Origin of the sequence: Frigoribacterium sp. R86507, from assembly GCF_044597695.1 — a bacterium.
In the GTDB taxonomy this organism is placed as follows: Bacteria; Actinomycetota; Actinomycetes; order Actinomycetales; family Microbacteriaceae; genus Frigoribacterium.
The window spans coordinates 1,299,364-1,356,352 of record NZ_CP139002.1; the positions used below are offsets into that span (position 1 = coordinate 1,299,364).

At 71.6% G+C, this 56,989-nt stretch carries 51 protein-coding genes, 1 tRNA gene and 1 pseudogene (2 of these 53 running past the window's edge); 33 read left to right on the forward strand and 20 right to left on the reverse strand.

The genetic code is table 11. From position 1 onward, the window contains the following. Nucleotides 1-494 carry the 5' portion of an iron uptake transporter permease EfeU gene (gene efeU, locus SJY14_RS06215; RefSeq protein WP_396600090.1) on the reverse strand. The gene continues 406 nt to the left of window position 1, outside the view, so 494 of the gene's 900 nt are visible here — the first part of the coding sequence; it begins with the start codon at nucleotides 492-494; its stop codon lies beyond the left edge, outside the window. Between the two features lie 187 nt (nucleotides 495-681). Between efeU and SJY14_RS06220 the strand changes: the two genes are divergently transcribed. The 4 genes and pseudogenes from SJY14_RS06220 to SJY14_RS06235 all read left to right on the forward strand — a co-directional run bounded on the left by SJY14_RS06220 (nucleotide 682) and on the right by SJY14_RS06235 (nucleotide 4,773). After that, on the forward strand, nucleotides 682-2,028 hold the full coding sequence (locus SJY14_RS06220; protein ID WP_396600091.1) for a PIG-L family deacetylase: 1,347 nt from the start codon (nucleotides 682-684) through the stop codon (nucleotides 2,026-2,028). Between the two features lie 5 nt (nucleotides 2,029-2,033). Next, nucleotides 2,034-2,324 (forward strand): annotated as a pseudogene (fdxA, locus tag SJY14_RS06225) (ferredoxin); the annotation flags it as partial. Between the two features lie 36 nt (nucleotides 2,325-2,360). Next, nucleotides 2,361-3,461, forward strand: coding sequence for a succinyldiaminopimelate transaminase (gene dapC / locus SJY14_RS06230; RefSeq protein WP_071256771.1), 1,101 nt, complete (start codon nucleotides 2,361-2,363; stop codon nucleotides 3,459-3,461). Nucleotides 3,462-3,477: 16 nt separating this feature from the next. Then, entirely contained in the window at nucleotides 3,478-4,773 is a 1,296-nt protein-coding gene (locus SJY14_RS06235; protein ID WP_082060022.1) for a citrate synthase, read from the forward strand. A gap of 111 nt (nucleotides 4,774-4,884) precedes the next feature. Here the strand turns inward: SJY14_RS06235 and dapD are convergent, their stop codons facing one another. Then, nucleotides 4,885-5,859: a 2,3,4,5-tetrahydropyridine-2,6-dicarboxylate N-succinyltransferase gene (gene dapD, locus SJY14_RS06240; RefSeq protein WP_396600092.1), complete on the reverse strand. Its 975-nt coding sequence runs from the start codon at nucleotides 5,857-5,859 to the stop codon at nucleotides 4,885-4,887. 76 nt (nucleotides 5,860-5,935) lie between these two features. Between dapD and dapE the strand changes: the two genes are divergently transcribed. From dapE to SJY14_RS06255, 3 genes are all read left to right on the forward strand, one after another. Then, complete coding sequence (gene dapE / locus SJY14_RS06245; RefSeq protein ID WP_396600093.1) at nucleotides 5,936-7,009, forward strand: succinyl-diaminopimelate desuccinylase; 1,074 nt, start codon at nucleotides 5,936-5,938, stop codon at nucleotides 7,007-7,009. Next, nucleotides 6,994-8,265, forward strand: a complete 1,272-nt coding sequence (locus SJY14_RS06250) for a hypothetical protein (RefSeq protein WP_396600094.1) — start codon at nucleotides 6,994-6,996, stop codon at nucleotides 8,263-8,265. Before dapE ends, SJY14_RS06250 begins: the two co-directional genes overlap by 16 nt. A gap of 83 nt (nucleotides 8,266-8,348) precedes the next feature. Next, nucleotides 8,349-8,519 carry a DUF3117 domain-containing protein gene (locus SJY14_RS06255; RefSeq protein ID WP_071256769.1) on the forward strand — a complete coding sequence of 57 codons (171 nt, stop codon included), beginning with the start codon at nucleotides 8,349-8,351 and terminating at the stop codon, nucleotides 8,517-8,519. A gap of 141 nt (nucleotides 8,520-8,660) precedes the next feature. Here the strand turns inward: SJY14_RS06255 and SJY14_RS06260 are convergent, their stop codons facing one another. Next, entirely contained in the window at nucleotides 8,661-9,287 is a 627-nt protein-coding gene (locus SJY14_RS06260) for an O-methyltransferase (protein ID WP_054145342.1), read from the reverse strand. A gap of 69 nt (nucleotides 9,288-9,356) precedes the next feature. Here SJY14_RS06260 and SJY14_RS06265 point away from each other — a divergent pair, with 69 nt between their 5' ends. Continuing rightward, nucleotides 9,357-9,761, forward strand: a complete 405-nt coding sequence (locus SJY14_RS06265; protein ID WP_055974037.1) for a hypothetical protein — start codon at nucleotides 9,357-9,359, stop codon at nucleotides 9,759-9,761. An 88-nt stretch (nucleotides 9,762-9,849) separates the two neighbouring features. Here SJY14_RS06265 and SJY14_RS06270 read toward each other — a convergent pair whose 3' ends face one another. Next, a complete protein-coding gene (locus tag SJY14_RS06270; protein ID WP_055974033.1) occupies nucleotides 9,850-10,764 on the reverse strand; it encodes a LysR family transcriptional regulator in 915 nt (304 codons plus the stop codon). Between the two features lie 188 nt (nucleotides 10,765-10,952). Here SJY14_RS06270 and SJY14_RS06275 point away from each other — a divergent pair, with 188 nt between their 5' ends. After that, nucleotides 10,953-11,075: a hypothetical protein gene (locus tag SJY14_RS06275; RefSeq protein ID WP_255349746.1), complete on the forward strand. Its 123-nt coding sequence runs from the start codon at nucleotides 10,953-10,955 to the stop codon at nucleotides 11,073-11,075. Nucleotides 11,076-11,249: 174 nt separating this feature from the next. Here the strand turns inward: SJY14_RS06275 and SJY14_RS06280 are convergent, their stop codons facing one another. The 3 genes from SJY14_RS06280 to SJY14_RS06290 are packed head-to-tail and all read right to left on the reverse strand — an operon-like array spanning nucleotide 11,250 to nucleotide 14,305. Beyond that, a complete protein-coding gene (locus tag SJY14_RS06280; protein ID WP_396600095.1) occupies nucleotides 11,250-12,389 on the reverse strand; it encodes an Mrp/NBP35 family ATP-binding protein in 1,140 nt (379 codons plus the stop codon). A 25-nt stretch (nucleotides 12,390-12,414) separates the two neighbouring features. Then, a complete protein-coding gene (locus SJY14_RS06285; protein ID WP_055974027.1) occupies nucleotides 12,415-12,996 on the reverse strand; it encodes a DUF1003 domain-containing protein in 582 nt (193 codons plus the stop codon). Then, a complete protein-coding gene (locus SJY14_RS06290) occupies nucleotides 12,983-14,305 on the reverse strand; it encodes a magnesium transporter MgtE N-terminal domain-containing protein (RefSeq protein ID WP_396600096.1) in 1,323 nt (440 codons plus the stop codon). Before SJY14_RS06290 ends, SJY14_RS06285 begins: the two co-directional genes overlap by 14 nt. Nucleotides 14,306-14,376: 71 nt before the next feature. Here SJY14_RS06290 and SJY14_RS06295 point away from each other — a divergent pair, with 71 nt between their 5' ends. From SJY14_RS06295 to SJY14_RS06310, 4 genes are all read left to right on the forward strand, one after another. Next, a complete protein-coding gene (locus SJY14_RS06295; RefSeq protein ID WP_396600097.1) occupies nucleotides 14,377-14,877 on the forward strand; it encodes a general stress protein in 501 nt (166 codons plus the stop codon). 17 nt (nucleotides 14,878-14,894) lie between these two features. Then, entirely contained in the window at nucleotides 14,895-15,533 is a 639-nt protein-coding gene (locus tag SJY14_RS06300) for a hypothetical protein (RefSeq protein WP_396600098.1), read from the forward strand. Nucleotides 15,534-15,653: 120 nt separating this feature from the next. Further along, nucleotides 15,654-16,481, forward strand: a complete 828-nt coding sequence (locus SJY14_RS06305; protein ID WP_396600099.1) for a YcnI family protein — start codon at nucleotides 15,654-15,656, stop codon at nucleotides 16,479-16,481. Beyond that, nucleotides 16,478-17,263 carry a copper resistance protein CopC gene (locus SJY14_RS06310; RefSeq protein WP_396600100.1) on the forward strand — a complete coding sequence of 262 codons (786 nt, stop codon included), beginning with the start codon at nucleotides 16,478-16,480 and terminating at the stop codon, nucleotides 17,261-17,263. The genes SJY14_RS06305 and SJY14_RS06310 overlap by 4 nt, the downstream gene beginning before the upstream one ends. Before the next feature lie 77 nt (nucleotides 17,264-17,340). Here the strand turns inward: SJY14_RS06310 and SJY14_RS06315 are convergent, their stop codons facing one another. Then, nucleotides 17,341-18,855 carry an aminopeptidase P family protein gene (locus SJY14_RS06315; protein ID WP_396600101.1) on the reverse strand — a complete coding sequence of 505 codons (1,515 nt, stop codon included), beginning with the start codon at nucleotides 18,853-18,855 and terminating at the stop codon, nucleotides 17,341-17,343. A 46-nt stretch (nucleotides 18,856-18,901) separates the two neighbouring features. Further along, nucleotides 18,902-19,933 carry an endonuclease/exonuclease/phosphatase family protein gene (locus SJY14_RS06320; protein WP_396600102.1) on the reverse strand — a complete coding sequence of 344 codons (1,032 nt, stop codon included), beginning with the start codon at nucleotides 19,931-19,933 and terminating at the stop codon, nucleotides 18,902-18,904. An 83-nt stretch (nucleotides 19,934-20,016) separates the two neighbouring features. On the opposite strand from SJY14_RS06320, the gene SJY14_RS06325 reads away from it, so the two are divergent. Continuing rightward, nucleotides 20,017-20,871, forward strand: a complete 855-nt coding sequence (locus SJY14_RS06325; RefSeq protein WP_071256758.1) for a PHP domain-containing protein — start codon at nucleotides 20,017-20,019, stop codon at nucleotides 20,869-20,871. 96 nt (nucleotides 20,872-20,967) lie between these two features. On the opposite strand, the gene SJY14_RS06330 is transcribed toward SJY14_RS06325, so the two are convergent. Continuing rightward, nucleotides 20,968-22,419 (reverse strand): DEAD/DEAH box helicase, encoded by a 1,452-nt coding sequence (locus tag SJY14_RS06330; protein WP_071256756.1) that lies wholly within the window; start codon nucleotides 22,417-22,419, stop codon nucleotides 20,968-20,970. Between the two features lie 84 nt (nucleotides 22,420-22,503). On the opposite strand from SJY14_RS06330, the gene SJY14_RS06335 reads away from it, so the two are divergent. After that, on the forward strand, nucleotides 22,504-23,223 hold the full coding sequence (locus SJY14_RS06335) for a ferritin-like fold-containing protein (protein ID WP_071256878.1): 720 nt from the start codon (nucleotides 22,504-22,506) through the stop codon (nucleotides 23,221-23,223). An 89-nt stretch (nucleotides 23,224-23,312) separates the two neighbouring features. Here the strand turns inward: SJY14_RS06335 and SJY14_RS06340 are convergent, their stop codons facing one another. Beyond that, complete coding sequence (locus SJY14_RS06340) at nucleotides 23,313-23,609, reverse strand: hypothetical protein (RefSeq protein ID WP_071256754.1); 297 nt, start codon at nucleotides 23,607-23,609, stop codon at nucleotides 23,313-23,315. Between the two features lie 2 nt (nucleotides 23,610-23,611). Further along, nucleotides 23,612-23,836, reverse strand: a complete 225-nt coding sequence (locus SJY14_RS06345; protein ID WP_043595511.1) for a DUF3107 domain-containing protein — start codon at nucleotides 23,834-23,836, stop codon at nucleotides 23,612-23,614. Nucleotides 23,837-23,967: 131 nt separating this feature from the next. Here SJY14_RS06345 and SJY14_RS06350 point away from each other — a divergent pair, with 131 nt between their 5' ends. Both SJY14_RS06350 and SJY14_RS06355 read left to right on the forward strand, forming a co-directional pair. Beyond that, nucleotides 23,968-27,168 (forward strand): UrvD/REP family ATP-dependent DNA helicase, encoded by a 3,201-nt coding sequence (locus SJY14_RS06350; protein WP_083396450.1) that lies wholly within the window; start codon nucleotides 23,968-23,970, stop codon nucleotides 27,166-27,168. Then, nucleotides 27,165-30,509 (forward strand): ATP-dependent DNA helicase, encoded by a 3,345-nt coding sequence (locus tag SJY14_RS06355; protein ID WP_255364289.1) that lies wholly within the window; start codon nucleotides 27,165-27,167, stop codon nucleotides 30,507-30,509. Before SJY14_RS06350 ends, SJY14_RS06355 begins: the two co-directional genes overlap by 4 nt. Here SJY14_RS06355 and SJY14_RS06360 read toward each other — a convergent pair. Next, on the reverse strand, nucleotides 30,500-31,501 hold the full coding sequence (locus SJY14_RS06360; protein ID WP_071256752.1) for a phosphotransferase: 1,002 nt from the start codon (nucleotides 31,499-31,501) through the stop codon (nucleotides 30,500-30,502). The genes SJY14_RS06355 and SJY14_RS06360 overlap by 10 nt on opposite strands. Before the next feature lie 74 nt (nucleotides 31,502-31,575). Here SJY14_RS06360 and nudC point away from each other — a divergent pair, with 74 nt between their 5' ends. The 3 genes from nudC to SJY14_RS06375 all read left to right on the forward strand — a co-directional run bounded on the left by nudC (nucleotide 31,576) and on the right by SJY14_RS06375 (nucleotide 35,004). Continuing rightward, nucleotides 31,576-32,508 (forward strand): NAD(+) diphosphatase, encoded by a 933-nt coding sequence (nudC, locus tag SJY14_RS06365; protein ID WP_143048701.1) that lies wholly within the window; start codon nucleotides 31,576-31,578, stop codon nucleotides 32,506-32,508. Beyond that, nucleotides 32,505-34,217, forward strand: a complete 1,713-nt coding sequence (locus SJY14_RS06370) for an ATP-dependent helicase (protein ID WP_071256748.1) — start codon at nucleotides 32,505-32,507, stop codon at nucleotides 34,215-34,217. Before nudC ends, SJY14_RS06370 begins: the two co-directional genes overlap by 4 nt. Nucleotides 34,218-34,473: 256 nt before the next feature. Further along, nucleotides 34,474-35,004: a hypothetical protein gene (locus tag SJY14_RS06375; protein ID WP_396600103.1), complete on the forward strand. Its 531-nt coding sequence runs from the start codon at nucleotides 34,474-34,476 to the stop codon at nucleotides 35,002-35,004. Between the two features lie 25 nt (nucleotides 35,005-35,029). Here SJY14_RS06375 and SJY14_RS06380 read toward each other — a convergent pair whose 3' ends face one another. Next, nucleotides 35,030-36,424: a zinc-dependent metalloprotease gene (locus SJY14_RS06380; protein ID WP_396600104.1), complete on the reverse strand. Its 1,395-nt coding sequence runs from the start codon at nucleotides 36,422-36,424 to the stop codon at nucleotides 35,030-35,032. Between the two features lie 122 nt (nucleotides 36,425-36,546). Between SJY14_RS06380 and SJY14_RS06385 the strand changes: the two genes are divergently transcribed. From SJY14_RS06385 to SJY14_RS06405, 5 genes are all read left to right on the forward strand, one after another. After that, on the forward strand, nucleotides 36,547-37,659 hold the full coding sequence (locus SJY14_RS06385) for a PDZ domain-containing protein (RefSeq protein WP_396600105.1): 1,113 nt from the start codon (nucleotides 36,547-36,549) through the stop codon (nucleotides 37,657-37,659). A 154-nt stretch (nucleotides 37,660-37,813) separates the two neighbouring features. Continuing rightward, the gene (locus SJY14_RS06390; protein ID WP_071256874.1) at nucleotides 37,814-40,711 is read left to right on the forward strand and encodes a UPF0182 family protein; all 2,898 of its coding nucleotides are present in this window, start codon (nucleotides 37,814-37,816) and stop codon (nucleotides 40,709-40,711) included. A 136-nt stretch (nucleotides 40,712-40,847) separates the two neighbouring features. After that, nucleotides 40,848-40,921: transfer RNA gene (locus SJY14_RS06395), tRNA-Met, on the forward strand. 101 nt (nucleotides 40,922-41,022) lie between these two features. Further along, nucleotides 41,023-42,117, forward strand: a complete 1,095-nt coding sequence (locus SJY14_RS06400) for a glycerate kinase (protein ID WP_396600106.1) — start codon at nucleotides 41,023-41,025, stop codon at nucleotides 42,115-42,117. Then, on the forward strand, nucleotides 42,114-42,998 hold the full coding sequence (locus SJY14_RS06405; protein ID WP_396600107.1) for a carbon-nitrogen hydrolase family protein: 885 nt from the start codon (nucleotides 42,114-42,116) through the stop codon (nucleotides 42,996-42,998). Before SJY14_RS06400 ends, SJY14_RS06405 begins: the two co-directional genes overlap by 4 nt. On the opposite strand, the gene SJY14_RS06410 is transcribed toward SJY14_RS06405, so the two are convergent. Further along, nucleotides 42,984-44,183 carry an aminotransferase class I/II-fold pyridoxal phosphate-dependent enzyme gene (locus SJY14_RS06410; RefSeq protein ID WP_396600108.1) on the reverse strand — a complete coding sequence of 400 codons (1,200 nt, stop codon included), beginning with the start codon at nucleotides 44,181-44,183 and terminating at the stop codon, nucleotides 42,984-42,986. The genes SJY14_RS06405 and SJY14_RS06410 overlap by 15 nt on opposite strands. A 144-nt stretch (nucleotides 44,184-44,327) precedes the next feature. Between SJY14_RS06410 and SJY14_RS06415 the strand changes: the two genes are divergently transcribed. From SJY14_RS06415 to SJY14_RS06440, 6 genes are all read left to right on the forward strand, one after another. Beyond that, a complete protein-coding gene (locus SJY14_RS06415; RefSeq protein WP_396600109.1) occupies nucleotides 44,328-46,073 on the forward strand; it encodes a trypsin-like peptidase domain-containing protein in 1,746 nt (581 codons plus the stop codon). 149 nt (nucleotides 46,074-46,222) lie between these two features. After that, nucleotides 46,223-47,266 (forward strand): glycosyltransferase family 2 protein, encoded by a 1,044-nt coding sequence (locus tag SJY14_RS06420; RefSeq protein WP_396600110.1) that lies wholly within the window; start codon nucleotides 46,223-46,225, stop codon nucleotides 47,264-47,266. A gap of 6 nt (nucleotides 47,267-47,272) precedes the next feature. Beyond that, nucleotides 47,273-48,079, forward strand: coding sequence for a CDP-alcohol phosphatidyltransferase family protein (locus SJY14_RS06425; protein ID WP_071256738.1), 807 nt, complete (start codon nucleotides 47,273-47,275; stop codon nucleotides 48,077-48,079). Next, on the forward strand, nucleotides 48,076-48,963 hold the full coding sequence (locus tag SJY14_RS06430) for a glycosyltransferase family 2 protein (protein ID WP_071256737.1): 888 nt from the start codon (nucleotides 48,076-48,078) through the stop codon (nucleotides 48,961-48,963). The genes SJY14_RS06425 and SJY14_RS06430 overlap by 4 nt, the downstream gene beginning before the upstream one ends. Before the next feature lie 53 nt (nucleotides 48,964-49,016). Beyond that, nucleotides 49,017-50,321, forward strand: coding sequence for a CDP-glycerol glycerophosphotransferase family protein (locus SJY14_RS06435; RefSeq protein ID WP_396600111.1), 1,305 nt, complete (start codon nucleotides 49,017-49,019; stop codon nucleotides 50,319-50,321). A gap of 101 nt (nucleotides 50,322-50,422) precedes the next feature. Then, nucleotides 50,423-50,728 carry a helix-turn-helix domain-containing protein gene (locus SJY14_RS06440; RefSeq protein ID WP_071256735.1) on the forward strand — a complete coding sequence of 102 codons (306 nt, stop codon included), beginning with the start codon at nucleotides 50,423-50,425 and terminating at the stop codon, nucleotides 50,726-50,728. Between the two features lie 39 nt (nucleotides 50,729-50,767). Here SJY14_RS06440 and SJY14_RS06445 read toward each other — a convergent pair whose 3' ends face one another. From SJY14_RS06445 to SJY14_RS06465, 5 genes are all read right to left on the reverse strand, one after another. Further along, nucleotides 50,768-51,049, reverse strand: a complete 282-nt coding sequence (locus SJY14_RS06445; RefSeq protein ID WP_071256734.1) for a PilZ domain-containing protein — start codon at nucleotides 51,047-51,049, stop codon at nucleotides 50,768-50,770. Nucleotides 51,050-51,181: 132 nt separating this feature from the next. After that, a complete protein-coding gene (locus SJY14_RS06450; protein ID WP_396600112.1) occupies nucleotides 51,182-51,985 on the reverse strand; it encodes a hypothetical protein in 804 nt (267 codons plus the stop codon). Between the two features lie 9 nt (nucleotides 51,986-51,994). Continuing rightward, nucleotides 51,995-52,756 (reverse strand): ABC transporter ATP-binding protein, encoded by a 762-nt coding sequence (locus SJY14_RS06455; RefSeq protein WP_054145303.1) that lies wholly within the window; start codon nucleotides 52,754-52,756, stop codon nucleotides 51,995-51,997. Next, on the reverse strand, nucleotides 52,756-53,553 hold the full coding sequence (locus SJY14_RS06460) for an ABC transporter permease (RefSeq protein ID WP_177174821.1): 798 nt from the start codon (nucleotides 53,551-53,553) through the stop codon (nucleotides 52,756-52,758). Before SJY14_RS06460 ends, SJY14_RS06455 begins: the two co-directional genes overlap by 1 nt. A gap of 61 nt (nucleotides 53,554-53,614) precedes the next feature. After that, complete coding sequence (locus tag SJY14_RS06465) at nucleotides 53,615-54,328, reverse strand: NTP transferase domain-containing protein (RefSeq protein ID WP_071256733.1); 714 nt, start codon at nucleotides 54,326-54,328, stop codon at nucleotides 53,615-53,617. A 264-nt stretch (nucleotides 54,329-54,592) separates the two neighbouring features. On the opposite strand from SJY14_RS06465, the gene SJY14_RS06470 reads away from it, so the two are divergent. Continuing rightward, a complete protein-coding gene (locus SJY14_RS06470) occupies nucleotides 54,593-56,014 on the forward strand; it encodes an ABC transporter ATP-binding protein (RefSeq protein WP_396600113.1) in 1,422 nt (473 codons plus the stop codon). After that, nucleotides 55,990-56,989 carry the 5' portion of a hypothetical protein gene (locus SJY14_RS06475; protein ID WP_071256732.1) on the forward strand. It continues 566 nt past the right edge of the window, so only the first 1,000 of its 1,566 coding nucleotides appear in the window; its start codon is at nucleotides 55,990-55,992; its stop codon lies beyond the right edge, outside the window. Before SJY14_RS06470 ends, SJY14_RS06475 begins: the two co-directional genes overlap by 25 nt.

Genomic DNA, 56,989 nt, shown 5'->3' on the forward strand with positions numbered 1-56,989 from the left:
GCCACCTGGATCGCGACCGCCGTGAGGATGCCGAGCAGCGCGCCCACCAGGGGCGTCGCGCCGCCGCCGGTCGACTGCACCGTGGCCCAGACGAAGAGGGCGGTCTCGATGCCCTCGCGTCCGACCGAGAGGAAGGCCAGGGCGACGATCGCCCCGGCACCGCCGACGAGCGCCCGCTCGAGGCCCGACTCGAGTTCGCCGCGCAGGCCGCGCGCGGTCCGGGCCATCCAGAACACCATCCAGGTGACGAAGCCCACGGCCACGATCGAGAGTCCGCCGCCGATGATCTCCTGGGCCTGGAAGGTGAGTCCGTAGGTGCCGAAGGTCAGCACGGCGCCGAGTCCGAGGGAGAGGACGACCGCGGCGCCGACACCCAGCCAGAGGCGGGGGAGGACGTCGCGCCGGCCGATCTTGACCACGTAGGCGATGAGGATGCCGACCACGAGAGCGGCCTCGAGGCCCTCTCGGAGTCCGATGAGGTAGTTGGCGAGCACGGGACGGCTTTCTCGGAGGGGAGTGGAGCTCGTCGTCGAGCAGGGGCGGGATCGGGCTCACGGTGGGCCACGCCGGGCCAGGCCGGGCCGGAACGGGACCGAACGGGCTGGTATGGTTAGGCTAACCTCACTTAGGGCACCCTGAGCCAGACCGACAGTAGTGCGGGGCGGCATATCCTGTCCAGTGATGAACTCCTCCGCCTCGCCGACGCCCGCGTCGCCCTCGACCGCCGGCGACCCGCGGCTCGAGCGCGTGCTCTTCGTCCACGCCCATCCCGACGACGAGACCATCACCACGGGTGGCACCATCGCCGCCCTGGTCGAGGCCGGTGCCGCCGTCACCGTGGTGACCTGCACCCGAGGTGAACTGGGCGAGGTCATCCCCGACGACCTCGCCGTCCTCCGAGACGACCAGGCCGCCCTCGCCGTCCACCGCGAGGGCGAGATCGCCGCCGCCATGCACGACCTCGGCGTCGACGACCACCGGTTCCTCGGTTCGCCGGGAGCCCGCACGCCCGGCCTCCCCGAACGGGCCTACCGCGACAGCGGCATGGTGTGGCGGTCCGACGGCGTGGCCGGGCCGACGCCCGACCTGCACCCCGCGGCCTTCTGTGCCGCCGAGTTCGGCGAGGTCGTGAGCGACCTGTCGGCCGTCGTGCAGTCCGTGCGCCCGACCGCGATCATCAGCTACGACGAGGACGGCGGCTACCACCACCCCGACCACGTCCGGGCCAACCGGGTCGCCGTGCGCGCCGCGCGCCTCGTCGGCGTGCCGTTCTTCGCGATCGTGGCCGGCGCCGAGTCGGCCGAGGGCGCCGAAGCCGAGGCCCTCGCCACCGACGTCACCGTGCTCACGATGGACGCCCGGCACGTCGCACCCCGCAAGCTCGCGGCGCTGCGCGACCACCGCAGCCAGGTCGAGGTGGTCGACCTCCCGGGCGGCCAAGCCGGCATCCGCTTCCCCCACGGGGCCGTCGAGCCCGTGACGGTCCGCGAGTCGTTCCGCTTCGTGCCCGAGCCGACAGCCGACGGGGGCGCCTCCGAGATGGCGCAGATGACGACGGGCGGCCGCGTCGCCGCGCTCGTGTTGGCGCTCGCCGCCGGGGCCGTGTTCGGCACCATCGGCACCGTGATGCACCAGTCGACGATCACCGTCGCCGGCTCGCCGGTCTGGTCCGGGCTCGTGCTCGCGCTGCTGATGAGCCTCACGCTCCTCGCCGGTCTCCGGTCGGTCTTCGGCTCCAGGGCCATGGCCGGCGCCGCCGCCGTCGGGCTGCTCGGGGCGCTCGTGGTCCTGTGGCAGGCGAGTCCGGGCGGGTCGATCCTCGTGCCCGACAACACGCCCGCCCTGGTCTGGCTCGGCGGGGTGTTCCTGATCTGCCTCGTGGTGCTCGGGTGGCCGCGGTTGCGGGGCCCGGCCGCCGGGGGCGCGACGCCGCCCGGCGACTCGACCCGCGCCTCCTCGGTCGAGGCACAGCCGGCAGACGATAGGCTGGACGCCCTGCCCGACGCGAAGGGAACCCCCCAGACGTGACGTACGTGATCGCACTTCCCTGTGTCGATGTCAAAGACCGTGCCTGCATCGACGAGTGCCCCGTCGACTGCATCTACGAGGGCGAACGCTCGCTCTACATCCACCCCGACGAATGCGTCGACTGCGGTGCGTGCGAGCCGGTGTGCCCCGTCGAGGCCATCTACTACGAAGACGACCTGCCCGACAAGTGGGCCGAGTACTACAAGGCCAACGTCGAGTTCTTCGACGAGATCGGTTCGCCCGGCGGCGCGGCCAAGGTCGGCGTCATCGCCAAGGACCACCCCGTGATCTCGGCGTTGCCCCCCAGGGCGCCGGCGCCTAGGTCGGCCTCCGTGGCGCTCGACCTTCCCGAGTTCCCCTGGGACGCCCTGGTGCCGTACGCGGCGACCGCCCGACGTCACCCCGGTGGCATCGTCGACCTCAGCGTCGGCTCGCCCGTCGACCCGACGCCCGACGTCGTCCGCGAGGCCCTGGCCGTCGCGACCGACGCCCACTCGTACCCGCAGGTGGCCGGCACCCCGGCCCTGCGGTCGGCCATCGCCGAGTGGTATGAGCGGCGCCGTGGAGTGACCGGGCTCGGCGACGCGAACGTGCTCCCGACCATCGGCTCGAAAGAACTCATCGCCGGGATGGCCCTCTGGCTCGGGATCGGCCCGGGCGACACGGTGGTCTATCCGACGAACGCCTACCCGACCTACGCGCTCGGTGCCGCGCTCGTCGGTGCGACGGCCCTCGCCTCCGACGACCCGGCCGAGTGGCCCGCGTCGACGAAGCTGGTCTGGTTGAACAGCCCGGGCAACCCCGACGGAGCCGTGCTCGGCGTCGAGGGCCTGCGTGCGGCCGTGGCCCGTGCGCGCGAACTCGGCGCCGTGATCGCCGGCGACGAGTGCTACGCCGAGCTGGGGTGGACGGGTGAATGGGCCGATCGCCCCACGCCCTGCATCCTCGACCCCCGCGTCGTGGGTGACGACCTCCGCGGCGTCGTCTCGGTCTATTCGCTCAGCAAGCAGTCCAACCTCGCCGGGTACCGTGCGGGCTTCGTCGCGGGCTGCGACCACGTCGTCGGTCAGTTGCTCGCCGTGCGCAAACACGCGGGCCTCATGCCGCCGGCCCCCGTGCAGCAGGCGATGGTGGTCGCGTTGGCCGACGAAGCCCACGTGGTCGAGCAGAAGGCGCGGTACGCGGCCCGCCGAGCGCGCCTCCTGCCCGCCCTCGAGGCGGCCGGGTTCCGCATCGACCGCAGCGAGGCCGGGCTCTACCTCTGGGCCACGCGAGGCGAGGACGCCTGGGCCACGGTGTCCTGGCTCGCCGAGCGCGGAGTGCTCGTCGCCCCCGGCTCGTTCTACGGGCCGGCCGGCGATCGTCACGTCCGCGTGGCGCTCACGACGACCGACGAGCGCATCGACGCCGCCGTGGGGCGACTCGGCAGCTGACCGCTAGGCTGACCGGGTGACTGACACTGCCAACGACGCCCAGAAGGCCACGCTGCAGTTCCCGGGGGGAACAGCCGAGTTCCCGATCGTCGCGAGCACCGAAGGTGCCTCGTCGATCGACATCTCGACGTTCACCAAGCAGACCGGTTACACGACCCTCGACACGGGGTTCGTGAACACCTCCAACGCCCGAAGCACGATCACCTACATCGACGGTGATCAGGGCATTCTGCGCTACCGGGGCTACCCGATCGAACAAGTCGCCGAGAACTCGACCTACCTCGAGACGGCCTGGCTGCTGATCTACGGCGAATTGCCCACCCCCGACCAGCTCGCCGACTTCGACGCGCGCATCCGGCGGCACACGCTGCTGCACGAAGACCTGCGTCGCTTCTTCGACGCCCTGCCGCACAACGCCCACCCGATGTCGGTGCTGTCGAGCGCGGTCGGCGCCCTGTCGACGTTCTACGAAGACAGCATGAGCGTGCACGATCCCGAGCAGGTCGAGCTGCAGACCGTGCGACTGCTGGCGAAGCTGCCGGTCATCGCGGCTTACGCGCACAAGAAGAGCCTGGGCCAGGCCTTCCTCTACCCCGACAACTCGCTCAGCTTCGTCGACAACTTCCTCAAGCTGAACTTCGGCACGATGGCCGAGCCGTACGAGGTCAATCCGGTGCTCTCGAAGGCCCTCGAGCGCCTGCTCATCTTGCACGAAGACCACGAGCAGAACGCGTCGACGTCGACCGTGCGCCTCGTCGGCTCGACCCAGGCCAACATGTTCTCGTCGATCTCGGCCGGCATCAGCGCGCTTTACGGGCCGCTGCACGGCGGGGCCAACGAGGCCGTCCTCAAGATGCTCGCCGAGATCCGAGACAGCGGCCAGGGCGTCGAGCGTTTCGTCGAGCGGGTCAAGAACAAAGAGGCCGGCGTCAAGCTGATGGGCTTCGGCCACCGCGTCTACAAGAACTACGACCCCCGCGCCAAGCTGGTCAAAGAGAGCGCCACCGAGGTGCTCGAGTCCCTCGGCGTGAAGGACGACCTGCTCGACATCGCGATGGAGCTCGAGGGCATCGCCCTGGCCGACGACTACTTCGTCGAGCGCAAGCTCTACCCGAACGTCGACTTCTACACGGGCGTCATCTACAAGGCGATGGGCTTCCCGCCTCGCATGTTCACCGTGCTCTTCGCGATCGGGCGCCTGCCCGGCTGGATCGCCCACTGGCGCGAGATGAACACCGACCCGACGACCAAGATCGGCCGCCCCCAGCAGCTGTACCTGGGCGCGACCGAGCGCGACTGGCCGCAGCGCTAGTCCGTCGGCATCGCGCCACCACGCAAGAAGGTGGGCACGGCGCCAGGTTCGGACCTGGCGTCGTGCCCACCTTCCGGCGTCGAGGCGGCGTGGTGGTGTTGCCCCGTCCGGCTACGCGTGCAGCTGCGAGTTCAGCGTGATGCCGTGGCCCTTGCGGGGGAGCACCTCGACCGCACCGGTGAGCGAGTTGCGTCGGAAGAGCAGCCCGGGCTGGCCCGAGAGCTCGACGGCCTTGACGGTCTGCGGTGAGCCGTCGTGGGTCGGGGTGCCGCCCACGACGACGACCTTGGTGCCGGCCGTCACGTAGAGTCCGGCCTCGACGACGGTGTCGTCGCCGATCGCGATGCCGATGCCGGCGTTGGCGCCGAGCAGGGCGCGGGCACCGATCGTCACCCGCTGGGTGCCGCCGCCCGACAGCGTCCCCATGATCGAGGCGCCGCCGCCGATGTCGGACCCGTCGCCCACGACGACGCCCTGCGAGATGCGGCCCTCGACCATCGACGACCCGAGGGTGCCCGCGTTGAAGTTCACGAAGCCCTCGTGCATGACCGTGGTGCCCGGGGCCAGGTGCGCACCGAGCCGCACCCGCGAGGCATCGGCGATGCGGACGCGGTCGGGGGAGACGTAGTCGAGCATGCGCGGGAACTTGTCGATGCCGGTCGCGACGATGCCCGCACGCTGCAGCGTCGGACGCAGGCGCGCGAAGTCGTCGGGGTGGACCGGCCCCGCGTTCGTCCACGTGACGATCGGCAGGTGCCCGAAGACGCCGTCGAGGTTGATCGTGTTCGGCTTCACGAGCAGGTGGCTCAGCAGGTGCAGGCGCAGGTACGCGTCGGGGGTGGACGCAGGAGGCGCGCTCAGGTCGATCTCGATCGTCACCGGGACGAGGTCCACCGCCCGGCGCTCGTCGGGGCCGGCGGCGTCGGCCAGCTCGGCCGGGACGATCTCGGGGTCGCGGTCGGCCGGCAGGGTGCCGAGCCGGGGGGAGGGGAACCAGGTGTCGAGCGTGGTGCCGTCGTGCGAGACGGTCGCGAGGCCGTACCCGTAGGCGTGGGTCGGGGCGGTGGCGGTGGCGTCGGAAGTCATGGACCCGAGCGTATCGGCAGCCGCCGACCAGCCGGTTCGGAGGCGACCCGTGCCGTCGGCCCGTAAACTCGCCCGCATGGCACCGATCGACCTCTCCGTCTCGCCCGTCGACGTCACGAGGCAGCTTTGCGACATCCGGTCCGAGTCGGGCGACGAACGTCTCGTCGCCGACGAGATCTGGGCCACGCTCGAGGGCTGCGACCACCTCGAGTTGTTCCGCGACGGTGACGCGATCGTCGCTCGGACGCAGCTGGGCCGTGACTCGCGGGTCGTGATCGCCGGTCACATCGACACCGTGCCCATCAACGACAACGTGCCCACACGCTACGAGACCGAGGGCGACGTCGAGTACCTGTGGGGCCGGGGGACCGTCGACATGAAGGCCGGCTGCGCCGTGCACCTCCGACTCGCGGTCGAGCTGACCGAACCGAACGTCGACGTGACGTGGGTCTGGTACGACCACGAAGAGGTCTCCGACGCGCTGAACGGCCTGGGCCGCCTCGCGCGCCTCCGGCCCGACCTGCTGGCCGGCGACTTCGCCGTCCTGGGCGAACCGAGCAACAGCGGGGTCGAGGGCGGCTGCAACGGCAACCTCCGCGCCGAGATCCGCACCTTCGGCGCCCGCTCGCACAGTGCTCGGTCGTGGGTGGGCGACAACGCCATCCACAAGGCCGCGCCGATCCTCGACGTGCTGGCGGCCTACGAGGCTCGCGAGGTCGAGGTCGACGGGCTCGTCTACCGCGAGGGCCTCAACGCCGTCGGCATCACGGGCGGCGTGGCCGGCAACGTGATCCCCGACGAGTGCATGGTGCACGTCAACTACCGTTTCGCGCCGAGCCGCAGCGCCGACGAAGCCGTCGCGCACGTGCGCGAGCTCTTCGAGGGCTTCGACGTCACGATCGTCGACCTCGCGCCCGGCGCGCGGCCCGGCCTGGACGCCCCGCTGGCGCAGCAGTTCCTGCGCGCCGTCGGCGGCGAGGCCAAGCCCAAGTACGGCTGGACGGACGTCGCGCGCTTCTCCGCCCTGGGCGTGCCCGCCGTCAACTACGGCCCCGGCGACCCGATGCTGGCCCACCACGACGACGAGCGCGTGCCCGTGCAGCAGATCCTCGACAACGAGCGCGGACTGCGGGCGTGGCTGACGGCGTGACCGTCGGTGAGGCGAGCCGCGCCTCCTCGTCCCCGCTCTCGCGTCACGCCCCTCGACGACCGATCTCGCCGTCGAGGCGTCTCCTGCTGCACTACCGCTTCACGCCGTGGTGGGCCCGGGTGCTCGTGGTGTTCGTGTTGTCGCGCGTGGTCAGCACGATCGCGCTCCTCACCTTCGCCGGTGCCCAGCAGGCCAACGCGTGGACCCTCGCGAGCCCCGACTACGGCAGCTTCGCCACCATCTGGGACGGTCACTGGTACTACATCATCGCCGTGGTGGGGTACCCGAGCGACCTGCCGATCACGGGCGACGGTCACGTGGGCGAGAACGCCTGGGCGTTCATGCCCGCCTACCCGTTCGTCGTCCGTGGGCTGATGACCCTGACGGGTCTGCCCTTCGCGACGCTCGCCGTCGTCGTGTCGGTCGCCTGCGCCGCGGGGACGGCCCTGCTGTTCTACCGCCTCATGCGGCACTCGCTGCCCGAGTCGACCTCGTTGTTCGCGGTCGTCCTGTTCTGCGTGGCGCCCCTGTCGCCGCTGCTGCAGGTGGCCTACGCCGAGTCGATGTTCTTGTTGCTGCTCTGCGCGAGCCTGCTCCTGCTGGTGCGGCGACAGTACCTGGCGATGCTGCCGGTCGTGCTGATCATGTCGTTCACGAGGCCCGGGGCCCTTCCGCTCGCCCTCGCGATCGGACTGCACGGGGTGCTGCGCTGGTGGCGTCGGTACGACGATCCCTTCCCGGTGCGCGAGCGGGTCCGCGTGGTGGCGGTGGCCGCGGCCACGGCCGTGTTCGGCGTCGCGTGGCTGATCGTCGCCGGTGCCGTGACCGGCGTGCCGGGTGCCTACACCGAGACCGAGCTCGCGTGGCGGGCGCCGTACATCGGCTACGGGCCGCTCGTGCCGTTCACCCCCTGGGTCGACGGGGCGAACTGGTGGTTTCCGGGTGGTTCCGGCATCGCCCTGCTCGTCTTGTCCGTGCTCGCCTTCACGGCCCTGATGCTCTCGCCGTGGGCGCGCCGGACGAGCGTCGACCTGAGGCTGTGGGGCGTCGCCTACGCGCTCTACCTGCTGGCCGTGTTCTTCCCGCAGTCCAGTACCTTCCGGCTCCTGATGCCGCTCTTCCCCCTGCTGGGCGTGCTCGCGGTGCCGCGCTCGAAGGTCTACCGCGCGCTGCTCGTCGCCGTGTTCGTGGCGGCCCAGTGGGCATGGCTCTACTACTGCTGGTGGGTGAACGGGTACGACTGGACGCCGCCGTGATCGGTGGTCGAACGGCGTCGTTTAGGTCGGGGGCTCGAAATCACGGATAATGGGACCAGCAACTTGCGAAAGGGGACTATCTGATGGCAGCCATGAAGCCGAGGACCGGCGACGGGCCTATGGAAGCCGTTAAGGAGGGCCGTCTCATCATCGTGCGTGTTCCGCTCGAGGGTGGGGGACGCCTCGTGGTGTCGGTCAACGACGACGAAGCCAAAGAGTTGCACGACGCCCTCGCCGGCGTCGTGAGTGCCTAGTCGGCCACCTCCTTAATAGCCCCGGACGCCCCGCCCGTCGCACAAGCGACGCGCGGGGCGTCCGTGCGTGTGCCCACGGCCTGCTGCCCACGGCTTGCTGCCCGCCGCATGGGCTCGGGCGCGACTCAGGGCGTGGGCGTGTCAGCGCTTGACGAGCGAGAGCAGGCCGTCGCCCGCGGTCGAGAGCGAACTGATCACGGCCGGTGAGGTCGACACCTCGGTCAGCAAGGTGCGGAAGCCCGTGGTCGTGGTGTCGCGGACGGCGGGATTGGCCACCCTGCCGTGCCAGAGCGCGTGCGCGACGAGGACGAGTCCGCCGGGACGGGCGAGTCGCAGGCCGTGCTCGACGTACTCGATGACCGAGCCGGGGTCGGCGTCGACGAAGACGATGTCGTACGAGTTCTCGTTCATGCGAGGCAACACGTCGGCTGCGCGGCCTGCGATCAGGCGGAAGCGGCTGGCCGGGACCCCCGCCTGCAGGTAGGCGTCACGGGCGGCCTGCTGGTGCTCGATCTCGCGGTCGATGGTCGTCAGCACGGCACCGGGGGCGCCCGAGAGCAGCCAGAGTCCGCTCACGCCCAGGCCCGTGCCGACCTCGATGATCGACGAGGCGTTCGAGGCGGCGGCGACGACGGCGAGCTGGGCACCCACCGCCGGCGAGACGGCTTCGACGCCGACCTCGAGCGAATGCTGTCGAGCCTCGGCGATCGCGTCGCTCTCGGTGACGAGTTCTTCCGCGAACTTCCAACTTGACTCTATCTGCGACACACCCACTCCTCGAAAGGCCAACTCTAGGGGGTTCCCCGAGTCGTCACCGGTTAGTCTGCATGCGTGTCCATGTTCGGTCTGACGTTCGACAAGCTGCTCATCATCGGTGTGCTCGCGGTCTTCCTGCTCGGTCCCGAACGGCTGCCCGGTTACGCGTCGAAGCTCGCTCAGCTCGTCCGGACGGTGCGCGACATGGCCAACGGCGCCAAGACCCGCATGCGCGACGAGATGGGCCCCGAGTTCGACGACGTCGAGTGGCAGAAGCTCGACCCACGCCAGTACGACCCGCGGCGCATCATCCGCGACGCGTTGCTCGACGGCACGGACGCCGCTCCCAAGCCCTCGGCGCCGAGCATGGCGACGGCCGGTGCCGCCGCGGCCGTGTCCGCGGGGTTGCCCGGGGGCCGCTCCACCGCTCAGGTCGTGCCCCTCGCGACGGGCGAGGTGCCGCCGTACGACTCCGAGGCGACCTGACGCGCCTGCTGCGCCGCGCCTCCTGACCTCGCCCGCCTCGTGGCCCCTCCGGCCTCGTGGACGCGGCACGGCCGCCCCCGGAGACGTGTCAGACGCCGCCGTGCAGCGCCGCCACCCGGGAGGCCTCGGCCCGGAGGGCGTCCACGACCCGTCGCACGGAGGGGCGCTCGGCCCGATCGCGCCGCATCACGGCCGACACCCAACGCACGGCCCGGATGCTCTCGAGGGGGACGAGCACCATGTCGTCACGGGCGTCCTTGGCGGTGAAGCGCGGCAGCACGGCGATGCCGAGGCCGGCCCCGACGAGCGACTCGGTCACCTTGGTGTCGCTGAAGCGCTGCGCGACGCGCACGGGGCTGCCGGTCACCCGCTCGATCTCGCGGTAGACCCACTCGAACGGGAAGTCGTGCGGCACGCCGATCCAGTTCTCGCCCTCGAGGTCGCCGGGCGCGAGCGAGGCGCGACCGGCCAGGCGGTGGTCGGCGGGCAGGGCGATGTCGAGGGGCTCGGTCAGCAGGGGGACGGTGACGAGCCCACGGCCGGGCCAGGGCTTGTCGTCGGAAGAGTGCGCGACGACGACGTCGTGGTCGGCGGCCAGCTCGGGGAACTCGCGGATCGACGGGTCGTGGTCGCTCGCGACGACCACCAGGCCCGGGGTCTCGGCCACCGTGCGCAGCAGCCCCGGCAGCAGCATCTGTCCGCCCGTGGGGAAGGTGGCCAACGTGACCTCGCCCTGCGGGGTCGCGATGAAGTCGTCCCAGACCGCCTGGGCGCGTTCGAGGGCCACGGCGACGTCGGTGGCCGTCTGGGCCAGCACGCGCCCGGAGCCGGTGAGCACGATGCCGCGTCCCACCCGCTCGGTCAGTGCGACACCGGCCTCGCGCTCGAGCACCTTGAGCTGCTGCGAGACGGCGCTCGGGGTGCGGTGGGTGGCCCGGGCGACGGCGGCCACGCTGCCTCGTTCGGCGAGTTCGCGGAGCAGTTCGAGGCGCTTGACATCCATGTAGCAAAACTACCCTGTTTCGGTAGAAACGTGAGATTGATCTACCGCTTTTCGAGGCGCATCATTGAGGAGTCCCCGGAGCGCGTCGTAGCGCTCCCGAGCTCCGGTCGACCTGGTCCCGGGCTCGGTGGCGAATCCATCCCACCACGCAGAACCGCGCGTCGAACCGCGCCAGAAAAGAGTCCCCCATGCTCACCGGAATCATCGTCCTCGTCATCGCCGCAGTCGTCGGAATCGCCGGCTCGCTCGTCTCGGTCGCCCGCGACGGCTTCCGCGCCATCCCGACCAAGACCTACAACCGCTGGTCGTAGTCCACTTCGCGGTGGTCGGTGCGTCTCCCTCCTGAGCGTGCCGTCGCCGCGTGTGCCGCCCCCGTGCTGGGGTGCGGCACGAGCACGTCGCCGCCCCCGGGCGAGACGCTGTGACGAAAGGGCACCTCGCCACGCGAGGTGCCCTTTCTGCACGTACCGAGTCCTCGACCCGGGTCAGGTCACGCTGAGTCCGAGCTTTCGGCCGGCCAGCCCCCGGGCCCGCACGGCCAGTCGGCCCGCCAGCTCGTCGATGGCCGCGGCCGCAGGATCGTCAGGAGCGGCGAGCACGACCGGAACACCGTCGTCACCGCCCTGCCGCAGGCCCAGGCTGAGCGGCACGCTGGCCAGCAGCGGCACCTCGGTCTCTTGCCCGGCCGACAGCCGGCGCGCCGTCTCGACGCCTCCGCCCGACCCGAAGAGCTCGAGGACGCTGCCGTCGGCCTGGGGCAGACCGGCCATGTTCTCGACCACTCCGAGCAGCCGCTGACCCGTCTGGCGCGCCACGAGCCCGCTGCGCTCGGCGACGTCGGCGGCGGCCGGTTGAGGCGTCGTGACGACCAGCACCTCGGCGTGCGGCAGCAACTGCCCCACCGAGATGGCGACGTCGCCCGTGCCGGGAGGCAGGTCGAGCAGCAGCACGTCGAGGTCGCCGAAGTACACGTCGGTGAGGAACTGCTGGATCGTGCGATGCAGCATCGGCCCCCGCCAGGCGACCGCCGTCGAGGCGTCGTCGACGAACATGCCGATCGAGATGACCTTCACGCCGTGGGCCACGGGCGGCAGGATCATGTCGTCGACGCGGGTGGGCTTCACGGATGCGCCGTCGGGGCCGACGAGGCCGAGCAGCCCGGGGATGCTGAAGCCGTAGACGTCGGCGTCGACGATGCCGACCGCCAGGCCGCGGGCCGCGAGGGCGACGGCGAGGTTCGCGGTGACGGTGGACTTGCCCACGCCACCTTTGCCGCTCGTGACGGCGTACACCCGGGTCAGCGTGTCGGGCCCGAACTGCATGCCCCGCGCCGCGCGGCCCGCCCGCAGCTTCTCGGTGAGGGCGTGTCGTTCGTCCTTGGTCATGACGGTCACGTCGACGGTCACTCCGGTGACGCCGACCACGGAGGCCGTGGCCTCGCGGACGTCGCGTTCGATCGTGTCGGCGGCGGGACAGCCCACGATCGTGAGCTTCACGGAAACCGTCGCCGCGCCTCCTGCGTCGACGACGACGTCGCCGATCATGTCGAGCTCGGTGACGGGCTTGCGGATCTCGGGGTCGAGCACCCGACCGAGCGCGCGGCGCACGTCGTCCGGTGTCGGCACCGGTGGCCGGGTCGCCGGGGACGCCTCAGCCACGGTGCCCGTCGCGCCGGGTCTCGCGTCGTGACGGGGACGAGGAGGCGCGGGTCGTCTCGACCCCGGAAGCCTCGTCGTCGTCGCGACGGTCGAGCTCGTCGAGCAGCGAGCGCAGCTCGGCCCGGATGAAGTCCTTGCTCGCCATGTCGCGGATCGCGATGCGGAGGGCGACGACCTCGCGGGCCAGGTACTCGGTGTCGGCCAGGTTGCGCTCGGCGCGCTGACGGTCCTGTTCGAACTGCACGCGGTCGCGGTCGTCCTGTCGGTTCTGCGCGAGCAGGATGAGGGGAGCGGCGTAGGAGGCCTGCAGCGACAGGATCAGCGTCAGCGCCGTGAAGCCGATGGCGGCGCTGTCGAACCGGATGTCGACGGGGGCGACCGTGTTGTAGATCATCCAGACGACGCAGAACAGGGTGAGGGCGATGAGGAAGTATGGCGTGCCCATGCCGCGGGCGATGGACTCGGTGGCCCGGCCGAACCGGTCGCTGCTGACCCGCTTGCGCCCGGGCAGCACTCGAGGGCGCAGGCCCTTCGGGGCGTCGAGGCGGACGTCGTTGCGGTTATCGCGGGCCATCGTCGCTCCTCGTGCTCTGGCCGATCGCGGGGCGACGGGCGCGACCACGCGGTCGGCTCGCGGTCAGGGGTTGGTCGGGGTCTTGACTGCGCCAGTCGTCGGGCAGCACGTGGTCGAGCACGTCGTCGATGGTGACGACGCCGACGAGGCGGTGCGACGAGTCGACGACGGGCACCGAGACGAGGTTGTAGGTCGCCATGACCCGCGTGACCTCGAGGGCCGTCGCGTCGACGCGGACCGGTTCGGTGGTCTGGTCGAGGATGGTGCCCAGGCGCTCGTTCGGCGGGTAGCGGAGCATCCGCTGGAAGTGCACCATGCCGAGGAACCGGCCGGTGGGCGGCTCGTAGGGCGGCAGGACCACGCAGACGGCCGCGCCGAGCGCGGGGGCCAGCTCGTGGCGTCGGATGAGGGCGAGGCCCTCGGCGACGGTCGCGTCGGCCGAGACGATGACGGGCTCGGTCGTCATCAGGCCGCCGGCGGTGTCGGAGTCGTAGCTGAGCAGCATGCGCACGTCGTCGGCCTCGTCGGGCTCCATCAACGTGAGGAGTTGCTCGGTGCGCTCGTCGGGCAGCTGGGCGATGAGGTCGGCCGCGTCGTCGGGCTGCATCTGGTCGAGGACGCTCGCCGCGCGGTGGTCGTCGAGGCCCGTGAAGATCTCGACCTGCTCGGCCTCGGGCAGCTCTTCGAGCACGTCGGCGAGGCGGTCGTCGGACAGTTCGCCCGCGACCTCGAGGCGCCGCTCGGGCGTGAGGTCGAGCAGGGTGTTCGCGAGGTCGGCGGGCACGAGGTCGGAGTACGCGGCGATGAGGTGCTCGGCGCTCTGCGCCTCGCCGGGCCCGGCCTCTTCGACCACGTCGTCCCAGGCCGCGAACGCCGTGGGCGGTTTGACGAACGGCGACGGCGACGTCTTGGGCTTGCGCAGGAAGAGCTGGCCGACCTCCCAGTCGCCCTCGCTCACCTCGTCGATCGCCACGTCCTCGATGGTGGCGTGACCGCCGCCGTGCCGGAACGACACCCGGCGACCGAGCAGGTCGGCGATGACCCGGGTCTCGCCGCCACGCTGCTCGAAGCGGCGGAGGGTGATGACACCGTTCGTGATGATCTGGCCCGAGCCGATGCTCGTGACACGGCCGATGCCCACGAAGACCCGGCGCTTGCCGGGGACCTCGACGACGAGCCCCACCACACGGGGCGCTCCGGTGCGGCGGTAGACCACCAGCACGTCGCGCACCTTGCCGACCTTGTCGCCTGCGGGGTCGAAGACGGAGCAACCGGCCAGCCGGGCGACGAAGACTCTGGTTGCACTCACGCGTCCAATTTAGTCGCTCGCACCGTCGTCGCCGACGGGGGCTCGGCAGGGGCACCGTGTTTAATGCAGGGATGACGAACCCGGGCCCCGTGGGGCGACGCCCGCCGATCGTGCCCACCCTGCCGCGGGGCGACGTCCTCGGCACCTACGACACGTATCCCGAGGCCCAGCGCGTGGTCGACCGGTTGTCGCAGGCCGAGTTCCCGATCAAGCGGCTGGCGATCATCGGCAACGACCTCAAGACCGTCGAACGCGTCACCGGTCGACTGAGCTACGGGCGCGCCGCACTGGCGGGGTCCGTGACCGGTCTCTGGCTCGGGGTCTTCTTCGGGCTCGTCATGCTCGTCTTCGCGACCGAGACGGCGACCGCGGCCACCGTCGGGGCGGCCGCCCTGCTCGGCGCGGGCTTCGGCATGCTCTACGGCATCGTCAGCTTCGCGATCACGCGACGTCGCCGCGACTTCACCTCGACCCACCAGGTGCTCGCGTCGAACTACCAGATCGTGGTCGACCCCGAGGTCTCCGGTCGGGCGCACGAGATCCTCGCCCGTCCAGAGACCCCGCGCCGCTGACGTACCCTGGTGTCGACATGGCACCCCGCGACCCCTCCACGACGGCCACCCGGGCCGAGCGCTTCGCGCGGGGTTGGCTGACCGCCGGCGCCTCGACCCTGGTCGCGGCCTTCTCCCACGTGGCGGGCGGCGGCATGCAACCCGGCGTGCTCGGCGTGGTCCTCGCTCTCGCCGTCGCCGTGCCCGTCTCGATCGCCCTGGCCGGCGTGCACCTCTCGACCGTGCGGCTGGCCCTCGCGGTCGCGCTCAGCCAGGTCGCGTTCCACCTTCTCTTCTCACTCGGCGCCGAGGGTGGCGGCGGAGCCTCCGCCACGGGCGGCCACCACTCGGCGCTCGTCATCTCGACGGCCGCCGACGGGTCGGTGTCCGGTGCGGTCGCAGGTGCCATGGTCATGGGTGGCCCCGCCATGTGGCTGGCCCACGCCCTCGCAGCCGTGGTCACGATCGTCGCCCTCCGGCGGGGTGAGGGTGCCGCGTGGGCCCTCGTCCGACTGGCCGTCCGCGGTCTGACCGTCGCGCGCCTCCTGACGGCCGGGCACCGGCTCGAGGTGCCCGTCGTCCGCCGCCCGCCGACACCGACCGGCGTCCGTCCGCGCCCACCCGGGCGGCGACACCTCACGGCCCGGCCCCGCCGCGGTCCGCCCTGCCCTGCCTGACCCTCACGCCGTCGACCTCCGTCGTCGGTGACCCCGTCGTGCGCGCTCCCCCAGGCGCCGTCGGGCCCCATCGTCATGCACCGCAGACCGATCGCCCTCGCGATCGAGAGGACCAGACCCATGAACCGCACCACCGTCCCCGCATCCGTCACGACCCGCCGTCCCCGGCCGTCCGCCGTCGTCGCCCGGTCGGCCGCCGCTCTCGGCGCCGCCGCCCTGCTCGCGCTGGCCGCGCCCCTCGCGGCGTCGGCCCACGTCCACGTCGAGCCCGGCCAGGCCGAGGCCGGCTCGTACGAGACGCTGACCTTCAAGGTGCCGAACGAGTCCGCGACCGCCGGCACCGTCGGACTCGTCGTCGACCTGCCCACCGACACCCCGTTCACCTCGGTGTCGTACCAGCCCCTGCCGGGGTGGACCACCGAGGTCACCACCAGCACGTTGCCCGAGCCGGTCGAGCTCGACGGCACGACGATCACCGAGGCGCCGACCCAGGTGACCTGGACGGCCGAAGGTGACACGCGGATCGCCCCGGGTCAGTTCCAGGAGTTCGTCATCTCCGCCGGTGCAGTGCCCGACACCGGGTCGATCGCCCTCCCGGCCCACCAGCGTTACTCGGACGGCACGGTCGTCGACTGGGCCGACGCGACGCCGGCCTCGGGAGAAGAGCCCGAGCACCCCGCACCGACCCTCTACGTCAACGACGCCCCGCCGGCCGACGAGCACTCCGGGCACGAGACGGACGACGACACGACGACCGCGGGTCTCAGCACCTCCGGCGACTCGGCGTCGGGTTCCGGCGACGGAGCGGTCGGACCGCTCGCGATCGGCCTCGGCATCGGCGGACTCGCCCTCGGTGCCCTGGCGCTCGTCGTCTCGGTCGTGGCACTGACCCGTCGGCCCCGGGCGACGGCGTCCGGTGCCTCGACGAGCGGCCGGGTGGACGCGTGACGGCCGCGCGCCTGCAGGCACCGCGCCTCCTCGGCGTTCTCGCGATCGCCGGCCTCGGCGCCGCGACCGGCGTGCTCGCCCTCGTGCCGGCGGGCCCCGCCGCGGCGCACGACTACGTCGTGAGCAGCACGCCCGCCGCCGGCTCGACCGTCGACTCGTCCCCGGCGACCGTGTCGATCACGTTCAACGACGTGATCCTCGACCTCTCGGGAACCGGCAGCTCGAACGTGCTCGAGGTGACCGACGCCGCGGGCCTGCACTACGAGGACGGCTGCTCGACCACCTCGGGGCCGACCCTCGCGACCGGCGTCGCGCTCGGGGCGCCCGGTGCCTACACGATGACCTACCAGGCGGTCTCGGCCGACGGTCACACCGTGTCGGACGCCGTCCCGTTCACCTACGCACCCGCCGCGGGCACCGCCGAGGGGGACGGCTCGCCGACCCGTCCGAGTTGCGGCAGCGCAGGAGGCGCGGGGGGCGGCTCCGGCGCCCCCACCGGCGACGAGACCGACGCGGCCTCGCCCTCGGCGTCGACCGAGCCCGAGATGACGACCATGGCGACCCCGGGTGACGACACCGTGGCGACGCCGTCGGCCGCGTCCGAGTCGGGCTCGGTGAACCCCGGTCTCGTCATCGGCATCGCCGTCGCGATCGTCGTGCTGGCCGCCGCCGGTGTGGTCGTGGCGATCGTCACGGGTCGGCGACGGGACGGGACGCCGGCCGAGGCCGAGGTCGACGACCCGGCGGCCCCGGACGGCGACGAGTCGTCCGGCGGCCGGTGACCCTGCCTCGCTGATCGGGGTGCGGACGGACGAAGGGCCCCGGGTGCGATGCACCCGGGGCCCTTCGGCTTCGGACCTCAGTCGCGCGAGATCCACGCCTCGACGTCGGCGACCGTGCGGGGGATGCCGACCGACAGGTTCTCTGCGCCGTCGGCGGTCACGAGGACGTCGTCCTCGATGCGGACGCCGATGCCGCGGAACTCTTCCGGGACGGTGAGGTCGTCGGGCTGGAAGTACAGGCCGGGCTCGATCGTGAACACCATGCCGGGCTCGAGCACGCCGTCGAGGTAGAGGTCGCGGCGGGCGGCGGCGCAGTCGTGCACGTCGATGCCGAGGTGGTGGCTCGTACCGTGCACCATGTAGCGGCGGTGGTACTGGTGGTCGGGCTTCAGCGACTCGTCGGCGGAGACCGGCAGGAAGCCCCATTCGGCCGTGCGCTCGGCGATGACCCTCATGGCCGTCGCGTGGATCTCGCGGAACGCGATGCCCGGGCGCACGATCGCGAACGCCGCGTCGGCCGCCTCGAGCACGGCTTCGTAGACCAGGCGCTGCACGTCGGTGAACCGGCCCGAGACGGGCAGCGTGCGGGTGATGTCGGCCGTGTAGAGGCTGTCGAGCTCGATGCCGGCGTCGATCAGGATGAGGTCGCCGTCGCGCACGACGCCGTCGTTGCGCGTCCAGTGCAGGACGCAGGCGTGGTCGCCCGACGCGGCGATCGTGTCGTAGCCGACCGTGTTGCCGTCGGCGCGGGCGCGACGGTTGAAGGTGCCCTCGACGAGGCGTTCGCCGCGGGGGTGCGCGACGATGTCGTCGAAGTCGGCGATCACGTCGGTGAAGCCCTTGCCCGTCACCGTCACCGCCTGGCGCATCTGGGCGACCTCGTACGCGTCCTTGACGAGCCGCAGTTCGCTCAGGTCACGGGCGAGGTCGGCTGAGGTCGCCCGCCCGGGGGTGCCGTCGTCGTCGGGTGTCACGTCGCCCACCGCCGAGGCGGGGGACTGCTCGGCTGCGGCCTCGACGACGGCGTCGAGACGACGGGTCAGGTCGGGGTCGGCTTCACGGACGACGAGGGTCTCGGCGTCGACCGTGCTGACCACGGCCTCGAAGTCGGCCAGGTCGCGCGCGGCCAGTCCCAGGTCGGCGGCGACCTGCGTCAACGAGGGGCGGGGGCCGATCCAGAACTCACCGATCTCGGGGTTGGCGTAGAACTCGTCCGAGTCGCGGCCGGCGCTCGCGCGCAGGTACAGGGTGGCGTCGTGCCCGTCGGCCGTGGGCTCGAGCACGAGCACCGAACCGGGCACGGTGTCGGAACCCCAACCCGTCAGGTGCGAGAACGCCGAGTGCGCTCGGAAGGGGTAGTCGCAGTCGTTCGAGCGGACCTTGGCGGAGCCGGCCGGGACGACCAGGCGGGTGCCCGGGTGCAGCGCGGACAGTCGCGCGCGGCGGTCGGCGGCGAACGGCGCCTGCTCGCGCGGCTCGGGCAGGACGTCGGGGCGGTCGGCCCACTGCGACGAGATGTAGTCCTTGAACGTGTCCGACCCGGGGGTGGTGGAGCGGTTGGTGGTCGCGCGCGGCGCCTTCTGATCTGCCATGCCCACCATTGTCCCGCCAAACGGGCCGGACGCCCAGTCGGCGGGCTCAGGCCCCCGTGCGACTGAGCTGGGCGACGACCGGACGGTGGTCGCTGCCGGCGTCGTCGAGCTCGGTCACGACCCGGAAGCCGGTCGGCAGCCACTGCTCGGTCGCCATGACGTGGTCGATCGGGGCGCCGAGCAGGGGAGGGACGTCGGTCGGCCAGGTGCCGACCCCGGCGTTGGCGGTGGCCTCGGCCGCGTCGCGGCAGGCGCCGAGGGCTCCACCGTCGGAGCCGAGACCGGCCATGTGGTCGAGCGTGGCGTTGAAGTCGCCCGCCATGATCACGTCACCCGAGCGGCAGACGTCGGCGAGGTAGCCGAGGCCGGCACGCCATTGCCCCATGTGATCGGGCGTCGGCGACACGGGATGGGCGGCGACGATGGTGGGCCCCTCGCCCGACACGGGCGTCGCGACGACCGTCGGGAGCACGGGCGTCGTGCGCGCGTCGGTGGTGCCGTCGTCGCCGATCGCGACCTGGTAGTCGCCGAGCGCGGCGCTGATCAGCAGGGTCGTCGAGCGGCCGCTCGCGATCTGGTCGTAGGCCACCGTGTGGACCCACATGGGCTTGCCGGCGGCGGCCATGGCCTCGGCGACGGCGACGCCGACCTCCTGTCGGGTCTCGGGGAGGGCGATCACGTCGGCGCCGACCTCGGTCGCGAGGGCGACCACGGCGTCGGCCCCGGTCGCCGCGCCGAGCGTGTTCCACGACAGGACGGTGACGTCGGTGGGTGTCCTCTCGACGAAGTCGGTGCGGCCGAGGCCTCGAGCCGTCACGACGCCGGCCGAGAGGACGCCGAACACGAGCAGCAGCACGGCCGCACTCGCCGTCAACGACCGGATCGGTCGCGCGATCAGGCCGAGCACGAGCAGCAGCACCGTCAGGACGATCGCCACGGCCGCGGCGACGAGGCGGAACGACACCACCTGAGCGACCGGGAAGACGCGCTGCAGCCCGACGGCCTGGGGCCAGAGGGCGGCCACCAGCACGGCGGCGACGGCGAGGACGAAGACGAGGGCGACGAGACGACGGATCATGGCCACTGGAGCCTAGGGGAACCCCCGACCGCAGGTCGGGCGCCGCACGGACGCCTCGGAAGCGCGCCGCCTACAATGGGGGGATGCCCACGCGCCTGGTCGACCTGCACACTCACTCGAGCGTGTCGGACGGCACCGAGGCGCCCGCCGCGTTGATCGCGTCGGCCGTGCGGGCGGGGCTCGACACCGTCGCCCTGACCGACCACGACAGCACCGCCGGGTGGTCCGAGGCCTCGGCCGCCGTCGCCGGGACGGGGCTCACCCTCGTCCCCGGCATGGAGCTCAGCACCCGGCTCGGCTTGAACAGCGTTCACATGCTCGGCTACCTCTTCGACCCCGCGCACCCGGGTCTGGTCGCCGAGACGGCACGCCTCCGCGACAGTCGTCTGCACCGCGCCGAGCGCATCGTCGAGCGCATCGCCGCCGACTACGACCTCACCTGGGGCGACGTCCTCGCCCAGGCCAGCTCGGGAGCGACGCTGGGCCGGCCGCACATCGCCGACGCCCTCGTCGCCAAGGGCTACGCACCCGACCGCAGCGCCGCCTTCGCGGGCATCCTGCATTGGCGGTCCGGGTACTACGAACCACACGAGGCACCCAGCCCCCTGATCGGCGTCCGGCTGATCCGCGAGGCCGGGGGAGTCCCCGTCATCGCCCACCCCGCGACCCGGGGGCGCGAGCCCAACGTCTCGAGCGAGGGCTTCGAGGCCCTGGTCGACGCCGGCCTGCTCGGCGTCGAGATCGACCACCGCGAGAACACCACGGCGGGCAAGGCGCGACTGCTCGAGCTCGCCCGGCGGCACGACCTCATCGTGACCGGGTCGAGCGACTACCACGGCGACGGCAAGCCCAACCGGCTGGGCGAGAACACCACGGCTCCCGAGCAACTCGACCGGATCGTCGACGCGGCGACCGGGTGGGTGCCCGTCCGGGGCTGAGTCGACCCGCGCCTCCTCGTCCCGGACGGCGACGGGCCGGACGCACGAGACCCCCTCGCCGCGAACGGTCGAGGGGGCCTCGGTGAGGGTCGAGCGTCAGCCCTGGGGCTGCGACGACGAGTCGCCCGCCGGGCGGCGGCGACGGTTGCGGCTGCGCTTGCGCGGGGCCTCACCCGTGGCCTCGCCGGCCGGAGTCGCCGCGTCGGGTGCCTGGGCGGCACCGCGGCCCGTGGCCGAGGGCTCACCCGAGGTACGGACGGGAGCGTCGCCGCGACCGCGACCACGACCCCTGTCTCGGTCGCCCTGGGGGCCGCCGGTGCGCTCGCGCGTGCCGGCCGAACCCGCCTTGACCGCCGACAGGGAGGTCGCGCGAAGGCGTCCCTTGGTGCCGGCGGGGATGTCGAGGTCGGTGAAGAGGTGCGGGCTCGACGAGTAGGTCTCGACCGGTTCGGGCTGACCCATGTCGAGGGCCCGGTTGATCAGCGCCCACTTGTGCAGGTCGTCCCAGTCGACGAACGTCACGGCGATGCCGGTCTTGCCCGCACGGCCGGTTCGGCCGGCGCGGTGCAGGTACGTGTCGTGGTCGTCGGGCACGGTGTGGTTGATGACGTGCGTGACGTCGTTCACGTCGATGCCGCGGGCCGCGACGTCGGTCGCGATCAGGATGTCCTTCTTGCCCGCCTTGAAGGCGGCCATGGCACGCTCGCGCTGCTCTTGGTTGAGGTCGCCGTGGACGGCGGCCGCGTTGAAGCCACGATCGTTCAGCTCTTCGACGAGCTTGGCGGCCGCGCGCTTGGTGCGCGTGAAGACGACGGTCTTGCCGCGACCCTCGGCCTGGAGGATGCGCGCGATCACCTCGTCCTTGTCGAGCGAGTGGGCGCGGTAGACGACGTGCTTGATGTTCGCCTGCGTGAGGCCCTCGTCGGGGTCGGTCGCGCGGATGTGGATCGGCTTCGACATGAAGCGGCGGGCCAGTGCCACTATGGGGCCGGGCATCGTCGCCGAGAACAACATGGTGTGACGGGTGGCCGGAACCTGCTGGAAGATCTTCTCGATGTCGCTGAGGAAGCCCAGGTCGAGCATCTTGTCGGCCTCGTCGAGCACGACCTCTTGCACCTCTTTGAGGTTCAGGAGGCGCTGGCCGGCCAGGTCGAGGAGGCGCCCGGGGGTGCCCACGACGATCTGCGCGCCGGCCTTGAGCTGTTCGACCTGACCCTCGTAGGCCTTGCCGCCGTAGATGCTGACGATCTTGGTGGCACGGTTCGCGGTGGCGACCTCGAGGTCGTCGGCCACCTGGACGCAGAGTTCGCGGGTGGGGACGACGACGAGCACCTTGACGCCGGGGGCCGGGTCGAGGCCGATGCGCTGGATGATGGGGAGGCCGAAGCCGAAGGTCTTGCCGGTGCCCGTCTTGGCCTGGCCGATGATGTCTTGGCCGGCGAGGGCGAGGGGAATGGTCTGGGTCTGGATGGGGAAAGGTTCGAGGATCCCCTTCGACGCCAGAGCGTCGACCATGTCGGGGTCGATCGCGAGGTCAGTGAATGTCAAAGTGTTGCCCTGTCTCATATAGGGGGATGCGAGGAGTTTAGCCCGTCGCGACGGGCGGCCTCTCGGACCCCGTAAGATGTGGGCGTGGTGTCCTGGCCCGGTCGAGGTGCGAAACGCGGCGTCCCGTCCCTGCAGTGGCCGCGGCCCGCAGCGAAGCCGACCCCCGCGGCGCGGGTCGAGCTCGACCAGTTCACCCCCGACCTGCTGGTCTTCCTCGGGCACGCGGCCTACCTCGAGCTCGCACTCTTCGAGACTCTCGGGCGCTCGTCGGCGTTCGCCCCCGACGTCCGCGCGAAAGAGACCACCGGTCGCATCGCCGAGACGACGTTGGCACGACACCGTGGCCTGGTGGCCGAGATCGAACGGTCAGGCCACGACGCCACCGAGTCGATGGAGCCCCACATCGCCGCGATCGACGAATTCCGGGCCCGGACCGAAGGCACGGACTGGTACGAGGCGATCCTCGCCGACTACGTCGCGGCAGGCCTGCTCAACGACGTGTTCGTCCGGTTGGCGGCCGGGCTGCCCGCCGATCACCACAAGCGCATCGTCGCGGTGCTCAAGGCCCACGACGACGCACCGCTCGTCGTGCGAGAGCTCTCGGCGGCCATCGAGGCCGACTCGCGACTCGCGTCGCGGCTGGCCCTCTGGGGGCGCAGGCTGGTGGGCGACACCCTGCTGGTCGCGCGCGCTGCCGTCTCGGCGTCGCACGTGTCGGCGGACGACGAGCGTCTCGAGCCGGTCTTCACCGAACTCATCGCCGCCCACACCCGCCGCATGGACGCCCTCGGGCTCACCGCCTGAGTCGTTCCCGGGGTCGGCTTCGGGCAGACCCGTCGTCGCGGGTTCGCCGGTCGACCTCTCACCGGAGGCGGCCGACCGGAGGCGCGGTGTCAGGAAGCGGAGCGCACCAGGCGGGCGAAGTGCTCACTGTCGCGTGCCCGACGACGGACGGCCGCGACGCGGCAGACCACGAAGGCGACGACGGCCGGGAGGACGAGCCCCACGACCCAGATCCAGCCGCCGTCCGCGGGCCACCCCGCCCAGGTGAGGGCCTCCCACACGATCGCCGCCACGACGGCGCCGGAGGCCGGCGCGAGCAGGACGCCGCGGGTGTCGGCGTCGGGCAGCGCGTAATGGAGGACGAACCCGAGGATGGCGCCGCCCAGGACGACGAAGAGGAGTTCCACGGCTAGCTGACGAACCCGACCTTGCGGCTCTCTTCGCTGCCGACCTCGACGTAGGCGAGCGACGCGGTGGGGACCAGGTAGGTCTTGCCCTTGGAGTCGGCGAGGGTGACGTACGACTTGCCGCCGTCGAGCGCGTCGCCGACGACCTTCTCGACCTCGTCGGCGGTCTGCGCCGTCTCGAAGCTGATCTCACGGGGGCTGTTGGTGATGCCGATGCGAATGTCCACGTGGTCACGATAACCGACCTCGCCGCCCCGGCTCTGCACGTTCACTGTCGGCGCACAGGCGGTTGCGCCTCGGGCCGTCGCCCGCCCACCGGACCGACCTCGATGTCGGTCCGAGCCGGTAGCGTCGGGACATGGCCTCGACCGTCTCCTCGCCCCTCCCGGGCCCGACGCGAGCCGTGGTGCCGACGGCTCTCGACGACTCACAGCGAGCCGTGCTCGACCTCCCCGACGGGCGGTCGGCGGCCGTCCTGGGTGCCCCGGGCTCGGGCAAGACCTGCACGCTCGTCGAGTTCGTGGTGGACCGGGTCGAGGTGCGTGCGTGGGGCCCGGCGGCCGTCATGGCGCTCGCGCCGACGCGGTCGACGGCCACGACGCTGCGCGACGTGATCGCGTCGAGGCTCACCGTCCCCACCCCGGGGCCCCTGGCCCGCACCGTCTCGTCGCTCGCGTTCGACGTGGTCGGCCACGCGGCGCGACTCGTCGGCCTCCCCGCACCGACCCTGCTGACCGGCGGCGATCAGGACAGCATCGTCCGTGCCCTGCTCGAAGGGCACGAGCTCGACGGCACGGGGCCGTCCTGGCCCGACGGGCTCGGCCCGACCGTGCGTCGGCTCCGCGGGTTCCGGACGGAGCTGCGCGAGGTCCTCATGCGGTCGACCGAGCACCGCATCGGGTCCGAGGGGCTCCGGCGTGCCGCCGAACGGGCCGACCGGCCCGAATGGGCGGCGGTGGCCGACTTCCGCGACGAGTACCTGGGCGTGCTCGACGCGGCCCGGGGGCGGCACCTCGACTCGGCCGACCTCGTCGACTACGCCGTCGCCGCCCTCGACCGCGGCGAGACCTCCCCGGCCGTCGACGGGCTGCGAGTCGTCCTCGTCGACGACGCGCAAGAAGCGACCGAGTCGACCGTGGCGCTGCTGCGCGCCCTGACCCGGCGGGGCGTCGCCGTGGTCGCGTTCGGCGACCCCGACCTGTCGACCAGCGCGTTCCGGGGTGGCACGCCCGACGTGCTAGGCCGGCTCGGCCCCCGGCTCGGCCTGTCCGACGTCGAGACGCTCTACCTCTCGACGGCCCACCGCCACCAGCCGCCGCTACGGGACCTCGTTCAGCGCGTCACCTCCCGGATCGGGACGGCCGGCGCCGGCCGCCAGCACGCCGCGGTGGCCGCGTCGGTGGCCGAGCCCTCCGAGCCCTCCGAGGTCGCCGACGGGGCCGACTCCACGGTGCCCCCGATCGTCACCGTCCGGGCCGACAGTCCGACCCACGAAGTGGCGTCGGTGGCCCGACTCCTGCGCGAGCACCACCTGGTCCGTGGGGTGCCCTGGTCGCGCATGATGGTCGTCGTCCGCAGCGGCGGGCAGGTGGCCGGCGTCGCGCGGGGGCTGCAGCTCGCCGAGGTGCCGACCCGCACCTCCGTCGCCGGACGCGCCGTGCGCGACGAGCACGCAGCACGTCACCTGTTGCTCGCCGCGTCCGTGGCCGTCGGGCGCGACGAGCTCACCGTCGAGCTCGCGACCGAGTTGCTGCTGGGGCCTCTCGCCGGCTTCGACCCGCTCTCGCTGCGACGCCTGAGGCTCGCCCTGCGCGCCGACGAGCTCGGGGCGGGCGGCGTCCGCTCGGCCGACGACCTGCTCGTGGAGGCCCTCGAGGGGGCTGGTCGGTTCGTCACGATCGACTCGAGGTTCGCCGCCCGTGCCGGGCGTTTCTCGTCCAGCCTCGACGCGGCCCGTCGTGCCGCCGCGACCGGTGCGAGCATCGAAGAAGTGCTCTGGGGTCTGTGGGAGCGCAGCGGACTCGCGGCCGAATGGTCGGCGCAGAGCGACGGTCGCGGCATCGTCGCCGCCGAGGCCGACCGTCACCTCGACGGCGTCGTCGCGCTGTTCACGGCCGCCAAGCGCTTCGTCGAACGCACCCCCGAGGCGCCGGCCGGGGCCTTCCTCGACTCGTTGCTCGGGGCCGAGGTGCCCGAAGACACGCTCTCGCCACAGGCGACGGCCGAGACGGTGCTGGTCTGTTCGCCGTCGAACGCCGTCGGAGTCGAGGTCGACGTGGTCGTCGCCGCGCGGCTGCAGGACGGTGTGTGGCCGAACCTGCGCATCCGCGGCGGGCTGCTCGCGCCCGACGAACTCGTCGCCCTGGCCGAGCGCGGGCTGCTCCGCGGCGGCCCGTCCGACGACCGTGACGACGAGCCGGCCGCTGCCTCCGACGCCCGGGCCGCGGTGCTGTCCGACGAGTTGCGCATGTTCGCCCTCACGGTGTCACGCGCCACCCGACAGGTCGTGCTCTCCTGCACCTCGAACGACGACGAGGGCCCCTCGCCGTTCTTCCGGCTGCTGCCCGATGGCTGCCCGGAAGCCCCCGCCGGGCACCCCCTGTCGCTGCGAGGGCTCGTGGGGCACCTCCGACACGTGCTCGTCTCGTCGCCTCACGGCCCCCGGGCCGACGACGCGGTCGAGGCGTTGGCACGACTCGCCCACGAGGGCGTGGCCGGGGCGTCGCCGGACGACTGGTACGGGCTGCTCGAGCCGACCACCGTCGAGCCGCTCATCGACCTCGACGCCCCCGAGGCCCACGTGCCCGTGTCGCCGTCGCAACTCGGGTCGTTCGAAGAATGCCCCCTGCACTGGTTCGTCGACCGGTTCGGCGGCTCCCCTCCCAACGCGGCGATGGGTCTCGGCACGGTGCTGCACGACGTCATGGAGCACGCCGAGGGCACGGACGTCGACTCGCTCTGGAGGGCCGTCGAGGGACGCTGGCCCGAGCTCGAGTTCGAGTCGGCCTGGATCGCCGAGTCCGAGAAACGCCGCGCGCGCGACATGACCGAGAGCCTCTCCTCCTACCTGCGGGACTTCGAGGCGTCGGGTGGCAGCCTGCTCGGAGCCGAGTCGACGTTCACCCTCGACATCGGGCCGGCTCGTCTGCGCGGGTCGATCGACCGGGTCGAGCGCACCCGCGAGGGCGCCGCCGTCATCGTCGACCTCAAGACGGGGCGGTCGGCCCCGACGTCGCCCCAGGCCGTGGCCGAGCACCCGCAGCTGGGCAGCTACCAGGTCGCCCTCGCCGACGGCGCGGTCGAGGCCGTGCCCGAGGGCACACCCCCGGGCGGGGCGAAGCTCGTCATCGTGTCGTCAGGCGTCCGGGGCAAGCTCTACCGAGAGCCGGCCCAGGGGGCGTTCGACGACGACCGACTCGCGGCCTTCCGGGCCCGGGTCGTCGCCGCGGCCCAGCACATGGCGGGACGGGTGTTCGTCGCCCGCCTCGACGACCACTGCGAGGGCCGCCACGGTGGATCGTGCCGCATCCACGTGGTGGGCGAGGTGAGCGGCTCGTGACGGGCGTGGGCCGGGCCGCCGACGCGGCCGGCGCCGCGCGTGCGGGTGACGGGAGCGGCGTCGGCGACACGACCCGTGCCTCCTCGTCCCTGCTCGGAGCGGCCGAGATCGCCGAGGCGCTCGGGCTGCCCACCCCGACCGCCGAGCAGCAGGCCGTCATCGAGGCACCACTCGAGCCCGCCCTCGTGGTGGCGGGCGCCGGCAGCGGCAAGACCGAGACCATGGCCAACCGCGTGGTGTGGCTGCTCGCCAACCGTCTCGTCGGCGTCTCGCAGGTGCTCGGTCTGACCTTCACCCGCAAGGCCGCCGGTGAACTCGGTGAGCGCATCGAGCGGCGCATCGCGCAGCTCGCCGCCGTCGGACTGCTCGGCGACGAGGTCGATCCGTTCGACGTGCCCACCGTCTCGACCTACAACGCGTTCGCCAACGCGATCTTCCGTGACAACGCGCTGCGGGTGGGGCGCGAGAGCGAGTCGCAGGTGCTCGGCGACGCGTCGGCCTGGCAGCTGGCGCGCTCACTCGTCGTGGGAAGCCACGACGAGCGCCTCGCCGGGCTCGGCCGCAGCGTCGACGGCATCACCGAGGCCGTCCTCCGCCTGAGCCACGCCCTCAGCGAGAACGTCACCGGGCCCGAGCCCGTGGCGCGCCTGGCCGACCGGTTCCTCGACCTCGCGAGTCTGCCGTCGACCAAGGGCAGCGCCTATAAGTCGGTGGTCGACGCCGTCGGCGCGGTGTCGGCCCTCCCGCCGCTGCTCGACCTCGCCGCGGCCTTCGCCGACGAGAAGGCTCGTCGCGGCCTCGTCGAGTACTCCGACCAGGTGGCCCTGGCCCTCGAGGTCTGCGACACGGCGCCGAGCGTCGTGGCCGAGCTGCGCGACCGCTACCGCGTCGTGCTCCTCGACGAATACCAGGACACCAGCGTCGTGCAGACCACCTTGCTGTCCCGCCTCTTCGAGGGCACCGGGGTCATGGCGGTCGGCGACCCCCACCAGTCCATTTACGGGTTCCGGGGGGCCAGCGCCGCGAACCTCGGACGGTTCCCTGTCGACTTCGGGGCCCGGCCCGACGCCGTGTTCAGCCTCTCGACGAGCTGGCGCAACGCGTCGCGCGTGCTCGACGCCGCCAACACCGTCGTGGCCGAGCTGGCACGGTCCGCCGGTGCGGTCGTCGGCGAGCTGCACCCCCGGCCGGGTGCTCCCGAGGGTCGTGTCGAACTGCTCTTCGACCAGACGCTGCCGGGGGAGGCCGACCAGGTCGCGGCGTGGCTGCAGCGAGAGTTGGCCGTCCCCACCATGGTCGACGGCGAGCCCGCCCGCCGGACGGCGGCGTTGCTCTTCCGGTCGAAGAAGACCATGCCCGTCTTCGTCGAGGCGCTGGCCGCGCGTGGGGTGCAGTACCACGTGCTCGGCGTCGGCGGCCTCCTGCAACGCCCCGAGGTCGTCGACCTCGTGTCCTGCCTCCGGGTGCTGCACGACCCGTCGGCCGGTTCCGAGGCGATCCGTCTGATGGCCGGGGCCCGATGGCGGATCGGCGTGCGAGACATCGCGCGGTTGCGCGACGTCGCCTCGTGGCTCTTCTCGCACGACCACGCCCAGCAGCGCCTCGACGACGACGTCGCCGCCGGGTTCCGGGCGTCGGTCGCCGCCGGCGAGCACGGGTCCATCGTCGACGCCCTGGACTTCGTGGCCACGGCACCCGTGACCCATCGTCAGCTCGCCGAGTTCAGCGACGAGGGACTCGTGCGCCTGAGGCGGTTGGGCTCCCACCTCGCGTTCCTCCGGGGCCGCACCGGGCTCGACCTCGTCGACCTCGTCACGCTGGTCGAGCACGAGATGCTGCTCGACGTCGAGGTGGCGGCGGCCACCGGGGCGCCCTCGGGCGGTGCCTGGTTGCAGGCCTTCGAAGACGAACTGGCCGGGTACGTCGCGACCGACGAGAACGCCGGGCTCGGGGGCTTCTTGTCGTGGCTGTCGGCAGCCGAGCGTCGTGACGACATGGGGCCGCGGTCCGAGCAGGCCGAGCGGGGTACCGTCCAATTGCTGACCATCCACGGGTCCAAGGGGCTCGAGTGGGACGTCGTGGCGGTGCCCCGGCTGGTCGAGGGCGAGTTGCCCGGCACGTCCCGCGAGGGTGTGGGGTGGCTCGGTTTCGGCGAACTGCCGTACGAGTTCCGCGGCGACGCGGCCGAGCTGCCCGTGCTCGGCTGGCGGGGCGCCGCCGACCAGAAAGAGTTCGACCAGTCGCTGAAGGCGTTCAAGGACGAGCTCGTCGTCCGGCACCAGGCCGAGGAGCGGCGGCTGGCCTACGTCGCGCTCACCCGTGCCCGTGACGCCCTGCTCGTGAGCGGTTCCTTCTGGACGAGCGCCGTGCGCCCTCGTCCGGCGAGCCGGTTCGTCGTCGAGCTGGCCGAGAGAGGACTCGTGCCGACCGGCGACCTGCCCGAGCGACCCGACGACGACGAGAACCCCCTGGCCGCCGCATCCCGCGAGCTCAGCTGGCCGCTCGACCCTTTGGGCCAGCGCCGCGCGGTCGTCGAGGACGCCGCGGCACGGGTCGCCGCGGCCGTGGACCGGCGCTCACGAGACGAGCCCGCCGACACGGAGCGGTCACGGCCGCTGTCGAGATGGTCGTCCGACATCGACCTGCTGCTGCTCGAGCGTGACGCCGCGCGAGCGGGCGCCGGGGCGGTTCCCCTGCCACAGCGCATCCCCGCCTCACGGTTCAAGGACTACGTCGACGACCCGGCCGCGGTCGCCGCCGCTCTCCGTCGTCCCCTGCCCGAACGGCCCTATCGAGCCACCCGCCTCGGCACGCTGTTCCACGAGTGGGTGGAAGAGCGCTTCCGGCCGACGGGCCGTGCCGAGACCCTGGACGCCTGGGGAGACGAGAGCGATCTCGACGACGAGCGGGTCGGCTCACCCGGGTCCGGGCCGGTCGACCCGGACGACGCGAGGAGGTTCGAGCAACTGGTCACGACCTTCGAGCGCTCGGCCTGGGCATCCCTCGAGCCGACCGACGTCGAGCTCGAGATCCACCTCCCCCTCGGCAGCCGCACCGTCATCTGCAAGATCGACGCCGTGTTCGAACGCGACGGCCGGTTCGAGGTCGTCGACTGGAAGACGGGCAAGGCGCCCACCGACGACGCCGATCTCGAGCTCAAGCAGCTCCAACTGGCGCTCTACCGCGAGGCCTACGCCCAGTTCACGGGCATCCCGGCCGACAAGATCGACGCGGTCTTCTACTTCGTGGCCGACGACGTGGTGCTGCGGCCCCGGCACGTGGCCGACCGCGGTGAACTCGTCGAGCTCTGGCAGCGGGTCGAGGCGTCGTCTCAGACGTGACGGCGCTCGGTCGCCTCGAGCAGGTCCTCGACGCCGTCGACGTCGAGGGCGGCGGTCGAGCCCGAGCCGATGCCGGCCCGTCGATCACCGGGCAGCGAGTCGACGAGCTTCGTCATCATCTCGACGGCGTCGTCCACGACCGACGTGTTCTTGGTGCCGGTGCCGTGCAGCAGCCACTTCGCCAGGTCGAGTTCGCGATACAGGGTCGCCCGGTGCCGCAGCTGGTGGTCGCTCGTGCCTCGGGCGGTGTTGTAGGCGTCGAACGCCGCGTCGACCGCTGTCGGGCTCGGGGCGCCGAGCAGCCAGGCCAGGTCGCGGGCGGGGTCGCCGACCTGCAGGTCGTGCCAGCCGAGCACACCGCTGACGGTGTCGCCGAGGACGAGCACCGAACCGGCGTCGAGGGAGCCGTTGACCACCGTCGGCTGGAACTGCCAGAGCACCGAGTCCTGGATGGCGGCCTCCCAGCGCTCGAGCAGCGCCGCGGGCAGCAGGCGCGTCGAGGCCGCGCGATCGACCAGCGCCGCCGAGGACCGCATGGCCTCGAACGGGGTGTGACTGGTCAGGCCGGCGTCGGTCACGAAGCTCGTCGGCAGCGAGTGGATCGCCGCCACGGCACGGCCCAGCGCCGTGGGCAGGTCGCTGGTCGCGGTCAGTCGCGAGATCGACAGGTGCTCGCCGGGGACAACGTCGTAGACGATGCCGCGCGTGCGACCGATCGGTGCCTGGCCGCGGTAGGCGGGTACGTCGAAGGAGAGCCGCCCGCGGACGCCGGCGCTCAGGGCGCGCAAGGCGACGAGGTCGGCCGACTGCTCGGCCTCGGCCCGTTGCGACCGGGGGACACGGACGATGCAGTGCTCTCCGGCGCGGCCGTCGACGAGTGCCGAGTCGAAGTCGCCACCCGTCTCGCTGCCGTGGCGTGACGCGCGCGTGACGTCCAGGTCCGCGACGGCGGCCGTGGCCAGCGCGGCTAGAGTGAGATGAGATCTGGCCATGCCCTCAGGGTAGGCCGCCGCACGCGATGCCCTGCCGTGCGCCACGCTGTCAACTCGCGATGATTGGTCGTCCGATGTCCTCGCCGCTCACGTCCCGGCTCCCGTTGTCCCGCCACCAGGTCGACCGTGACTACCTCACCCGCGAGCGCGCCGGGGTCGTCGACGAACTGCTCGCCTCGGCGGGCACCCGTGTGCTGCCGGTCTGGCGGGGACGCACCCTCATGGCGTCGGCGGATTCCCTGGCCCTCCTGCCGGCCTCGTCGGTCCCGCCGGCCGACGACTACGTCTACCTCGGCGTCTCGAAAGACCCTTCGGCCGCCGAACCCGTGGGCACGCCCGTCCTGGCGGCACTCCTCGACGACGAGCGCGCCAAGTCCATGGCGGCCGACGACTCGGCCTGGGGCAGTCCGCGAGTGTCGGGCACGGCGTTGAGCGCGCGCGACGCCGGCCTGGCCGTCGAGGCCGTCGCCGTGGCGAACTGGCACGACTCCCACCGGTTCTCGCCGCGGACCGGTCGGCGACTGGTCACCGACAAGGCGGGCTGGGTGCGTCGAGACCCGGACGACGGCCACGAGATCTTCCCCCGGACCGACCCCGCGATCATCGTCGGCGTGACCGATGCCGACGACCGCCTCCTGCTCGGTTCGAACGCCCTGTGGGAGCAGAACCGTTACTCGTTGCTGGCGGGTTTCGTCGAGCCCGGCGAATCGCTCGAGCACGCCGTGCAGCGCGAGATCTTCGAGGAGTCCGGCATCAACGTCGTGTCGCCCCGCTACCTGGGTTCACAGCCCTGGCCGTTCCCGGCGAGCCTCATGCTCGGTTTCCGGGCCGAGGTCGACACCGACGATCCCGGCACGCTCACCCCCGACGGCGCCGAGATCCTCGACCTGCGCTGGTTCAGCCGTGACGAACTCGTCGCGGGCCTCGGTGAGATCGTCCTTCCCGGGCGCACGTCCATCGCCCGCGCGATCATCGAGGACTGGTTCGGCGGCGAGATCGACCAGTGACCGAGGCCGCCGACCTGATCGCGGGGCTCGACGAGCAGCAGCGCCGGGCGGCGTCGAAGTTGCTCGGTCCCGTGTGCCTGCTCGCGGGTGCCGGGACGGGCAAGACCCGCGCCATCACCCACCGCATCGCGTACGGGGTCGCGACGGGTGTCTACGCGCCCAACCGCGTCATGGCGCTCACCTTCACCTCACGTGCGGCCGCCGAACTGCGTGGTCGGTTGCGTCACCTGGGTGCCGGGGGAGTCTCGGCGCGCACCTTCCACGCCTCGGCCCTGTCCCAGCTGTCCTATTTCTGGCCGCAGACGATGGGCGGTCAGATGCCGCGCCTCCTCGACAGCAAGGCCAAGGCACTCGCCCACGCCGCCGAGTCGTTGCGTCTCAAGATCGACACGGCGGCCTTGCGGGATCTCGCGGCCGAGATCGAGTGGCGGAAGGTCTCGCGGCTCACCCTCGAGGACTACGCGAAGGCCCTGCCGGGCAGGTCGCTGCCGCCGTCGATCAGCATCGAGAAGGCCGTCGACCTGCACCGGGCCTACGAGGCCGTCAAGGACGAACGGCGCCAGCTCGACTTCGAGGACGTCCTGCTCGCGACGGTCGGCATGCTCGAGCTCGAGCCGCGCGTGGCCCAGCAGGTGCACGAGCAGTACCGCTTCTTCGTCGTGGACGAGTACCAGGACGTCTCGCCCCTCCAACAAGACCTGCTCGACCTCTGGCTCGGCGGTCGGAACGACCTCTGCGTCGTCGGCGACGCCAGCCAGACCATCTACTCGTTCGCGGGCGCGTCGTCGGACTACCTGCTCGGGTTCGGCGCGCGATACGACGACGCCACGGTCGTCCGTCTCGAGCAGAACTACCGTTCGTCGCGGCAGATCGTCGACACGGCCAACCAGCTCATGCGGGGTCGGCCGGGGGCGTTGCACCTCCACCCGGCAGTCGAGACGACGGGTCCCGTGCCGCCCGTGACCGAGTACGCCAGCGATTCGGCCGAGGCCCGGGGAATCGCCGAGACGATCGCCGACGAGATCCGCTCGGGCGTCGCCCCGGAAGAGATCGCCGTGCTGTACCGGGTCAACGTCCAAGCCGCGGCGATCGAGCGCGCGCTCGCCGATGTCGGCGTGTCGACCCGCATCCACGGTGCGACGCGGTTCTTCGAGCTCCGCGAGGTGAAAGAGGCCCTGATGATGATGAAGGGCGCGGCGGTCAGCATCGTGGGCGAGCCGCTCTTCAAGACCGTCAGTGACGTCCTGCGGTCGCTCGGCTGGACGCAGGACGCTCCTGACCAGAGAGGCGCGATCCGCGACCGCTGGGAGTCCTTGAACACGATCATGGGCCTGGCCGAGGCGTCGGCGCCCGGGACGACACTCCGCCAGTTCGTCGACGAACTCTTCGCCCGCCAGGCCGGGCAACACGAGCCGACGATGGCCGCGGTCACCCTGGCGACGTTGCACTCGGCGAAGGGGCTCGAATGGCGCAGCGTGTACCTGGTCGGTCTCAGCGAGGGTCTCGTCCCGATCAGCTATGCGAAGGACGACGCGGCGATCGACGAGGAACGCCGCCTCTTGTACGTCGGCGTCACGAGGGCGCGTGAGCGGCTGCGGCTGTCGTGGAGCCGGTCGGGGCAAGGGCGCGGCGGCGAACGGCGCGTGAGCCGGTTCGTGGAAGAGCTGCGCACCCGCACTCCGGGTGGGGCGGCACGTTCGCGCGAGTGACGAGACCCTCGGCGATCGAGATCGACTCGACCTCGGAGTCCTCCGGTGTGCCGGCCGCGCCGCTCAGACGCGACCACAGACGGCGGGCGGCTCTCGTGGCGACCTCGTGGACGGACAGCAGCGGAGGCGCGGTGAGGGGTCGAGCGCTCAACTGACCGGCGATCGCGGGCCAGGCGCGGTCGGCCTCACCGGCGTGGAGGTCGAGACACCGGGCGCAGGCCGTCGTGCCGGGCACCGTCATGGGGCCGATCCGCGCATGACGATCGCCCAGTCGCACCACGAGGTGCGTCAGGTCGGACCTCACCCACTCTCGGACCACCCCGGGGTCGACGACGTGCCCGCCGACCAGGACGCCCGTGGCGTTCCTCGGCGGAGGCAGATCGGCGTGGGCCCGGCGGACGTCGGCCCCGCAGGAGCCCAGGAGGCGCGCGACGGCATCGGCCACGGGGCCCGGCCCGCCCACGACGACGGTCGGCGGGACGATCGGCTCGGTGTCGCCGCCCAGCGCGGGTCGCAAGCGCTCGACGGAGGCCTCGACCGCGGCTCGGTCGACGCCGAGGTGGGCGACGAGGGTGGGCAGGCCGCCTGCTCCGTGGCCCGCGGCGACGGCGGCGACCACCCGCTCGTCGAGCCTGCTGACCGGACTCAGGACGAGCGTCGGACGGTCGACGCCGACCTGGAGGGTCGACGGGTCACGCCAGACGACGGGGGTACGGGGATCGAGGACGAGGGGCATCGTCCGATCATGTCGTGGAGCCGGGGTGGATCAAGGGTTGTCCACAGGTGACCGCAGGCCGAGGTGACGCGGGGTGTCAGGACCGGGGTGCGTCCGGGTCGGGCCCCGACCCGTCGGGCTCGATCGCCGAGCCGTCGTCGCCTTCGCGGGGACGGTCGTCGGTCGTGTCGTCGAGCAGGTCCTGGATCGCCTGGTCGACGTCGTCGAAGGCGGGTTCGTTCGACGTCAGTCGAGCCACGAGGGCCTGGGGGTCGTCGACGTCGGCACTGGTGGGCACGATGTCCGGGTGCGACCAGAGGTCGTCGCGACGTTCGGCCCCGACGGCGTCGGACACGGTCTGCCACAGGACGGCCGCCTCGCGGAGGCGTCGCGGTCGCAGTTCGAGGCCGACCAGGGTGGAGAAGGCCGACTCGGCCGGCCCGCCGGCAGCGCGCCGCCGGCGCACCGTCTCGGCGATCGCCGCGGACTTCGGGAGGCGCGCCGTGGCCTGGGCGGTCACCACGTCGACCCAGCCTTCGATCAGGGCCAGGGTCGTCTCGAGGCGGGCGAGTGCGGCGAGTTGCTCGTCGGTCTTCGGGGGGATGAGGGCACCGCTCTTCATCGCCTCTTGCAGTTCGCCGGGGTTCGAGGGATCGAAGTCGACCGCGAGTTCTTCGAGCCGGGACGTGTCGATGCGGATGCCCTGGGCGAACTCGCGGATGGACGAGATGAGGTGCAGCCGCAGCCATCGTGCGTGGCGGAAGAGGCGGGCGTGGGCGAGCTCGCGGACCGCGAGGTAGAGCTGCACCTGGTCGGCCTCGATGTCGAGGCCCTCGCCGAAGGCGGCGACGTTCTGAGGAAGCAGTGCGGCCTGCTGCTCGTCGAGCAGGGGGATGCCGACGTCGCCGCCGGACACGACCTCGGTCGAGAGCTGGCCGACGACCTGACCGAGCTGCATGGCGAAGAGCGTGCCTCCGACGCTGCGCATGACCTGGCTGGCCCCGGCGAGCATCGAGCGCATCTCTTCGGGAGCCTGCTCGCTGAGCACACCGGTGAGGGAGTCGGCGATCGACGTGGCCACGGGCTCGGCGAGCTGGCTCCACACGGGCATGGTCAGGCGGGCCCACTCGGCCCGGGTCACCAGACGGGGCGTGGCGGTGAGCTCGGCCACGAACGTGACGTCGTCGAGCCACAGCGCGGCGACGTGGAAGGCCTGCTCGAGGGCGGCGGTCTCGGCCGCGCTCGGCGCGACGGCGGTCTGGGCGCCCACGGCGGTCGCCTGCTCGGTGGCGATCGACCAGTCGATGCCGTCACCGCTGCTGTTGACGGCGTTCTGCAGCTGGCTCATGAGTCGGGCCACGAAGGCCGGGTCGTCGGGCAGCCCCGCGGCCCCGGCGAGCTGTGACGGATCGATGTCGGAACCGCCGGACAGGAACTGACGCAGCATGTCACGGAACTCGTCCTCAGGCCCGCGCGGCGAATCATCGGTCATGCTGACTACGCTAGCTGCTGGCCGCACGAAGATCCTGGGATTCGGCCACCGCCCCGGGGCCGGCGCTCCGCTCGTGGCGAACGCGACCCGCGCCTCCCCGGCCGATCCCGAAAGGACCCTCCGTGGCCTTCTTCACGCCCCCGCGCACTTCCCCGTCGACGGCTCGCCGTGCGAGCCGGATCGGCTGGCCCCTCCTGGGTGTCGCCGTCGTGTCGGCGGTCGTCCTGAGCCTGCTGCCGGGGCCGTACCTGATCGAACAGCCCGGCCCGGTGTTCGACACCCTGGGCAGCGCCGAGTACGAGGGCTCGTCCCAGCCGCTCATCACCGTGTCGGGCCACGAGACCTACCCCACCTCGGGCACGCTCGACCTCCTGACCGTCAGCGTCCAGGGCAACCAGGACGTCCGGCCGGGGTGGGTCGACGTCGTCCGTGCCTGGGCGGATCGCAGCCGTTCGGTCATCCCGGTCGAGGCCGTGTACCCGTCGGGGGTGTCGAACGACCAGGTCGACGAGCAGAACGCCGTGGACATGCAGAACTCGCAGAAGTCCGCGATCGCCGCGGCGCTGATCCACGAGGGGTACGCCATCCCCAGCGCCGTGACCGTCAGCCAGGTCTCCCAGGGCAGCCCGGCCGAGGGCGTCCTGCGCGAGGGCGACGTCCTGGTCAGCGTCAACGGCACGAGTCTCGCCACCGACGCGGACGTGGACGTCCTCCGCGGCCTCGTCGCGGCGAACGGTGCGTCGACGCCGGCCGAGGTCGTCGTCGACCGGGCGGGGACGAGCGTCACCGAGCAGGTCACCCCGCAAGAGGTCGACGGCACGCCGCTGCTCGGGGTCGGGGTCAGCGTGGACTACACGTATCCCTTCGACGTGACGCTGAAGCTCGACCAGGTCGGCGGACCGAGCGCCGGCATGATGTTCGCGCTCGGGATCATCGACAAGACGACTCCGGGCGAGCTCACCGGCGGCGAGAAGGTCGCGGGCACGGGCACCATCACGGCGTCGGGCGAGGTGGGCGCCATCGGGGGCATCCGGCAGAAGCTCTACGGTGCCCGTGACGCCGGGGCGACCGTCTTCCTCGCGCCGTCCACGAACTGCTCGGAGGTCGTCGGGAACGTGCCCTCCGGGTTGGACGTCTACTCCGTCGCCACGTTGGACGACGCGGTCACGGCCCTCGAGACGGTCGCGGGCGGCGGCGACACGTCGTCGCTGCCCACCTGCACGGCCGGTCGATAGCGTTCGTGCAGCCCGCGCAAAGCTGAGAAGGGGACGCTGAGTCGGACAGGCTCGACACGTAGGATGGCGGTCCACGTCCCCGTCAGCCAGGAGCACACCCTTGACGTCACCCGCATCGTCGCGAACCGCACGACGCTCGCCCCGATTGCCCGTCCTGGTCACGGTGGCCGTCCTCGCCGCCCTGGTCATCGCCTTCTTCATCTTCTCGTCGCTGCTGACCGACTACCTCTGGTACCAGCAGCTCGGGTTCACGGGGGTGCTGACGACGCAGTGGATCTCGCGCCTCGTGATGTTCGCGGTGGGCTTCGTGGCGATGGCGGTGCCGGTCTACATCAGCATCGAGGTGGCCTTCCGGTTCCGCCCCGTGTACGCCAAGTTGAACTCGCAACTCGATCGTTACCAACAGGTCATCGAGCCCCTGCGTCGTGCCGTCGTCGTCGGTGTCCCCGCCGTGCTCGGCCTCTTCGCCGGCATCGCCACGTCGACGCAGTGGCAGACCGTCCTCGAGTGGATCAACCGCACCCCCTTCGGCCAGACCGACGCGCAGTTCGGGCTCGACATCGGGTTCTACGTCTTCGAATTGCCGCTGTACCAGGCAGCGGTCGGCTTCGCCTCGGCCGTCGTCCTCATCGCCGGCATCGCCGCCGTCGCGACCAGCTACCTCTACGGCGCTCTGCGCTTCACCGGGCGCGAGGTGCGCATCTCGAAGGTCGCGCGCATCCAGCTGGCCGTCACCGCCGCCGTCTACCTCCTGCTGCAGGGCGTGAGCCTCTGGCTCGACCAGTACGCGACGCTGTCCGACGGCACGAACAAGCTGCTCACGGGTGCCACGTACACCGACGTCAACGCGGGCATCCCCGGCAAGCAGATCCTCGCCGGGATCGCCGTCGTCGTCGCGATCCTCTTCATCGTGACCGCGATCGTCGGCCGCTGGCGCCTGCCGGTCATCGGCACGGCCGCGCTCATCATCATCAGCATCATCGTCGGTGGCATCTATCCCTGGATCGTCCAGCGGTTCACGGTCGAGCCCAGCGAGCGGACCGTCGAGTCGCCCTACATCGAGCGCAACATCCAGGCGACGCGTGAGGCCTACGGCGTGGCCGACGTCGAGGAACAGACCTACGACGCGAAGTCCGACGCCGAGGCCGGGGCCCTGGCCGGCGACGCCGTCACGACCGCCAACATCCGCATCATCGACCCCGCGCTCGTGACCGACGCCTTCGCCCAGTTGCAGCAGTACCGCCAGTACTACAGCTTCCCCGAGCAGCTCGCGGTCGACCGGTACACGATCGACGGCAACGTGCAAGACACGGTCATCGCCGTGCGCGAGCTGAACACCTCGCAGCTCGGCAACTCGGCCACCCCCTACAACACGACCTTCGTCTACACCCACGGCTACGGCGTGGTGGCGGCGTACGGCAACCAGCGGTCGGCGGACGGCCAGCCCGTCTTCCTCGAGTCCGGCATCCCCGTGACAGGCGCTCTCGGCGACGCCGGCGACTACGAGCCGCGGATCTACTTCGGCCAGGAGTCGCCCACCTACTCGATCGTGGGTGGCGACGGCGGCAACGACATCGAGCTCGACTACCCGTCGGGCAGCAACGACAACGGCACGAACGAGACGACGACCTTCGAGGGCGACGGTGGGCCCAAGCTCGACAACGTCTTCAAGAAGCTCATCTACGCCATCAAGTTCCAGTCCGAGCAGATCTTCCTGTCCGACGCGGTGAACGACCAGTCGCAGATCCTCTATGACCGCGACCCCACCGAGCGCGTGCAGAAGGTGGCTCCCTACCTGACCATCGACAGTGCGCCCTACCCCTCCGTCGTCGACGGCAAGGTCGTCTGGATCGTCGACGGGTACACGACCACGAACGAGTACCCGTACTCGAAGCCGCAGGCCTTGTCCGATGCGATCGCCGACACGTACAACGACCGCCCGGTGTACGCGTCGAACAACATCAACTACATCCGCAACTCGGTGAAGGCCACGGTCGACGCCTACGACGGCTCGGTCAAGCTCTACGCGTGGGACACCAGCGACCCGATCCTGCAGACGTACGACAAGATCTTCCCGTCCACGCTGTCACCCCTGAGTGACATGTCCGCCGAGTTGCTCCAGCACGTGCGCTACCCGCAGGACATGTTCAAGGTGCAGCGGGCGATCCTCGGCACGTACCACGTGACGGACGCCGACTCGTTCTACTCGAGCGACGACGCCTGGGTCACGCCCAACGAGCCGACGAGCAACGCGCAGAACCCGCCGTTGCAGCCTCCGTACTACTTGACGCTGCAGCTGCCCGACCAAGACCCTGCGTTCTCGATCTATTCGACGTACATCCCGCAGCAGTCGGGCGAGAACGCCCGGAACGTCCTGACGGGCTACCTCGCGGCGAACGCCGATGCGGGGTCCACGCCGGGTGAGATCTCGTCGGACTACGGCAAGCTCACGTTGCTGGCCCTGCCCCGCACCGACACGTTGCCCGGCCCCGGACAGGTGCAGAACAACTTCAACACCGACACCGCGGTGGCGAACCAACTCGCACTCCTCACCCGGGGTGACACGAGCGTCGTCCGGGGCAACCTGCTGACCCTGCCGGTCGGTGGCGGTCTGCTCTACGTGCAGCCGATCTACGTGAAGTCGAACTCCGAGACGTCGTACCCGGTCCTGCAGCGCATCCTGGTCTCGTTCGGCGACAAGATCGCCTTCGAGGACACCCTCGACGGCGCCCTCGACTCGCTGTTCGGTGGCAACTCGGGTGCGACGGCCGGAGACAACGGCGTACCGACCACGGGTGACGGCACCGACGGCACCGGCACCGGCACGGATGCCGGCGACGGCGCGACCGACGGGGGCACGGCGACGCCCGACACCGGTGACACGGGGGCGGGTACCGACAACGCCGCGCTCGACCAGGCCCTGGCCGACGCCCAGCAGGCCCTGACCGATCGTGCCGCGGCCTACGCCGAGAACGACCTGGTGGCGGCAGCGGAAGCCGACACGCGCCTCCAGACGGCCCTCGAGGACGCGGTCGCCGCCAGCGGTCAGTAGTCACGCGACATCCGACACGACGAACCCCCTTTCGGCACGCCGGGAGGGGGTTCGTCGTGTCGGGGCGATGTGACGGCCGCGTCCGGGGGCTCGATTGGACGGCGTCCGAATGCCGTGCTAGTGTTTCTTCTTGTGCCGCGGGGTGGAGCAGTTCGGTAGCTCGCTGGGCTCATAACCCAGAGGTCGTAGGTTCAAATCCTGCCCCCGCAACAAGAAAGACAAAAGCCCCGGTCGAGCGACCGGGGCTTTCGTCTTGTCGTCGGGCTCTCGGGGCTCTGTGCCGTCGCGGCCGATCATGCCAAGGTTGAGGCATGTCGAGACTCCGGGTGGTCCTCGCCCCCGATTCGTTCAAGGGCAGCCTGGATGCGTCCGAGGCTGCGGCCGCGCTCGCCGCAGGGTGGTCCCGGTCACGGCCCGAGGACGAGATCGTCGCGCTGCCTCTCGCCGACGGCGGAGAAGGCACCCTGGACGCGTTCGAGCGGGCCGTCCCCGGAAGCATCCGCCACGAGGTCGTCGTGGAGGGCCCCGACGGCCGTCCCGTCGACGCCCCCTGGCTGGCGCTTCCCGACGGCACGGCCGTCGTCGAACTCGCCTCGTCCTGCGGGCTCGGCCTCCTGACCTCACCCGCGCCGCACGACGCGACCACCCGCGGTCTGGGTGACGTCATCCGCGCGGCCGTCGGCGCCGGCGCCGTGCGGCTGCTCGTCGGCCTCGGGGGCAGCGGGTCGACGGACGGGGGAGCGGGTGCTCTGACGGCCCTCGGCGCCCGGATCGTCGATTCTCTGGGGGAGCCCGTCGGCCCCGGCAACCACGGGCTCACCACGGCTGCCCGGGTCGATCTCTATGGTCTGATCGCCCTCCCGCCCGACGGTGTCGTCCTGCTGGTCGACGTCGACAGCCCCCTGCTCGGCCCCGACGGTGCCGCTGCCGTGTTCGGGCCGCAGAAGGGTGCCTCGGCCGACGACGTCCTCGCGCTCGAACGGGGTCTCGAACGCTTCGCGAGCCTCGTCGACGTCGATCCAGCGACCCCCGGTGCCGGGGCCGCAGGCGGGACGGGCTTCGGTCTGCTCGCCTGGGGTGCCCGTCTGCAGCCCGGGGCCGTCGCCGTCGCCGAGGCCGTCCGACTCGCGGAAGCCCTGGCCCACGGTGACGTGGTCGTCACCGGAGAAGGGCGGTTCGACGGTCAGACCGCCGCCGGGAAGACCGTGTCGCTCGTGCGGCGGATGGCCGACGCGGCCGGAGTCCCGATCGTCCTCGTGGCCGGTTCCGTCGAAGCCCCCGACGACGGTTTCGCCGACGTCGTGTCGACCACGCAGCTGGCGGGCGACGTCCTCGAGTCGACGACCCGCGCCTCCTTCTGGCTGGGCGAGGCGGCCGCGCTGGCGGCCGGGCGGTGGGCACGATGAGCACCGGCGGCACCGGCGGCACCGGCGGCACGCCCGACGTCGTCGTCGCGGTGGTGCAGACCGCCCCCGGTGACGACCCGGCGCGCAACCTGCGGACGATCACCGACCTCGCCGAGGAAGCGGCCCGACGGGGCGCACAGGTGGTCGTCTTCCCCGAGTACTCGTCGTACTTCTCGGCCGAACTGGGGCCGTCGTACCTCGAGGCCGCGGAACCCACGGACGGGCCGTTCGTGCGCCACCTGACCGCACTGGCGGATCGGCTCGGCGTCGCGCTCGTCGCGGGCCTGGTCGCCGTGTCGCCCGATCCGGCGCGGTTCGAGAACCTGCTCGTGGCCGTGGCGCCCGGTCGGGGCGTCGTCGCCACGTACTCGAAGCAGCACCTCTACGACGCGTTCGGTGGGCAGGAGTCCCGGTGGATCGTGCCGGGCCCCTTGGCGGTCGCCGCGACCTTCGAGGTCGGCGGGCTCGTCTTCGGCCTGCAGACCTGTTACGACCTGAGGTTCCCCGAGGTCACGCGGACGCTCGTCGACGCCGGGGTCGACGTCGTGTTGATGCCGGCCGAGTGGGTGCGCGGACCGCTCAAGCAGCACCACTGGACGACCCTGCTGACGGCCAGGGCCCTCGAGAACACCGTGTACGTCGCCGCGGCGGACCACGCACCGCCCGTCGGCGTCGGCTGCAGCACGATCGTCGACCCGACGGGTGTGGCCCTCGCCTCGGTCGGCGACGAGGTCGACGTCATGGCGCTGGGCAGGGTCTCGGCCGACCGGATCGCGGCCGTGCGCCGGACGAACCCGTCCCTGGCCCTTCGCCGGTACGACGTGGTCCCGCGCCGTGACGGCGGCGGTCCGCCCTATGGGAAGGGCTCAGACCGAGAGTGACGCCAGCTGGGCCGAGGCCTGCTCGAGCACCTCGATGCGCTTGCAGAAGGCGAACCGGACGAGGGACGACTGCTCGGCGGCGAGCTCCGGGTGGCAGAAGGCGCTGATCGGCAGCCCGACGACACCGGCGAGCTCGGGGAGCCGCCGACACAGGTCGGCCGCGTCGTCGAAGCCCAGGGGGGCGGCATCGGCGACCACGAAGTACGAGCCGTGGCTGGCGCGCACGGCGAACCCTGCACGACGCAGCCCGTCGGACAGGACGTCGCGTTTGTGGGCCAGTGTGCGCGCGATCCCCTCGAAGTAGGCGTCGGGGAGTCCGAGCCCGACGGCGATCGCGGGCTGGAAGACCGAACCGTTCACGAAGGTCAGGTACTGCTTGACGGCGACGATGCGGTCGACGAGCTCCGCCGGACCGGTCAGCCAGCCGATCTTCCACCCCGTCGTGTTGAAGGTCTTTCCCCCGGACGAGATGCTGATCGTCCGAGCCGCCGCGCCGGGCAGGGTGGCGAACGGCACGTGGACCGCACCGTCGAAGAGCAGGTGCTCGTAGACCTCGTCGGTGACGACGAGTGCGTCGTGCTCGACGGCGAGTTCGAGCAGGAGGCGCCTGGTCGCGTCGTCGAGGACGCTGCCCGTGGGGTTGTGCGGATCGTTCAGCACGACGAGCCGGGTGCGCGGTCCGAAGGCCCGGCGCAGTTCGTCCGCGTCGACCGTCGAGTCCGGACCTCGGAGCGGCACGGTGACGTGGACGCCGCCCGAGAGCCCGATGACGGCCCCGTACGCGTCGTAGAACGGTTCGAGCGTGACCACCTCGTCACCCCGGTCGACGAACGCCAGGATCGTCGCCGCCAGCGCCTCGGTCGCCCCCGCGGTCACGAGCACCTCGCGCTGCGGGTCGACGTCGAGACCGTAGAACCGTCGCTGGTGGGCGGCCACCGCCTCGAGGAGGACGGGCATGCCCCGGCCCGGCGGGTACTGGTTGAGGCCGGAGCGCAGGGCCTCGTGCGCCGCCTCGAGGACCTCGTCCGGGCCGTCCTCGTCCGGGAAGCCCTGCCCGAGGTTGATGCTGTCGGTCGCCGTGGCGAGGGCCGACATCTCGGCGAAGATCGTGGGGGCGAGTCGGCCCGCGCCGTCGAGGAGCATCGCGCCGTTCGCCGCGCGCTGCCAGGGTGCTGGAGGAGTCATGATCCCGTCACCGTATCTCCGCGGGACGGGTGCCGGGGTGGTCGTGTCCAGCCGCCGCATAAGCTGGGTGCAGTCCGCTCACAGGCTCGCCGTATGATCCGCCCAGCTTGGGCGACCAGGCTGTCAGGGCTTGGAAGGAGCACCATGACCGACACCCCCCGCCACGACGACACCGACGACGGCGCCCCGCGCACGCCCGAGGGCACCGCCGACGGTTCGCAGGGCGTCCCGGGCGACGACCGGAGCGCGCACGACGGCGCCCAGCCCACGACGCCGTACCCGGCCGACCAGGGCGTCACCTACGGTGCTCCGCCACTGCCCGGCAGCACCCCGCAGGCCGGCTCCTTCGAGTCCGGGGCCGACGAGGCGCGGCACGACCAGGCGCACGACCGGACTCAGCCCCACCCCGGCTCGTACCAGCAACCGCCGTCGTACCAGCAGTCCGGCTCGTACCAGCAGCCCGGTTCCTACCAGCAGCCTGCTTCGTACCAGCCGGCCGGATCTCACCAGCAGCCCGGTTCGCATCAGCAGCCGGGTCCCTACCCGCAGTCAGGGTCGTACCAGCAGGGTGACCCCTACCAGCAGCCCGGGGCGTACCAGCAGGGCGACCCCTACCAGCAGCAGGCCTCCGATCCGTCGGCGTTCGCCTACGACACGACGAACTCGTACGCGGCGGCGGGTTGGCAGGCGCCCCCGCAGAAGCCGAAGAAGAGCCGACGTGGCGTGGGCTCCGTCGCCGCGGCCCTCCTGGTCGGCGTCCTCGTGGGCGGCGCGGCGGGCGGTGGCGTCGCCGCGGTGCTCTCCCGCGACTCGGGGGCCGGGGTCTCGGCGACCGGTGAGTCCCGCGACCTGACGGTGAACGACTACGACGACGCGACGGTCGTCACGGCGGTCGCGGCGAAGGCGACGAAGTCGGTCGTCACGATCAACGTGACGGCGGGCGAGTCCGGTGGCACCGGCTCGGGCGTCATCCTGAGCGACGACGGGTACATCGTCACGAACACGCACGTCGTCACCCTGGACGGGGCCAGCGCGTCGGGCACCGTGAACGTCACGCTCAGCGACGGCAGCATCCTGCCGGCCGAGGTCGTGGGGCTCGACCCCACGGTCGACCTCGCCGTGCTGAAGGTCGACGCGACGGGGCTCACCCCGATCGACTTCGCCGACTCGTCGAAGCTGAACGTCGGTGACACGGCCGTGGCCATCGGAGCACCGCTCGGTCTGTCGAACACGGTGACCGACGGCATCGTCTCGACCCTCAACCGCAGCATCACCGTGCAGTCCTCGGCGGCGCCGACGGACGGCAGCGACGAGGGCCAGCAGAACGACAACAACGGCCAGGGGCCCTTCTCGTTCAACAACGGTGACGGCTCCACGCAGAACCAGGCCAGCTCGGTCATCTCGCTGCCGGTCATCCAGACCGACGCGTCGATCAACCCGGGCAACTCCGGTGGTGCGCTGCTCAACTCGCAGGGCGAGCTGATCGGCCTCAACGTCGCCATCGCCAGTTCGGGGGAGTCGTCCGGCAGCATCGGCGTCGGGTTCTCGGTGCCGTCGAACCTCGTGCAGCGGGTCGCCAAAGAGATCATGGCGAACGGCAAGGCCAGCCACGGCCTCCTCGGTGCCAGCGTGAACGACGCCACGAGCGACGCGGCGGCCACCCGGGTCGGTGCCCTCATCGTCCAGCTCAGCCCCGGTGGCGCGGCACAGAACGCCGGCCTGCGGCAGGGCGACGTCGTGACGGAGTTCAACGGCGTGCCGATCAGCGACCGGACCGACCTCACGGCGCAGGTCAGGTTCCTCGCCGGTGGCGCGACGGCCGACCTGACCTACGTCCGGGACGGGACGACCGACACGACGAAGGTCACCCTCGACACCTTGACCAGCTGACGGTCCGCCCCGGTCGGTGCGGCGGGGGTCGGGACGCCACGGCGTCTCGGCCCCCGTTCGCGTGTTGCTAAGCTCGCCACGATCCCTGCGGCCGTCCGCAGTCCCGACCCGCGCCTCCCCGGCGCTCACGAGCCCGAGGAACGCGATCCATGCAAGCAGGCGACGCCACCCGACCCGGTGTCTCGTACGTCATGCCCGTCCTCAACGAAGAACGTGAGATTCGGGCGGCGGTCGAGAGCCTACTCGTCCAGGACTACGAGGGCCCGTTCGAGGTGATCCTGGCCCTCGGCCCGAGCGTCGACCGCACGAACGAGGTCGTGGCCGAGATGGCGGCGGCCGACCCCCGGGTCCGCAGCATCCCCAACCCCGTCGGCTCGACGCCGGCCGGCCTCAACGTGGCCATCCGAGCGTCGGTCCACCCGATCACGGTGCGCGTCGACGCTCACTCCGTGCTGCCGAGCGACTACACGCGCATCGCGGTCGAGACCCTCGAGCGCAGCGGAGCCGACAACGTGGGCGGCATCATGGCCGCCGTCGGGCGCACCCCCTTCGAGAAGGCCGTGGCCCGGGCCTACGGCAGCAGGGTAGGCCTCGGGGGCACACCCCACCACGTCGGCGGCGCCGAAGGCCCGACCGACACCGCTTACCTGGGCGTCTTCCTGCGACACCGACTGCTCGAGGTCGGGCTCTTCGACGAGGGCGTCAAGCGCGGTCAGGACTGGGAGCTCAACCGGCGGCTCCGGGCCACGGGCGGAACGGTCTGGTTCACCCCGCGGCTCGTGGTCACCTACCGACCTCGCCCGAGCCTGCGCAAGTTGGCCCGACAGTTCGTCGCCACCGGGCTGTGGCGGGGCGAACTGGCCCGGCGGTTCCCGAAGGCGAACACCTTGCGGTACCTGGTGCCGCCCGTCATGGTGCTCGGGGTGGCCCTCGGTCTGGTGGTCGGACTGGTCGGCGTGGTCGGGCTCGCGCTCGGCAGCCCGCTCGGGTGGGCCACGCTCGCCCTCGTCGTGCCCGGCGTGTACGTCGTCTTCGTCCTCGCGGCTGCCGTGCTCGCCGCCCGCGGCGACGACCTCCGCACCCGCCTCTGGTTTCTCGTAGTCTTGCCTTCCATCCACTTCGGGTGGGGCGTCGGCTTCGTGCTCGGCTTCCTCGACCTCACGAAGAACATCACCGCCCAGACCGGAAGGTAGCCGCCGATGACCGCGCTGCCCACCAGACCGAGTTCGATCGCCGAGTTGCGACGCGTCGCCCAGCCTCCCGAGGTGCGCAGTCGTGCGAACGCCGAGCACTGGACGGCCTCGTTGTACCTGCGCGACGTGTCGCCCTACCTGACCTGGTGGCTGCTCAAGACGAGCGTCTCGGCGAACGGCGTGACGGGGCTGATGATCCTCGTCGGCTGGTGCACCGCCCTCTCGCTGCTCGTGCCGGGCATCACCGGTGCGTTGCTCGCCCTCGTGCTGGGCCAACTGCAGATGCTCGTCGACTGCTGTGACGGCGAGGTCGCCCGCTGGCGGGGCACCAGTTCGCCGGCCGGGGTCTTCCTCGACAAGGTCGGCCACTACTCGACCGAGGCCCTCATCCCGATCGTGTTGGGCGTCCGTGCCGCCGGGTTCCCGTTCGAGACGCCGGGCGACTTCCTCTGGACGACCGCGGGCTTCGCCCTGGCCCTCGTGATCGTGCTGAACAAGGCCCTCAACGACATGGTCCACGTCGCCCGTGCGAACGCGGGCCTCGATCGGCTCGAAGACAAACGAGGAGGCGCGACGCAGCCGAGCGGGCGCCTCCTGTCCCGACTGCGCAGCGCCGCGCGGTTCGTGCCGTTCCACCGCCTGTACCACTCCGTCGAGCTGACCATGCTCGTCTTCCTGGCCGCGCTCGTCGGCCTCGTCGTCGGAGGCGTGACCGCCGACCGCGTCCTCCTCGTCGCCTTGCTCCCGCTGTCGGTGCTGGCGCTGGTCGGCCACTTCGTCGCGATCATGGCGTCGAAGCGGGTGCGCTCCTGAGCGAGGTCCTGCCCCGGGTCGGAGTCGTGAGCCTGACCCAGGGGCGACGCCCTGGCGACCTGCGTCGGGGGCTGGCCTCGCTGTCGGCCCAGCGCGACGTCGACCTGGACGTCGTCTGCGTGGTCAACGGACGCGACGCCGCGACCGCGGAGGTCGAGGTGCCGACCGGGGTCCGCCTGCTCGAGCTCGCCGAGAACGTGGGCATCCCCGCCGGTCGCAACCGGGGGGCCGAACTCGTCTCGGGCGACTGGATCTTCTTCCTCGACGACGATGCGAGCCTGCCCTCCGACCGGTTCCTGGCCGACGCCGTCGCGTTGTTGCGGGCCCGACCCGAGATCGGGCTCCTGCAGCCACGGGTCGTGGACCCCGACGGTGCCGTCAACCCGCGCCGGTGGACGCCTCGCCTGCGCAAGGGCGACCCCCGCCGGTCGAGCGACGTCTTCTCGGTCTGGGAGGGGGCGACCCTGCTGCCCCGCGACGTCTTCGACGCCTGTGCCGGCTGGGGCGAGCCGTACTTCTACGCGCACGAGGGCATCGAGCTGGCGTGGCGGGTCTGGGCCCAGGGCAGGCGCACCTGGTACGAGGGCTCGCTCGTGGCGAACCATCCGGCCATCGACCCGGCGCGCCACGCCGAGTACTACCGGCTGAACGCCCGCAACCGGGTCTGGTTGGCCAAGCGCAACCTCCCCTGGCCGCTCGTCCCCGTCTACGTGGCGTCGTGGACGGCGGTCCAGCTGCTGCGGTGGGCACGGACCCCGCGACGCCTGCGGCCGTGGTTCGCGGGCTGGGCGGAGGGGTGGCGAGAGGCGCCGGGCGGTCGACGGTCCATCGGTTGGGTAACGGTCCTCCGCATGTCCAGGGCCGGTCGACCTCCGGTCCTCTAGGCTTTCCGGGGTCCGGCGCCGATCGGGGTGGCGGACCGACCCGAGGAGGGCATGTGCCGTTGACCCGAGACCTGGGGCTCGCCTGGAGCCTCGCCCGCCGCGCCGTCCGTTCGCGCAGCAGTCGACGCCGGCTCGAGCGCGACCCACGGGCCGCGGCGACGCCCGCTCCGGGCACGGTCCGCGTCGCCGTGTACTTCGCCGACACGACCGTGAACATGTACCAGATCCGGCAGTGGTACGCCCCTCTCGCCCGCCTGGCCGAGACCTTCCCCGTGGCGATCGTCGTCCGCTCGCCGGGCACGATGGTCACGATGCTCGACGAGAGCCCGGTGCCCCTCGTCTACGCCCGCAAGGTGGCCGACCTCGAGGACTTCGTCGCCGCTCAGCCCCTGGCCATGACGCTGTACGTCAACCAGAACGCCAAGAACTTCCAGATGATGCGGTACGGCCGCATGTGGCACGTCTTTGTCAACCACGGCGAGAGCGACAAGATGTACATGACGACGAACCAGTTCAAGGCGTACGACTACGCCTTCGTCGCGGGTGACGCCGCGAAGGACCGCCTGGCCGCCAAGCTCTGGGATTACGACCTCGACAAGCGCGCCGTGCCCATCGGTCGGCCCCAAGCCGACCACTTCTCGGGCGAGGTGCCCTACCCCGACGACGACCGTCTGGTCGTGCTGTACGCCCCTACCTGGGAGGGCGACCGTCCTGCGGCCGCCTACGGGTCGATCGTCACGCACGGCCTCGCCCTCGTCCGGGCGCTGCTGGCTTCGGGGCGTCACCGGGTCGTCTACCGGGCACACCCGCGCAGCGGCGTGCTCGACCCCGAGTACCGGCGAGCCCATGAGGGGATCATCCGGGCGCTGGCCGAGGCCAACACGCGTGATCCCGGCGCCCACCACATCCACGACGAGGGGCCCGAACTCGGCTGGCAACTGGCCGCGGCCGACGTCGCGGTGACCGACATCTCGGCGATGGTCTACGACCGCCTCGCGACGGGCCGACCCCTCGTCGTGACCCGTCCGGTGGCCGTCGAGGCCGACGTCGACGAGTCGGGCTACCTCGGCGACGCCGAGTGGTTGACGGCCGACGGCGCGGGCGACATCGTCTCTCTCGTCGACCGGGTCGTCGACGATCCCGAGGCGCAGGGCCGTCTCGAGCACTGGGTGCGTCGTCACTTCGGCGACACGTCGCCCGGGGCGGCCACGCATCGGTTCGAGAACGCGGTGGCGGATCTCGTGCGGCTGCGCGACGACTACGCCGCACGCCGTCCCTCGTTCGACGAACCACGCTCGACCGGTGCGGCCGAGGACGCCGACCAGGAGGCCGGCGACGCGGAGACATCCGACCTCTGACGCCGAGACCGGGGCTCAGGTGAGTGTCTCGACGCTGAGGCATTCATGTCTCGGTGATGTGGACTCTGGATCTCAGACGCTGAGCAGCGTATCCATGAGGCATGCCTGAGCCGACGTCCGACGCCGCCCGCCTCTTCGGAGAACGCATCCGCGACGAGCGCCTGCGGCTCGGACTGAGCCAGGACGAGGTGGCGCACCTCGCGGGCATGAACGTGTCGAACTACGGAAAGATCGAGCGCGGTATCGGCAATCCCGTCCTGCACACGATCGTCCGGCTCGCCGTGGTGCTGGGGGTCGACCCGGCCGTCCTGGTCACCGGTCTCGGAGTCGATCACCTGCCGCCCGTCCTCGAGGCCTTCACGGCCGCGGACTACGTCGCCGAGAGACGGGCTCGTCTCAGCAGCTGATGCGGGCCCTCACCCGGTAGGGCTCGTCGACCCCGGGGGTCAGAAGCTGAACCGCCACAGGTACTCGTCTCCGTCGGGCCGGAACCACCGCACGACGGCGATCGCGCTGCGGGTCAGTTCGACACCCAGCACGCAGAGGTCGACGGAATCGCCGGGATCGAGCCGGGTGGTCGCGACGGGGACGAGCAGCCCCGTGCCCACGAGGGTGACCCGGATGCCGGTCACGGTCTCGGGGGAGTCGTTGACCAGCCGGTAGACGCGGGGTGCGCGGAAGCGGTCGAGGGTGAAGGGGACGGTGTAGGCGAGGGTCGTCGACGTCATGTCGTCGACCCTAGGAGCGACCGCCGAGGGTCGTTTCGCATCCCTGTGGACGGCGGCCGCCTGGGGAGGACCCGTCGAGGAGGACGTGCCGAGCCACACCCGCCGACGGGACGGACGTCACGAGACGGCCGCTCAGAGGGACAGGTCGACCGGGAACTCGGCCGGCGCCGCACCGAACGCCGTGCGGGCCGTCGTGACGACCTTGCGTCCGAGCAGGTGGTTGCCCGTTCCTCCCACGACGGCCCCGATGCCGAACGGGAGGGCCCGGCCGAGGACGGAGGCTCCCTGCGAGGCGGCGAACCGTCGGATGAACTGTTTGCGGATCGTGTCGGTCAGGCCGCTCATGGCCGCCTTCGGCAGCTTGGAGGTGACCAGCTCACCCCAGAACGCCGTCCGGGCCGGAGCGGTGCCCATGGCCTCGCCGGCGAACTGCCGGACGAGGCTGGCACCGGGACCGCCGAGCAGCATCGCCATGACCAGGGCCCGGGCGCGGTCGGGGTCCGAGACGGCGATGCCGTGGACCTCGGTCACGGACTGGGCGAAGAGGGCGCTCGCCTCGAGGAATCCGGCGGTCTCGACGCCCGAGAGCGCCAACGACACGCCCCAGCCGACACCCGGGATCACCGCGCTGGCCCCGACGGCGGCCCCGCCGGTCGTGACCGCAGCGAGGTATTCGCGCTCGAGGATGGTGATCAGCTTCTGCGGCGTCGCCTTCTTGTGACGGCGACGCAGCGTGGCGACGTGCTTGACGACGACCGGGCGCTGGACGGCCAGCAGCTTGTCGAGGCGGCGCACCCAGGCGGCGTCGTCCGACCGGTCGGGCGCCGACGTCTGGTAGTGGTACTCGGTCGAGTTCGCGGCGTCGCGGGCGGCGAGCTGCGCGTCCGTCGTCGAGGCGGCGTGATCGGGGTCGTGGGGCTGACTGCGTTCGGGCACGCGTCGACACTACGCCGAGGGGCGGGGAGGGTGATCGGAGGCGTACCGGGCCAGGGCGTCGTCGAGTGGGCCGTCGAACACCAGGGCGCCCTTGTCGAGGTAGAGGCCCCGTCGGCAGAACCGCTTGAGGTCGCGTTCGTTGTGCGACACGAGGAAGAGCGTGCGACCGTCGGCCAGCATCTCGCCGATCCGGGCGTAGCACTTCTCGCGGAAGGCCTTGTCGCCCACGGCGAGCACCTCGTCGACCAGGACGACGGGCTCCTCGAGCCGTGAGATGACGGCGAACGCGATGCGGACCTTCATGCCGCTCGAGAGGTGTTTGTAGGGGGTGTCGACGAAGTCGCCGATCTCGGCGAAGTCGATGATCTCGTCGAAGCGCTGGTCGATCTCGGGGCGGGTCATGCCGTGCAGGCCGGCGGTCAGGTAGACGTTCTCCCGCACCGTCAGGTCGGCGACGAAGCCACCGGTGATCTCGATGAGGGGCGCGACGCCGCCCGACACCTCGACGGTGCCCGTGTCGGGCAGAATCACTTCGGCCACGAGCTTGAGCAACGTCGACTTGCCCTGGCCGTTGCGTCCCACGACGCCGATGGCCTCGCCCGGCTGGACCTCGAAGCTGACGTCGCGGAGGGCCCAGAACTCGCCCGGACGCGACCGCCTGCTGCTGTCGGCGAAGAGGTCCTTGAACGATCGCCGCCCGCGCCGGTTGCGGCGGAAGCGGATGCCGACGCCGTCGACGCGGATCACGGGGCGCTGTCCGGTGGTGGACATCAGATCTCCTTCAGCACGGCACGCTCGCTCGCTCGGAAGACGAGCAGCCCGACGACCAGGACCACGACGCACACGGCCCCGCCGACGAGCACCTCGGTCAGGTCGAACTGCTCCGGGAAGAACGCCGACCGGTAGAGGCCGAAGATTCCGCTCAGTGGGTTGAACGCGGCCAGCAGGTGGAGGCCCTCGGGCAGGTCCTGGGTGCCGTAGATGATGGGCGAAGCGTAGAAGGCGAACCGCAGGGCGAGCTTCGTGGCGCGCTCGAGGTCGCGGAAGAACACGACGAGTGGCGCGACGATGAGTCCCACCCCGGCGACGAGTACGGTCTGCATGACCATGGCCAGGGGGAAGAACACCACCTGCCAGTGCAGTTGCGCCCCTCCCACGGCGGCGAACAAGGCCAGGACGGGCAGGCTCAGGGCGAATTCGATGCCCTTGGAACCCACGAGTCGGAACACCCAGATCGTCCGGGGGATCTTGGTCGACCGGACGAGCTTCGCCTCGCGGATGAACGCCCGGGTGCTGTCGGAGACCGCGCCGTTGAACCACATCCAGGGCAGGAGTCCGGACAGGAGGAAGACGATGTACGGCTCGTCGCCGACCGAGCGTTTGAAGACGACCGAGAAGACGAAGAAGTAGATCCCCGACATCACGAGCGGGTCGAGGATCGACCAAAAGTAGCCGAGCTTCGACGTGGAGTACCGGACCTTGAGGTCACGACTCGTCAGCAGCCAGAGTGTCTGGCGGTACCGCGCGAAGCCGCTGCGACGGGGCCGTTCGGCCAGGTCAGTGCTCACGGACGCCCTTCTCGTTCAGGACATCACGCAGGGGCACGCAGCCGTCGGGAGACGGCCCGGTTCAGACGAACAGGTTCGCGCGCTCGAGGTCTTCGGCGAAGTCGACCTCGACGGCGTAGAGGTCGGAGATGTCCACGGGCTCAAAGCGTAGCCCGTCCTGGCCGATGGCCAGTTCGATGCCACGCTCGAAGTAGTCCTGGTTGTCGACCTTCGAGAGCTGGTGCACGAGAGTCGCCTTGTCGGCCTTCGACACGTAGTTGATGCCCACGGCCTCGCCCAGTCCGCCCTTGACCTGCTTCGACAGCTCGGCGATGTAGCCCTCGGCGTCGGTCGTGTACTTGACCTCTTCGTCGGACACCTTGGAGGTGTTGACGGTGACGAACGACTGGTCGTCGCGGACGAGGCGAGCCGCACGGGTGAGGGCCGTGGGGTCGAAGACGACGTCGCCGTTCATCCACAGGACGCCGCCGGAGGCGCTGGCCCGCAGGGCGCGGAGAAGGCTCTTCGACGTGTTGGTCTGGTCGTACATCTCGTTGTAGACGAACGAGGCGGACGGGAACGCCTCGACGATGTGCTCGAACTTGTAGCCGACGACGACGGTCACCCGGGCGTCGGGCCCGAAGGCGTCACGGATGTTGTCGAACTGCTGCTGCATGATGGTGCGGCCGTCGTTGAGCTCGGTCAGTGCCTTGGGCAGCGAGCGGCCGAGGCGGCTGCCGAGCCCGGCGGCCAGGATGACGATCTGCTGGCGGTGGTTCGTCTCGTTCTTGCTCACGCTGGTCTCCTCACAAGGGGCGAGCCCGTGCGGGACGGGCTCTGCGGTGGCCCCGGCGGTGCGGACCGGACCCGTCTCTGGGTGCGATTCGCCTCGTGTTCGAGCGGTGTTCACCGCGGAGCATCGATCTGGACACGTCGTCGTGCTGTTGCAGACTACCCGATGAGGCCAGGGGCAGCCAGGGAGCGGACCCGAAGCGTGTCCCTTTCGTGATATACGCCTCCCGTCGTCGGGTCGGCGTCGTGGCCTTGGTACGGTGGGGCGATGGCTGGACGGCGCGAGGACGAAGTGGGTGACATCGCCCCCGACTCGACGCCGGGTGACGACACGGTCGGAGCGGTGGGCGCGTCCGACCAGGGGGAGAAAACAGTGGACGACGACGCGACGACCGCGGGGGACGTGGCCGAGGGGACGGCCGCGACGACCGAGGCCACGACGCCCCGCGTGCCGGTGACGAAGGCCGCGACGGCTCGCAAGCCCTCGGCGCCCCGCAAGCCCGCCTCGCCTCGCAAGCCCTCGCAGCGCACCGCCGCCGACCGGTCGGCGGCGGCCAAGAAGGCGGCAGCGACCCGCGCCGCGAACGCGCGCGCCCGGGCCGAGGCGGCGGCGAGGGCCGCAGAGGAAGAGGTCGTCGCCGAACTCGCCGACGCGGGCGTCACGACGGACGGCACCGTCGTCGTGCCCGTCTCCGCCGACGACTACTTCGGTGACGCCCTGACCGCCGAAGAGGAATCGGCCGTCGCCCTCGACGACGCGCTCGCCGGTGACGCACCGTCGACCGCCCCGGCCGAGGACGCCACGACCGCGCCCGACGAGACCGCCGTCGACCTCTCCGAGGCCGAGGCCGACGGCGTTGCCGTCGAGACCGAACGGGCCCCCGCCGACGAGGGCGCCGTGCGACCGGCCCGCGCGGTCGACGCCGAGGCCCCCGTCGTGCTCGCGATCTCGGGGATCATGAAGCGCTACGGCGGCACGGTCGCGGTCGAGAACGTCGACCTCGAGGTCCGAGCCGGATCGTTCTACGGCATCGTCGGTCCGAACGGGGCCGGCAAGACGACCACCCTGTCGATCGTGACCGGTCTCCTGCGACCCGACGCCGGCACGGTGACCGTCCTCGGGGCCGACGTCTGGCGCGACCCGGCCGCGGCGAAGCGGTCGCTCGGTGTCCTCCCGGACCGCCTGCGACTCTTCGACCGGCTGACCGGTGCGCAGCTCCTCTACTACTCCGCGACCCTGCGCGGGCTCGACGGCGTCACGGCACGCAAGCGCTCCTCCGACCTCGCCACCGCGTTCGGCCTGCACGACGCGCTCGGCCGTCTCGTCAGCGACTACTCCGTGGGCATGACGAAGAAGATCGCCCTGGCCGCCGCGATCATCCACTCGCCGCGGGTCCTCGTGCTCGACGAGCCGTTCGAGTCGGTCGACCCCGTGTCGGCCGCCACCGTGACGGACGTCCTGCAGCGCTACGTGGCCGGGGGCGGGACGGTGCTGCTCTCGAGCCACAGCATGGACCTCGTCGAGCGGATCTGCGACAGCGTCGCGGTGATCGTCGACGGTCACGTCCTCGCGAGCGGCACGGTCGACGAGGTCCGGGCCGGACGCTCCCTCGAGCAGCGGTTCGTCGAGCTCGCCGGCGGGCGCGCGGTCACGGAGGGCATGGAATGGTTGCAGAACTTCTCCGACTGAGGCTCCAGACGATCGGCAACACGGTCCGCTTCGGGCCACGTCGCCTGACCGTCGCCGTGGCTTCCGTGCTCGCCGTCCTGATCGTCACCATCGCGGTCGCGAGCCTCGTGAGCGGCCTGCGCGCCGCGCCCCTCGACGACGTCCGCGCCCTCGCGGTCGGCGGGGGCGCCCTGCTGCTGGTCGGCTTCGCCGTGGTCCCCTTCGCGTCCGTCCGTCCCGCCTGGAGCGACCCCCGCCGTCTCGCCGTCCTCGGCGTGCCCGAGGGACGGGCAGCGGTCGGCCTGGCGCTCGGTGCCGTGATCGGCCTGCCCACACTGGCCCTGCTCGTCCTCTCGACCGGGTACGTCCGTGCCTGGGGCGAGGGCACCGGCGTCGCGGCCGTGGCCGTCGTCGGCGCACTCCTCGCCGGCGTCACCGCGCTGTTGCTGGCCCTCGTGGCCTCGACGCTGAACAGCGTCGTCCTGACGTCCCGTCGCGGTCGCGAGCTCGCGCTCGTCGGTGCCGTGCTCGTCGCCCTGCTGGCCGTGCCGGTGATCGTCGATCTCGTCCGCCTCTCACTGCCCGGCCGCTCGGGCACCGGAGTCATCGCGGACGCCCTCGCCTGGACGCCGTTCGGGGCCGCGCTCGCGCTCCCCGGTCACGTCGCCGCGGGCCAGACCGGTCGCGTCGTGGCCGACGTCGCCATCGCCGCCGTCACGCTCGTGGCCTTGTGGCTCGCCTGGCGGGCACTCGTCGCTCGCGCGTTCGTCGATCGACCAGAACCCGAAGAGGTCGACGACGGCGACGGCCTCGGCTGGTTCGAGTACGTCCGGGCCTCGCCGACCGGGGCCGTCGCCGGCCGCAGTCTCACCTACTGGATGCGCGACGCCCGCTACCGCATGTCGCTCGTCATCATCCCGTTCCTGCCGCTGCTCGTCGTCCCCCTCGGCATCGCGGGCGTCAGCTGGAACTGGCTGGCCCTCGTGCCGGTGCCGA

Coding starts and splice junctions, on each gene's coding strand:
- SJY14_RS06295 (WP_396600097.1), top strand. CDS start 14,377: ATGACGAACCCGGGCCCCGTGGGGCGACGCCCGCCGATCGTGCCCACC.
- dapD (WP_396600092.1), bottom strand. CDS start 5,859: ATGACTTCCGACGCCACCGCCACCGCCCCGACCCACGCCTACGGGTAC.
- SJY14_RS06380 (WP_396600104.1), bottom strand. CDS start 36,424: ATGACCGATGATTCGCCGCGCGGGCCTGAGGACGAGTTCCGTGACATG.
- SJY14_RS06275 (WP_255349746.1), top strand. CDS start 10,953: ATGCTCACCGGAATCATCGTCCTCGTCATCGCCGCAGTCGTCGGAATC.
- SJY14_RS06375 (WP_396600103.1), top strand. CDS start 34,474: ATGACGATCGCCCAGTCGCACCACGAGGTGCGTCAGGTCGGACCTCAC.
- SJY14_RS06420 (WP_396600110.1), top strand. CDS start 46,223: ATGCAAGCAGGCGACGCCACCCGACCCGGTGTCTCGTACGTCATGCCC.
- SJY14_RS06445 (WP_071256734.1), bottom strand. CDS start 51,049: ATGACGTCGACGACCCTCGCCTACACCGTCCCCTTCACCCTCGACCGC.
- SJY14_RS06440 (WP_071256735.1), top strand. CDS start 50,423: ATGCCTGAGCCGACGTCCGACGCCGCCCGCCTCTTCGGAGAACGCATC.
- SJY14_RS06305 (WP_396600099.1), top strand. CDS start 15,654: ATGAACCGCACCACCGTCCCCGCATCCGTCACGACCCGCCGTCCCCGG.
- SJY14_RS06415 (WP_396600109.1), top strand. CDS start 44,328: ATGACCGACACCCCCCGCCACGACGACACCGACGACGGCGCCCCGCGC.
- SJY14_RS06360 (WP_071256752.1), bottom strand. CDS start 31,501: ATGGCCAGATCTCATCTCACTCTAGCCGCGCTGGCCACGGCCGCCGTC.
- SJY14_RS06425 (WP_071256738.1), top strand. CDS start 47,273: ATGACCGCGCTGCCCACCAGACCGAGTTCGATCGCCGAGTTGCGACGC.
- dapE (WP_396600093.1), top strand. CDS start 5,936: ATGGCACCGATCGACCTCTCCGTCTCGCCCGTCGACGTCACGAGGCAG.
- SJY14_RS06325 (WP_071256758.1), top strand. CDS start 20,017: ATGCCCACGCGCCTGGTCGACCTGCACACTCACTCGAGCGTGTCGGAC.
- SJY14_RS06265 (WP_055974037.1), top strand. CDS start 9,357: ATGTTCGGTCTGACGTTCGACAAGCTGCTCATCATCGGTGTGCTCGCG.
- SJY14_RS06405 (WP_396600107.1), top strand. CDS start 42,114: ATGAGCACCGGCGGCACCGGCGGCACCGGCGGCACGCCCGACGTCGTC.
- SJY14_RS06350 (WP_083396450.1), top strand. CDS start 23,968: ATGGCCTCGACCGTCTCCTCGCCCCTCCCGGGCCCGACGCGAGCCGTG.
- SJY14_RS06455 (WP_054145303.1), bottom strand. CDS start 52,756: ATGTCCACCACCGGACAGCGCCCCGTGATCCGCGTCGACGGCGTCGGC.
- SJY14_RS06285 (WP_055974027.1), bottom strand. CDS start 12,996: ATGGCCCGCGATAACCGCAACGACGTCCGCCTCGACGCCCCGAAGGGC.
- SJY14_RS06410 (WP_396600108.1), bottom strand. CDS start 44,183: ATGACTCCTCCAGCACCCTGGCAGCGCGCGGCGAACGGCGCGATGCTC.
- SJY14_RS06400 (WP_396600106.1), top strand. CDS start 41,023: ATGTCGAGACTCCGGGTGGTCCTCGCCCCCGATTCGTTCAAGGGCAGC.
- nudC (WP_143048701.1), top strand. CDS start 31,576: ATGTCCTCGCCGCTCACGTCCCGGCTCCCGTTGTCCCGCCACCAGGTC.
- SJY14_RS06315 (WP_396600101.1), bottom strand. CDS start 18,855: ATGGCAGATCAGAAGGCGCCGCGCGCGACCACCAACCGCTCCACCACC.
- SJY14_RS06220 (WP_396600091.1), top strand. CDS start 682: ATGAACTCCTCCGCCTCGCCGACGCCCGCGTCGCCCTCGACCGCCGGC.
- SJY14_RS06255 (WP_071256769.1), top strand. CDS start 8,349: ATGGCAGCCATGAAGCCGAGGACCGGCGACGGGCCTATGGAAGCCGTT.
- SJY14_RS06300 (WP_396600098.1), top strand. CDS start 14,895: ATGGCACCCCGCGACCCCTCCACGACGGCCACCCGGGCCGAGCGCTTC.
- SJY14_RS06270 (WP_055974033.1), bottom strand. CDS start 10,764: ATGGATGTCAAGCGCCTCGAACTGCTCCGCGAACTCGCCGAACGAGGC.
- SJY14_RS06320 (WP_396600102.1), bottom strand. CDS start 19,933: ATGATCCGTCGTCTCGTCGCCCTCGTCTTCGTCCTCGCCGTCGCCGCC.
- SJY14_RS06470 (WP_396600113.1), top strand. CDS start 54,593: ATGGCTGGACGGCGCGAGGACGAAGTGGGTGACATCGCCCCCGACTCG.